Source organism: Burkholderia sp. Bp8991, assembly GCF_003853795.1.
GTDB lineage: Bacteria > Pseudomonadota > Gammaproteobacteria > Burkholderiales > Burkholderiaceae > Burkholderia.
In genome coordinates, this window is the sequence record NZ_QTQJ01000025.1 from 57,672 (window position 1) to 106,166 (window position 48,495).

Sequence of the window (48,495 nt, forward strand, 5' to 3'; positions counted from 1 at the left end):
TGCTGCGCGTGACGGGAGGCGCATAGCGCGATGTCGGCATTCCGTTTCGAAGCAATCGATTCGGCCGGGCGCGCGCAGAAGGGCGTGATCGATGCCGACAGCGCGCGCGCCGCGCGCGGCCAGCTGCGCACGCAGGGGCTCACGCCGCTGGTGGTCGAGCCGGCCGCCAGCGCGAGCCGCGGCGCGCGCTCGCAGCGCCTCGCGTTCGGCCGCAAGCTGTCGCAGCGCGAACAGGCGATCCTCACGCGCCAGCTCGCGAGCCTGCTGATCGCGGGGCTGCCGCTCGACGAGGCGCTCGGCGTGCTCACCGAGCAGGCCGAGCGCGACTACATCCGCGAACTGATGGCCTCGATCCGCGCGGAGGTGCTCGGCGGCCACTCGCTCGCGAATGCGCTGGGCCAGCATCCGCGCGACTTCCCGGAAATCTATCGCGCGCTCGTCGCGGCGGGCGAGCACACCGGCAAGCTCGGCATCGTGCTGTCGCGCCTGGCCGACTACATCGAACAGAGCAACGCGCTGAAGCAGAAGATCCTGCTCGCGTTCACGTATCCGGGGATCGTCACGCTGATCGCTTTCGGCATCGTCACGTTCCTGCTGAGCTACGTCGTGCCGCAGGTCGTCAACGTGTTCGCGAGCACGAAGCAGCAGTTGCCGATCCTCACGGTCGTGATGATGGCGCTGTCGGATTTCGTGCGGCACTGGTGGTGGGCGATCCTGATCGCGGCCGCGCTCGTCGTGTGGGTCGTGAAGGCGACGCTGTCGCGCGACGGGCCCAGGCTCGCGTTCGACCGCTGGGTGCTGACCGCGCCGCTCGCGGGCAAGCTCGTGCGCGGCTACAACACGGTGCGCTTCGCGAGCACGCTCGGCATCCTGACCGCGGCCGGCGTGCCGATCCTGCGCGCGCTGCAGGCGGCCGGCGAGACGCTGTCGAACCGCGCGATGCGCGCGAACATCGACGACGCGATCGTGCGCGTGCGCGAAGGCTCCGCGCTGTCGCGCGCGCTGAACAACGTGAAGACGTTTCCGCCGGTGCTCGTGCACCTGATCCGCTCCGGCGAGGCGACGGGCGACGTGACGACGATGCTGGATCGCGCGGCGGAAGGTGAAGCGCGCGAGCTCGAACGCCGCACGATGTTCCTGACGAGCCTGCTCGAGCCGCTCTTGATCCTGGCGATGGGCGGGATCGTGCTCGTGATCGTGCTGGCCGTGATGCTGCCGATCATCGAGCTGAACAACATGGTGCAGTGACGGCCTGACCGCCGGTCGGGCCACCGCCGTTCAACGCATGTAGATCGCGGGTGACGGCGTGTTCGCGGGGAGCTGGACTTCGGCGCGCGCGCCGTTGCGGTCGACGATGATCGAGCGGCTGCGCACTTCGGCGAGCTTCGCGCCGGGCGCGAGCTCCGCGCCGAGCGACACGGCGCGCGGCGGTTCGCCGCCGATGCCGACGATCGCGGCGCCGCCATGATCGAGCGCGAGAATGCCGAACAGGTGGATGTCCTGCACGGGATTCTTGTCGAGCTGTCCGCCGAAGAGCGCGGCGGCGTCCTCGGTGCGGATCGGCAACCGCGCGGCGGCGGCGGGCAGCGGCGCTTCGCGGGCCGACAGCGTGACGACCCAGTAGGTGGCCGTCGCGCACAAACCCGCGAAGAGGGCTAGGGAGAGGATCCGGATCGAGAGCGCGTTCATGCGCGCTATTGTACGGATGTATATGAAATTTGCGTTGGGTGAAAGCCCTCGGCAGTGCGCGCCTTACAATGCGTGCTCCGCGCCCGGGGGAAACGGAAGCTGGCCGTCAGGCAAACGTCCGGAATGCGCCGGGTGCGTCACTTAATCGACGACATTTTTTGGAAGAGGTAGTCAGTCATGCAAACGTGGATCACTCGCCGTAATGCGGCCGTGCGCCGTCAGCGCGGTTTCACGCTGATCGAGATCATGGTGGTGGTCGCGATCCTCGGGATCCTGGCGGCACTGATCGTGCCGAAGATCATGAGCCGTCCCGACGAGGCGCGCCGTATCGCCGCGAAGCAGGACATCGGCACGATCATGCAGGCGCTCAAGCTGTACCGGCTCGACAACGGCCGCTATCCGACCCAGGAACAGGGCCTGAACGCGCTGATCCAGAAGCCGACCACCGATCCGATCCCGAACAACTGGAAGGACGGCGGCTATCTCGAGCGCCTGCCGAACGATCCGTGGGGCAACGGGTACAAGTACCTGAACCCGGGCGTGCACGGCGAGATCGACGTGTTCAGCTACGGCGCCGACGGCAAGGAAGGCGGCGAGAGCAACGATTCCGACATCGGTTCGTGGCAGTAAGCCTGCGCTGACCGTCCCGACGTTCTCCCCGTTCTTCACTCCATGCCCGCCCCTCGCACGCCCTTGCGCTCCGCTCGCGCTCGCCGCGACGGCCGCGTGCGGCGCGGCGCGGCCGTGACCGTGGCACGCGCACGCGGCTTCACGCTGCTCGAGATGCTGGTCGTGCTCGTGATCGCGGGCCTGCTGGTGTCGCTCGCGTCGCTGTCGCTGACGCGCAATCCGCGCACCGACCTGCGCGAGGAAGCGCAGCGCATCGCGCTGCTGTTCGAGACGGCCGGCGACGAAGCACAGGTGCGCGCGCGCCCGATCGCGTGGCAGCCGACCGCGCACGGTTTCCGCTTCGACGTGAGCTCGCCCGACGGCTGGCACACGCTGCGCGACGACGTGCTGCGCCCGCGCGACTGGGACGGCGGCGTCACGGGCGCCGATATCGACTATCCCGGTTCGGACACGCGCGCGAGCCGCGTCGTGTTCGGCACGGAAAGCATCGACACGCCGGTGCGCGTGACGCTGCATTCGGCGGTCGGCAGCGCGACGATCGTCGGCACCGGCAACGGCCGCTACGAGGTGCAATGACGATGCGTCGTCGCCTGCCCTTTCCGGCCGCTTCCCGCCCCCCAAGGGGACTCCCTTCGGGGCACCCCAGGCGTACTTCCTCCGGAGACCGGCCTGCGGCCGGCCTCGTCGGGGCGCGCGGCTTCACGATGATCGAGGTGCTGGTCGCGCTCGCGATCATCGCGGTCGCGCTCGCCGCGTCGATCCGCGCGGTCGGCACGATGGCGACCAATGCATCCGATCTCCACCGCCGGCTGCTCGCCGGCTGGAGTGCCGACAACGCGCTCGCGCAACTGCGCCTCACGCATGCGTGGCCGGAGGTCGGCGAACAGAGCTTCGACTGTTCGCAGGGCAACCTGCAGCTGGTCTGCACGCAGCGCGTGAGCACGACGCCGAACCCGGTGTTCCGGCGCGTGCAGATGTCGGTGAGCATGCCGGGGCGCGCCGGCGTGCTCGCGCAAATGGTGACGGTGGTCGCGAATGAAACCAGCCGTCCGCTCTGACGCGCCGATGCCGCGCCGGCCGCTGCGCGCCGCCGGCTCGCGCCGCGTACGCGGCTTCACGCTGATCGAACTGATGATCGCGATCGCGATCCTCGCGGTGGTCGCGATCCTGTCGTGGCGCGGGCTCGACCAGATCATGCGCGGCCGCGACAAGGTCGCGGCCGCGATGGAAGACGAGCGCGTGTTCGCGCAGATGTTCGACCAGATGCGCATCGACGCGCGGCTCGCCGCGACCGACGACGAAGCCGGCCAGCCGGCGATCGGCGTCGCCGGCAACACGCTGCAGATCGTCCGCGAGCTCGACGTGCCGGGCGCCGCGCCGCGGCTGCAGGTGGTCCGCTACCGGATCGCCGGCGGGCGCGTCGTGCGCTATGCATCGCCGCCGCTCGACGACGCGAACCGCCTGCGCGACGTGCTGAAGGACAGCAGCGTCGACGGCTGGAGCTGGGTCGCGCTGATGGGCGGCGTCGGTGCGATCGACGCGAAGCTGTACGTGCCGCGCGTCGGCTGGACCACCAACCTGCAGACGGCCAACGACGCGCTCGCGCAGAACAACGATGCGCTGAAGGTGCCGCAGATCGGCAACGCGCCGCCGGCGCGCGCGGTGACGGGGCTGCAGGTCAGCATCGGCGCGACCTCGCTGCGCGTGCCCGTCACGCGCATCTTCCTCGTCGGGGAATGACGATGCGCGCGCGCCCTCATCGTTCCCGGTTCGCCGAGCGTCGCGCCGCACGCGGCCGCCGCGAGCGCGGCGCGGCGATCATCACCGCGCTGCTCGTCGTCGCGCTGTCGGCGATCCTCGTGTCGGGGATGCTGTGGCGCCAGCAGGTGCAGATTCGCCGCATCGAGAACCAGCGCGTGATCGCGCAGGCGCAGTGGGTCGCGCGCGGCGCGCTCGACTGGACGCGCATGATCCTGCGCTCCGAGGGCGACACGGCGCCCGGCATCACCTATCTCGGCGGGATCTGGGCCGTGCCGATCGCGAAGACGAAGCTGTCGGATTTCCTCGGCCGGATCGGCGCGCCGAACGACAACGGCGGCGAAGACACCTACATCTCCGGATCGATCGAGGACGCGCAGGCGAAGTACAACCTGCGCAACCTCGTGTCGTCGCCGGCGCCCGGCGTGCTGCAGCTCAACGCGATGCAGCTCAAGGCGTTCCAGCGGCTGTTGACGACCCTCGGCTACGACGGCGCGCTCGCGAAGCGCATCGCGCTGCAGATGCGCGCGGGCCTGATGCACTCGGCGACGCGTTTCCAGACGCCGACGCTGCCCGGCGCCGGAACGGCCGCGACCGCGCCGGTGCCCGGCGGCGACACGGCCGGCAACTTCACCGACGAGCCGGGGATGTCCGACGGCGACCGCGGGCCCGCGCCGCTCGTGATGACCGGCGTCGACAGCCTGCTCGACGTCGACGGCGTCACGCCCGAAATGGTCGCGCGGCTGCGCCCGTTCGTCACCGTGCTGCCGACCACGACGCCGGTGAACATGAACACCGCGCCGGCCGAGGTGATCGCGGCGCTGATGCCGGGGATGAGCGTGTCGTCCGCGCAGGCGCTCGTAGCGCGGCGCGAGACCGTGTTTTTCCGCAACGTCGGCGACGTGCAGCTCGCGCTGCGCGGTGCCGGCGCGCCGAACGTGACGATCGACTCGAGCCTCGTCGACGTCAATTCGAGTTACTTCATCGTGCATGGCCGGATTCAGCACGATCGCGCGGAGGTCGATCGCACCTCGCTCGTGTATCGTGATCCGACCACGCACTCGACGCGGGTCGTGCGCATCCGCGACCAGCTATAACGACGCCATCCGGGAGAGGAGCTCTTGAGCACGCTGATTGTTTCTTTGCCGCCGCGCGAGCCGGCCGTGCCGTTGCAGGAATGGCAGTGGCCCGAGCTGCCGTTCACGCTCGTGGACAAGGCCGGCCAGGTGCAGCGCGCGGGCCGCGCCGCGCTCGCGCTGCTGCCGCGCGCGAACGCGACGGTGCTGATCGTCGCCGCGCGCGACGTGCTGCTGCTGGCCGCGACCGTGCCGCCGCTCAAGGGGCCGAAGCTGCGCCAGGCGCTGCCGAACATCGTCGAGGATCAGCTGATCCAGGATCCGCTCGGCTGCCATGTCGCGCTCGATCCGGTCGCGCTGCCCGACGGCCGCCGCGTGCTGGCCGTCGTCGACCGCGCGTGGTTCCGCGCGATCTGTGATGCCTTCACCGCGGCCGGCCACCGGCACCTGAGCGCGGTGCCCGCGACGCGCTGCCTGCCCGCACCGCGCGCGCCGGCGGCGGAAGCTGCACCGGATGCGCATGCCGACGGTGAGGCCACCCAAGCCGACGCGCTCACGGATGCGGTCGAGCCGCCTGCGCGCCCGACCGCGGTCGCCGCGGTGCTCGGCCTCACGACGGCGATCGAGCCGGTGCTCGTGGAAGCCGGCGCGCAGCCGGCCGCGGCCGGTGCGCCGCGTCTCGAGTTCGCGGTCGCGCGCGGCGCGCTCGGCGAAGGGTTCGCGGCGCCTGCGTCGCGCGCGGCCGGCACGCTCGCCGCGCTCGCGGGCGGCGGCGACGTCGAACTGTACGAACTCGGCGAACCGGGCGCGGAGCCGCGCCTCGCGTCGGTCGGACGCGCCGACGGCCCGCTGCTGCCGGGCGCGCAACCGCTGCCGTTCGATGCGTTCGCGCGGCGTGCGCTGACCGAGCGCTTCGATCTGTGCCAGTTCGAATTCGAATCGCAGCCGTGGCGCTTCGACCGCGCGACGCTGAAGCGCCTGCGCGTGCCGATCGCACTCGCCGCGGCCACGCTCGGCGTCGCGGTGATCGGGATGAACCTGCACTGGTGGAAGCTGTCGCGCGAGCGCGACGCGCTGTCCGCGCAGATCACCGAGACGCTGCTGTCTGCCTTCCCCAAGACGACGACGGTGCTCGATCCGCCCGCGCAGATGCAGCGCCAGCTCGACCAGCTGCGCCTCGCGGCGGGCGAGCTGTCGCCGAACGATTTCCTCGCGCTGTCGAGCGGGCTGTCGCGTTCGATGGGCGCGCTGCCGCTGAACGGTATCGCGTCGCTCGATTATCACGACCGGCGGCTCGACGTCGGCTTCAAGCCGGAGGTCAAGGTCGACCCCGATTTCCCGCAGCGTCTCGCGCGCAACGGGCTGGCCGGCGAAGTCGACAGCAGCACCGGCAAATGGACGATCCGGAGCCGCTCATGAAGACGGAACAACTGACCCAGACGCTGGCCCAGTTCTGGGGCGAGCGCACGCCGCGCGAGCGGACGCTGCTCGGCTGGGGCGGCGCCGTGCTGGCCGTCGCGATCGCGTATTCGGTGCTGTGGTCGCCCGCGGAGGAAGGCCGCGCGCGGATCCGGCGCGAGCTCCCGACGATGCGCCAGGAACTCGCGCAGATGACCGCGCAGGCCAACGAGGCGAAGTCGTTGACGGCCGCCGCGCAAGGCGTCGCGCCGACCGGTCTTGCGCTGAAGGACGCGCTCACCGCGTCGTTGTCCGATCACGGGCTGCAGGGCGCGCAGGTGCAGGTCGTCGGCAACGGTGTGCAGATCCAGATGAAGAACGCCTCGTTTCCGGTGTGGACGCAGTGGCTCGACGACGCGCGCCGGCAGTTCAAGGTGCAGGTCGGCGAAGCGCACGTGACCGGACTGAAGGAAGACGGCCAGGTCGACCTGACGGCCGTGATGCAACCCTCGACGCAGAAATGACGCAGTGGATGAAACCAGCGACGGTCGGCCGATGAGGCCAGGGATCAGGCGGCTCGTCGCCGCATTGCCGTGGGTGGTGGCGGGCGGGTTCGCGACGGCGCTGACGCTCGTCGCGCTCGCGCCGGCCGCGTGGATCGCGCCGCAGTTCGCGCGCGCGAGCGGCGGCCACGTGAACCTCGTCGATCCGGACGGATCGCTGTGGCACGGGTCGGGCACGCTGATGCTCGGACCGGGCGCGGACCAGAGCGCGGCAACGCTGCTGCCGGGGCGGGTCGAATGGACCACGGGCTTCTGGCCGCTCCTGAGCGGGCGCGTGCGGATGCGCATGCGGCAGACCGAGGCGATGCCCGACGCCGTCACGCTCGACGCGACGTGGCGCGGCGCCGTGCTGTCGGCGGGCACGATGGCCGTGCCCGCGTCGCTGCTTGCCGGGCTCGGCACGCCGTTCAACACGCTCGACCTGCAGGGCGACGTGCGGCTCGGCTGGACCGACTGGCGGATGATCGGCAACAGCGCGTTCGGCCAGCTGACGGTGACGATCGATTCGATGAGTTCGCGCGTGTCGCGCGTGAAGCCGCTCGGGTCGTATCGCGCAGTGCTGCAGGCGAAGGGCTCGGGCGCCGATCTCGACCTGTCGACGACGCAGGGCCCGCTGTTCCTCGACGGACACGGCAGCTTCGGCCCCGGCCAGGGTTCGTTTCGCGGCACCGCGCATGCGGCGCCCGAGCAGCAGGCGAACCTCGCGGGGCTGCTGAACCTGCTCGGCCATCCGATCGGCAACAACGAAGTGTCGCTGATCTTCGGCGACGCGACGCGCTGACGCGCGCGCCACCCTCTCCTTTCCGTCTTACTTCTGCGCGAGCGGCACGGCGGCCGACGGTGCGGTCGCGGCCGGCGCCGCCGCACCGGATGCCGGCGCCGGCGCCGCCATGTCGCCCGTTTCGCGTGCGATGTCCGACGCATCCCAGCCGCCGCCGAGCGCCTTCACGAGCCCGACCGACGACACCATCCGCTGGCCTGCGATCGTCGCGAGCTTCTGCTGCGCGGTGAACGCGGTGGTCTGCGCGGTCAGCACGTTCAGGTAGGCGACCGTGCCGGCCTTGTACTGGTTCGTGACGATCGCGAGCGCGTGCTGGGCGCTGTCGACGGCCTGCCGCTGCACGTCGACTTCCTGAGCGAGGATGCGCTGCGACGCGAGGTTGTCCTCGACGTCCTGGAACGCCGTGAGCACCGCGAGGCGGTACGCGGCGACGTCCTGGTCGTAGGTCGCGCGCGCGGCATCCGTTTGCGCGGCGCGCAGGCCGGCGTCGAACAGCGTCGCCGCGAGCTGCGGGCCGACCGTCCAGAACCGCGCGGGCAGCGTGAACAGTTGCGACCACACCGAGCTCTGGAAGCCGCCGGTGGCCGACAGGGTGAGCGTCGGGAAGAACGCGGCGATCGCGACGCCGATCTGCTCGTTCGCGGCCGCCGCGCGGCGCTCGGCCGCCGCGATGTCGGGCCGGCGCTCGAGCAGCGCGGACGGCACGTCGACCGGCGTGATCGGCGGCTCCGCCGCGAGCGGGTTCGGCGCCAGCGAGAACGTCGATGCCGGTTCGCCGATCAGTGTCGCGATCGCATGCTCGTACTGCGCGCGCGCGACGCCGTTGTCGATCGACGCGGCCTGCGCGCTCTGCAGCTGCGTCTGCGCCTGGATCACGTCCGCGCGCGCGGCGACGCCCTGCGCGTACTGGTTCTGCGTGAGCTTCAGCGATTCGCCGTACGACTTCACGGTGTCGTCGAGCAGCTTCTGCAGTGCATCGGACGTGCGCAGCTGGAAGTAGGTCTGCGCGAGCAGCGCCTGCTGCGAGAGCCGCGCGTTCGCGAGATCGGCCGCGGCGGCCGCTTCGCCGGCGCGCTGCGCGCTGACGGTGCGGCTCACCTTGCCCCACAGGTCGGGTTCCCAGCTCGCGTCGAGGCCGACGCTGTAGCTGTTGCCGATCGACGAACTGCTGCCGAAGCTCGACGAAGACGACGTACGCCCCGTCCGGGAGCGCGAGCCCGAGGCGGTCAGCCCGACGGTCGGGAAGTACGCGGCACGCGCTTCGGCGACGAGCGCGCGGGCCTGCCGGTACGCGGCGGCCGATTGCGCGATGGTCTGGTTCGATGCGTTGAGCTTGCCGACCAGCGCGTCGAGCTGCGGGTCGTTGTAGACGCTCCACCACGGACCGCGGTCGGCGCGGTCGGCGGGCTGCGCGACTTTCCAGCCGGCCGGCGCTTCCTTGAAGGCGGCGGGGATCGACGTGTCGGGCCGGTGATAGTCGGGCCCGACGGCGCAGCCGGCGAGCAGCACGGCCGTCGCGACGGCGACGGCGGCGCTCAGCGGGCGAAGGGCGCGCGGGAGGGGAGCGTACGGCATGGTGGTTTTCCTGTCGGGATGCTGCGGCCGGCGAGCGGCGTCGCGCGATGCGGTCGTCGTGCCGCTGGCGGACAAATGGTAACTGACGGCGGGAAAGCCGCGCAGCCCTAAGGGTACGGTGCGCGGCGGCACGAATGTGTTACCGGCGCGGCCGGCCGGTTTACCGGTCATTACGGATCGCTTGCGCTCGAGGCAGGCGACGAATGCGGCGCAGACGAAGCCGGGCCGCGGGGTGCGGCCGGCATTCGGTCGGGATGACGGGAGCCGGCGGTGTCAGTGACAGCGCGCGGGCACCGGGACGGGATCGGCGGCGGACCGCCATGTCGACGGCTCCGTGGCCGCCGGCCGGCTCGTGCGGCGGGCGGCGCCCTTCGCGTTGCGCTGCCGGCGGTGATCGAACCAGGCAAACCCGAGCGCCGCGAGCGACCCGCCCGGCACCACCAGCATCGTCACGTACAGCGCGATCTTCCAGCCGCGGTGCGGCCCGGAGAACACATGATGAGCGGTATCGGTCAGGTTGCGGCGCAGCGCGCCGGCGGCATTTTTCAGGAACAGCATTGCGAACATCCTCGGGTGCCCGGCAGCGCGGGCTGAGCGGTCAGAACATCGTCTCCGGCAGTGCGGCATGCACGTCGTAACTGGTTGCCTGAAATAATATTGACTAAGCAATCATTTTTCAAGATACTGGGCGCGTTTTGACCTGAAACGCACTGTTGCTGCGCGCGCAATTCGCATGAACGGCGGCCTCTACGATCCCGACACCATCGCACTGGAAACGAGCCTCGGTTATTACCTGACCAAGGCCCGGCAGGCGCTCGTCGAGCGAATGGACCGCGCACTCGAGCCGTACGACCTAACCGCGCAGCAGATCGGCGTGATCCTGCTGCTGTCGCGCGGGTACGCGCGCACGCCGTTCGAGCTGTCGCGCAAGATGTCGTACGACAGCGGTTCGATGACCCGGATGCTCGACCGCCTCGAGCGCAAGGGCCTGGTCGCGCGCTCGCGCAGCGAACAGGACCGCCGCGTGATCGAACTGACGCTGACCGAGCGCGGCGCCGACGCGGCCCGCGCGCTGCCGTCGCTGATCGCGACCGCGTTGAACGCGCAGCTCGCCGGTTTCTCGGCCGACGAACTCGCGCTGCTCACCGGCCTGCTGCAGCGGTTCATCGCCAACGGGCCCGGCGACGCCGGCTGCCCGAAGCCCGACGAACCGGATTGCTGAGCGCGGGAGGCCCGATGTCTAGGTTAAGCATTCGCTTATTTCTCTGTCTGGGCAGAAGATGACGAGGCACGTGCTCCACCTCTCCCCTCACCCGTTCTACCCGTCCGGGCCGCGCGATAGGGTGCGCCCGTGTGTTGTGCCGGCGCGCTTCGCGCGCCGCGTCTAGGAGATTCCGATGTCCGCCACCACGGCATCCGCCGCGCCACCTGCCGCCCAACCCGCGCCGCTCACCGGCGGCGCGCTCGCGCTCCTCACCGTCGGGCTCGCGCTCGGCACCTTCATGGAAGTGCTCGACACGTCGATCGCGAACGTCGCGGTGCCGACCATCTCGGGCAGCCTCGGCGTCGCGACGAGCGAAGGCACGTGGGTGATCTCGTCGTATTCGGTCGCGTCCGCGATCGCGGTGCCGCTGACCGGCTGGCTCGCACGGCGGGTCGGCGAGGTGCGCCTGTTCACGCTGTCGGTGCTCGCGTTCACGATCGCGTCGGCGCTGTGCGGCCTCGCGGAGAACTTCGAGACGCTGATCGCGTTCCGGCTGCTGCAGGGCCTCGTGTCCGGGCCGATGGTGCCGCTGTCGCAGACGATCCTGATGCGCAGCTATCCGCCCGCGAAGCGCGGGCTCGCGCTCGGGCTATGGGCGATGACGGTGATCGTCGCGCCGATCTTCGGCCCGTTGCTGGGCGGCTGGATCAGCGACAACTACACGTGGCCGTGGATCTTCTACATCAACCTGCCGATCGGCATCTTCTCGGCGGCCTGCGCGTACTTCCTGCTGCGCGGCCGCGAGACGAAGACGACGAAGCAGCGGATCGATGCGATCGGCCTCGCGCTGCTCGTGATCGGCGTGTCGTGCCTGCAGATGATGCTGGACCTCGGCAAGGACCGCGACTGGTTCAACTCGAGCTTCATCGTCGCGCTCGCGCTGATCGCGGTCGTGTCGCTCGCGTTCATGCTCGTGTGGGAGGCGACCGAGAAGGAACCGGTGGTCGACCTGTCGCTGTTCAAGGACCGCAACTTCGCGCTCGGCGCGCTGATCATCTCGTTCGGCTTCATGGCGTTCTTCGGCTCGGTCGTGATCTTCCCGCTGTGGCTGCAGACGGTGATGGGCTACACGGCCGGCAAGGCCGGCCTCGCGACCGCGCCGGTCGGGCTGCTCGCGCTGGTGCTGTCGCCGCTGATCGGGCGCAACATGCACCGGCTCGACCTGCGGATGGTCGCGAGCTTCGCGTTCATCGTGTTCGCGGGTGTATCGGTCTGGAATTCGACGTTCACGCTCGACGTGCCGTTCAACCACGTGATCCTGCCGCGGCTCGTGCAGGGGATCGGCGTCGCCTGCTTCTTCGTGCCGATGACGACGATCACGCTGTCGAGCATCTCCGACGAGCGGCTCGCGAGCGCGTCCGGGCTGTCGAACTTCCTGCGCACGCTGTCGGGCGCGATCGGCACCGCGGCCAGCTCGACGTTCTGGGAGAACGATGCGATCTATCACCACGCGCGGCTGTCGGAATCGGTGAGCATCTACGCGCAGAGCACGACCGACTACCAGGGCGCGCTCGCGCAGCTCGGGATCGTCGGGCAGACGGCCAACGCGCAGCTCAACCAGCTCGTCACGCAGCAGGGCTTCATGATGGCGACCAACGACTTCTTCCATCTGTCGGCGGGCGTGTTCATCGCACTCGCGGCGCTTGTGTGGATCACGAAGCCGAGGAAAGGCGCGGGGCCGGCGATGGGGCATTGAACGCGCGGCGGGCCGCGCCGGCCTTCGCCCGTTCGTCGTATCGCTGCGCCGCCCGCGCCGCGCGCCTCACTCCCGCGCCCGCAACCCGCCGAAGGCCAGATCGTCGCCCGACGCGATCGGCAGCGTCGCCCGCGCGACGTCGAGCCACGCCCGCGCCGCGTGCGACAGGTAACCCTTCTTCAGCCAGCCGAGCGCGATCGCCCAGGTGATCTCCGGCTCGACGATCGGTCGGCACGTGAACTGCCGCGCATCGAGCCGCCGGCAGTACGGCTCCGGCAACAGCGCGATGCCGACCCCCGCGTGCACCAGCGCGGCCATGAAATCCCAATGACCGCTGCGGCTCACGATCGACGGCGTGAAGCCGGCCTGCCGGCACGCGTCGAGCACCGCGTCGTGCAGCGCGAGGCTTTCCGCGTAGAACACGAACGACTCGCGCGCCAGATCGGCGAGCGGCACGGCCGTGTGATCCTCCCAGCGCGACTCGCGCGGCGCGACCAGCCACAGCGGCGCGCGCACCATCGGCAGTCGCTCGAACGTGGCCGGATCGACCGGCTCCAGCAGCCCGCCGAGCTCGAGCTCGCCCGACATCAGCGCGGCCTCGATCATCCGCGCGCCCTGCTCGAACAGCTTCAGCTCGATGTTCGGATAACGCTGCTTGTACGCGGCGATGATCGGCGTGAACAGCGACCCGCCGAGCGGCGGAATGCCGATCGTCAGCTCGCCGCGCCCGAGCGTGCCCAGATCCTTCAGCTCCGACTGCAGCTGCGCCTGCGCGGCGAGCACGTCCTGGCCGCGCTGGAACACGATCCGCCCCGCGTCGGTCAGCACCATCTGCCGGCCGTCGCGCAGCAACAGCGGCGAGCCGATCTCGTCCTCGAGCGCCTTCACCATCTTGCTGATGGTCGGCTGCGTGACGAACAACCGGTCGGCGGCCGCCGTGAAGCTCTGCTGACGGACCACCTCGACGAAGTACCGCAGCGCGCGCAATTCCATCGATCACTCCCCAAGTTGGTGCAACGAACCAAGCTGAATTCCGAATTGGAATGACAAGGATAGAGACAAGTCATTTTATTTATGGTTAGGGGAAACCCTATACTCACACCATCAACGCAACATCTGTATGGAGCCCGCCATGACCAAGCCGACCGCCACTGCCGCCGCCCGCCCCGCCGCTGCGGGCAACGTTGCGCGTACGGGCCGGATCGTGCTGCAGGCCACCGCGCTCGGCGTGCTGTGGATGGCGGTCGACTGGGCCGTGCGCGCGGTCGGGCTGCCGGTGCCGTCCGGCGTCGTCGGCCTCGCGGTGCTGCTCGCGCTGCTGTTCTCGGGCCGGGTCGCGCCCGCGTGGGTGAAGGACGGCGCGAACTGGCTCCTGTCCGACATGCTGCTGTTCTTCGTGCCGGCCGCCGTCGCGGCCGTCCAGTACGGCGGGCTGTTCCGCGAGGACGGCTGGCGCATCGCGCTGGTCATGCTCGCCGGCACCGCGTTCGTGATGGTCGCGGTGGCGGTGGCGGTCGACCTCGCCGCGAAGCTCGAGCGCCGGCTCGCCGCGCAGCGCGTGTTCGCCGAGCGCCGCCGTGCGCGCCTCGCGACCGCGTCGGCCCACTGAGCCGGAGCCTGCGATGCTTGCGCTGCTGTCGAACCTGTCCGCCGACCGCGTGAATACCGCGATCTCCGTCGGCTGCTTCGTGCTGACGGTCGTCCTGTATTTCGTGTCGAAGCGGCTCTACGCATACAGGAAGACGCTGCTGTTCTCGCCGCTCGTGTTCGTGCCGGGCGTGCTGGCGCTGCTCGTCGTGCTGACCGGCATCCCGTATTCGGTCTACTTCCGCGACACGCGCTGGCTGATGTGGCTGCTCGGCCCGGCGACGATCGCGTTCGCGGTGCCGATCTACGAGTATCGCGACCTGATCCGCCGCCACTGGCTGTCGCTGTCGGTCGGCGTCGCGGTCGGGATCGGTGCCGGCGTGTGCGGATCGCTGCTGCTCGCGAAGCTGCTGCACCTGTCGCCCGAGCTGCAGCGCTCGCTCATGACGCGCTCGGTTTCGACCCCGTTCGCGCTCGCCGTTTCCGACAAGATCCATGCGCCGAAGGACCTCACCGCGCTCTTCGTGATCGCGACCGGCATCTGCGGGATGCTGCTCGGCGAGATCGTGCTCGCGCTGGTGCCGATGCGCACGCGGCTCGCGCGCGGCGCGCTGTTCGGCGCGGCCGCCCACGGCGTGGGCACGGCGAAGGCGCGCGAGATCGGCAGCGAGGAAGGCGTCGTGTCGAGCCTCACGATGATGATCGCGGGCGTGGCGATGGTGCTGATCGCGCCGCTGCTGTCGCTGCTGCCGATCTGACGATGCGCGGGCGGGTGCCGCCGCCCGCCCTTCCCGCCTGAAGGCCCGGATGCCCGCCGGTCGCCCGCCTCACCGCTCGCAGACGCCGTTTTCCCGCCGCTCGTACCCTGCATCGAGCCGACACCCGGCCGACAATCGGCTGAGATAGCCGCAATTCCCCCCTCTTTTCCGCCCATCGGGCTCGGCCCGGATGCCGAACAATGCATGCTACGAGACATCACGCACGCATTCACATGGCCTCCACGACCGCAAACCCGACTGCCGACAAGCCGGCCTCGTCCGGCAAGTTCAAGCGCATCGCGCTCATCGCCGTCATCGCGCTGGGCGCAGCGGCCGCCGCCGCGGGCGGCATGTACGTGTTCCTGAGCAAGACCGGCGTCGGCCATGCGAGCGCGCCCGCCGAACCGGCGCCGCTGGCCGCTCCGGTGTTCTTCCCGCTCGACCCGCTGACCGTCAACCTGCAGTCGGACGACGGCGTGCAGCACTACCTGCGCGTCGGCCTGTCGCTGAAGCTCACCGACCCGAAGGCACAGGAGCAGCTGACCGCGCGCATGCCGGAGACCCGCAGCCGGATCCTGCTCGCGCTGTCGAACAAGCATCCCGAGGATCTCGCGACGCCGGACGGCAAGCGTTCGCTCGCGAAGGAGCTGCGCGAGCTGATCGAACAGCCGACGCAGCCGGGCAACCAGCGCGCGAAGGTCGACGACGTGCTGTTCACCGAATTCGTCGTCCAGTAACGCGGCCGGAAAAGGAGCGCGCATGGGCCACCAGGAGTTCATGTCCCAGGAGGAGGTCGATGCCCTCCTCAAGGGCGTCACGGGCGAAACCGACGCAATCGACGAGCAGCGCGATACGTCGGGCGTCCGCCCCTACAACATCGCGACGCAGGAGCGGATCGTCCGCGGCCGGATGCCCGGCCTCGAGATCATCAACGACCGCTTCGCGCGCCTCTTGCGGATCGGCATCTTCAACTTCATGCGGCGCACGGCGGAAATCTCCGTGAGCCAGGTGAAGGTGCAGAAGTACAGCGAGTTCACCCGCAACCTGCCGATCCCGACGAACCTGAACCTGGTGCACGTGAAGCCGCTGCGCGGCACGTCGCTGTTCGTGTTCGACCCGAACCTCGTGTTCTTCGTCGTCGACAACCTGTTCGGCGGCGACGGGCGTTTCCACACGCGCGTCGAGGGCCGCGACTTCACGGCCACCGAGCAGCGGATCATCGGCAAGCTGCTGAATCTCGTGTTCGAGCACTACACGACCGCGTGGAAGAGCGTGCGGCCGCTGCAGTTCGAATTCGTGCGCTCGGAGATGCACACGCAGTTCGCGAACGTCGCGACGCCGAACGAGATCGTGATCGTCACGCAGTTCTCGATCGAGTTCGGGCCGACCGGCGGCACGCTGCACATCTGCATGCCGTACTCGATGGTCGAGCCGATCCGCGACGTGCTCGCGTCGCCGATCCAGGGCGAGGCGCTCGAAGTCGACCGCCGCTGGGTGCGCGTGCTGTCGCAGCAGGTGCAGTCGGCCGAGGTCGAGCTGAGCGCGGATCTCGCCGAGATCCCGTCGACGTTCGAGAAGATCCTGAACCTGCGCGCGGGCGACGTGCTGCCGCTGGAGATCGCGGACACGATCACCGCGAAGGTCGACGGCGTGCCGGTGATGGAGTGCGGCTACGGCATTTTCAATGGTCAATATGCGTTGCGCGTACAGAAGATGATCAGCGCGGGCGACACGATGAAGGAAGGTGGATATGAGTGAGCTGAACCCGACGACCGAACTCGACCCGCAGGCACTCGCCGACGCGGCCCTCGCGGAGTCGGCCGCGGCCGTGCAGGCAGCACCCGCCGCCGCGGAAGAGGATTCGGGCATTGACGACTGGGCTGCCGCGCTCGCCGAGCAGAACCAGCAGCCGGTGCAGGCGGGCGCGACCGGCGCCGGCGTGTTCCAGCCGCTGTCGAAGGCCGCGGCCAGCTCGACGCACAACGACATCGAGATGATTCTCGACATCCCGGTCAAGATGACCGTGGAGCTCGGCCGCACCAAGATCGCGATCCGCAACCTGCTGCAGCTCGCGCAGGGGTCGGTCGTCGAGCTCGACGGCCTCGCCGGCGAGCCGATGGACGTGCTCGTGAACGGCTGCCTGATCGCGCAGGGCGAGGTCGTGGTGGTCAACGACAAGTTCGGCATCCGGCTGACCGACATCATCACGCCGGCCGAACGGATCCGGAAGCTGAATCGATGAAAGTCGTGACGTCCGGCCGCCGCGCCCGCCTGTTCGCGATCGCGGCGGCGGCTGCCGTTGCCGCGTCGCTTGCGTGCGCGCCGGCCGGCGCCGCCGACATGAACGCGGTGAACAACGCCGGCGCCATCGCATCGAGCGTGACGGTCGGCTCGGCCGTGCCGTCGCTCGGCGTCGGCGCGGTGCTGCAGACGCTCGTCGGGCTCGCGGTCGTGATCGGCCTCGTGTTCGGCTGCGCGTGGCTCGCGCGCCGCTTCGGGTTCCAGCCCGCGCGGCGCGGTGGCCCGCTGAAGGTCGTGTCGAGCGTCGCGCTCGGCGCGAAGGAAAGCGCGACGATCGTCGAGATCGGCGACACCTGGCTCGTGCTCGGCGTCGCGCCGGGCAACGTGCGGCTGCTGCATACGCTGCCGGCCGGCTCGGCGGCGGCCACCGCGACGGTCGAGGCACCTGCCGGCGGCACCGCATCCGGCGGCGGCCAGCCCGGCACGTTCGGCGCGCGGTTTCGCGACGCGCTCGCGGGCGAAGCCGCGAAGCGCTTCGGACGCGGCAAGGACCGCTGACATGGCGTCGCGCCCTCTTTCCGTACTCGCATTCCGATGAAACACGAATTCCTGCGTCGCGCGGCGCGCTTCGCGCCCGTGCTGATCCTCTGCGTCGCCCCGGCGCTCGCATGCGCGCAGGCGGCCGGCCTGCCCGCGTTCAACACGAGCCCGGGCCCGAACGGCGGCACCACCTATTCGCTGAGCGTGCAGACGATGCTGCTGCTCACGATGCTGTCGTTCCTGCCGGCGATGCTGCTGATGATGACGAGTTTCACGCGCATCATCATCGTGCTGTCGCTGCTGCGCCAGGCGCTCGGCACCGCGACGACGCCGCCGAACCAGGTGCTGGTCGGCCTCGCGATGTTCCTCACCTTCTTCGTGATGTCGCCGGTGCTCGACCGCGCGTACGCCGACGGCTACAAGCCGTTTTCCGACGGCTCGATGCCGATGGAGCAGGCCGTGCAGCGCGGCGTCGTGCCGTTCAAGACCTTCATGCTGAAGCAGACCCGCGAGACCGATCTCGCGCTGTTCGCGAAGATCTCGAAGGCCGCGCCGATGCAGGGCCCGGAAGACGTGCCGCTGTCGCTGCTGGTGCCCGCGTTCGTCACGAGCGAGCTGAAGACCGGCTTCCAGATCGGCTTCACGATCTTCATCCCGTTCCTGATCATCGACATGGTCGTCGCGAGCGTGCTGATGTCGATGGGGATGATGATGGTGTCGCCGTCCACCGTGTCGCTGCCGTTCAAGCTGATGCTGTTCGTGCTGGTCGACGGCTGGCAGCTGCTGATCGGCTCGCTCGCGCAGAGCTTCACGTAAGCGGAGGACGCGCACGATGACACCCGAACAGGTGATGACGCTGGCGCACCAGGCGATGATGGTCGGCCTGCTGCTGGCCGCCCCGCTGCTGCTGGTCGCGCTCGCGGTCGGCCTCGTCGTGAGCCTGTTCCAGGCCGCGACGCAGATCAACGAATCGACGCTGTCGTTCATCCCGAAGCTGCTCGCGGTGGCCGCGACGCTCGTGATCGCAGGCCCGTGGATGCTGACGACGATGCTCGACTACCTGCGGCAGACGCTGCTGCACGTCGCGACGCTCGGCGCCGGCTGAGCGGCGCGTCCGGCTTTCGTTCCCCGCCGATGTTCTCGGTTACCTACGCGCAGCTCAACGGCTGGCTGACGGCCTTCCTGTGGCCGTTCGTGCGGATGCTCGCGCTCGTCGCGACGGCGCCCGTGGTCGGCCATGCGGCCGTGCCGGTGCGCGTGAAGATCGGCATCGCCGCGTTCCTGGCGCTGGTCGTCGCGCCGACGCTCGGCGCGATGCCGGGCGTCACGGTGTTCTCCGCGCAGGGCATCTGGATCGTCGTCACGCAGTTCCTGATCGGCGCCGCGATGGGCTTCACGATGCAGATCGTGTTCGCGGCCGTCGAGGCGGCCGGCGACTTCATCGGCCTGTCGATGGGGCTCGGTTTCGCGACCTTCTTCGACCCGCATTCGAACGGCGCGACGCCGGCGATGGGCCGCTTCCTGAATGCGATCGCGATGCTCGCGTTTCTCGCGGTGGACGGCCACCTGCAGGTGTTCGCGGCGCTGGCCGCGTCGTTCCAGACGCTGCCGGTGTCGGCCGACCTGCTGCACGCGCCCGGCTGGCGCACGCTCGCCGCGTTCGGCGCGACCGTGTTCGAGATGGGACTGCTGCTCGCGCTGCCGGTCGTCGCGGCGCTGCTGATCGCGAACCTCGCGCTCGGGATCCTGAACCGCGCGGCGCCGCAGATCGGCATCTTCCAGATCGGCTTTCCGGTCACGATGCTCGTCGGGCTGTTGCTCGTGCAACTGATGATCCCGAACCTCGTGCCGTTCGTGTCGCATCTGTTCGACATGGGGCTGGATGCGATGGGGCGGGTGTTGCTCGGCTGGCGCCAGGCCGCTTGAGCCGCCGATTGCTGGAAAACCCCTAAAGGAACCGCCACCCCGCGAAAGGTTGCAGAAGGTTTCGCCTTCCTATACTCGTCAGGACGATGCAGCAAGCATCGCGCCATACGAATACAACGAAGGAGACAACCCCGATGCGACCCATCCTGCGCACCCTCGCCGTGGCAGCCAGCCTGAGCTGCGCGCTCGCCGCTCACCCCGCTTTCGCCGACGACGGCGGCAAGATCACGATCATGGTCGGCGGGATCGCGAAGCTGATCTACCTGCCCGCTCGGCTCACGCAGGAGCTCGGCAACTTCAAGGCCGAAGGGCTCGACGTCGAGCTGCTGTCGCAGCCGGCCGGCGTCGACGCCGAGAACGAGCTGCTGGCGGGCGCCGTGCAGGGCGTCGTCGGCTTCTACGACCACACGATCGACCTGCAGAGCAAGGGCAAGGACGTGAAGGCGATCGCCGTGTTCGGCCAGGTGCCGGGCGAGGTCGAGATGGTGTCGACCAAGGCGGCACCCACTTTCAAGTCGATGGCCGACGCGAAGGGCAAGACGCTCGGCGTGACGGGCCTCGGCTCGTCGACGAGCTTCCTCACGCAATATCTCGCGCTGCAGCACGGCGTGCCGTCGACGCAGTACACGATGCTGCCGGTCGGCGCCGACGCGAGCTTCATCGCCGCGATCAAGCAGGGCCGCATCGACGCCGGGATGACGACCGAGCCGACGGTGTCCGCGCTCGAGAAGATGGGCGACGCGAAGGTGCTGGTCGACCTGCGCACGCTGGAAGGCACGCGCGCCGCGCTCGGCGGCACCTATCCGGCCGCGAGCCTGTACGTGCAGTCGGCGTGGGCCGATTCGCACAAGGCCGAAGCCACCAAGCTCGCGCACGCGTTCGCGAAAACGATGCAGTTCATCCACACGCACAGCGCCGAGGAGATCGCCGCGAAGATGCCGGCCGACTACCAGAAGGACAAGGCGCTGTACGTGTCCGCGCTGAAGGCATCGCTGCCGATGTACACAGCCGACGCGAAGATGCCGGCCGACGGCCCGGCGACCGTGCTGAAGGTGCTGTCGGCGTTCAACCCGTCGGTGAAGGGCAAGCACATCGACCTGGCGCGCACCTACACCAACGATTTCGTGAACGCGAAGTAATCGATCTCGGCGCCGGCGGCGGCGATCCCGCCGCCGCGCGTTCCCCGTTCCGGCCCGGCTGACCGGCCCGGCGCCGCCACGATGCGGCGCCCTCATCACCCGCAGGACGAATGCGATGACCCAGGCAGTTTCTCCGAGCACACCGGCGATCGAGTTTCGCAATGTGTCGTGCCGCTTCATTTCGCCGGAAGGCAAGGCCACCGTCGCGCTGCGCGACTTCAGCATGAGCGTCGCGCGCGGCGAGTTCATCGCGATCGTCGGGCCGACCGGCTGCGGCAAGTCGACCACGCTGAACATGATCACCGGGCTGTTGAAGCCGGCTTCCGGCGAGGTGCGCGTGATGGGCCGCCCGGTCGACGGGATCGATCCGCGCATCGGCTTCGTGTTCCAGGCCGACGCGGTGTTCCCGTGGCGCAACGTGATCGACAACGTCGCGGCGGGCCCGCTGTTTCGCGGCCGCTCGAAGGACGTCGCCTACGCGCAGGCCGAGGAATGGATCCGCAAGGTCGGCCTCGACAAGTTCACGAAACACTACCCGCACCAGCTCTCCGGCGGGATGCGCAAGCGCGTCGCGCTCGCGCAGACCTTCATCAACCAGCCGGAAATCCTGCTGATGGACGAGCCGTTCTCCGCGCTCGACATGCAGACGCGCACGCTGATGCAGGACGAGCTGCTGCAGCTGTGGTCCGCGAACAAGGGCTCGGTCGTGTTCGTCACGCACGATCTCGAGGAGGCGATCGCGCTCGCCGACCGCGTGTTCGTGCTGACCGCGCGGCCCGCGACGCTCAAGCGCGTGTACGAGATCGACCTGCCGCGCCCGCGCGTCACGTCGGAGATCCGCTACGACACGCGCTTCATCGAAATTTCCAAGGACATCTGGCACGACCTGCGCGAAGAAGTGCAGATCGGCTGACAGCAGCAAGGACAGGACAGGAGCATGACCGACATGACGCTTCCCCCCACCGCCATTCCGGCACCGTCGCTCGAGGACGAGTCGCGTGCCGCTCAAACCCGGCTGCGCCGCCGCCGGCAACTGATCATCGGCCTGCGGATCGCCGTGCTCGTCGTCGTGCTGGGCGGCTGGGAACTCGCCGCGCGCCTGAAGTGGATCGATCCGTTCTTCTTCTCGCAGCCGACGCTGATCTTCGCGCAGCTCCAGGACTGGTTCGCGAACGGCACGTCGCAAGGGCCGCTGCTTACGCAGGTCTGGGTGACGCTCGAGGAAACCACGATCGGCTTCCTGATCGGCTCGGTCGCCGGCGTGCTCTGCGGGATCGTGCTCGGCCGCAACAAGCTGATGTCCGACGTGTTCGGCCTCTATATCCAGATCGCGAACTCGATCCCGCGCGTCGTGCTCGGCTCGATTTTCGTGATCGCGCTCGGCCTCGGCATGGCGTCGAAGATCGCGTTGGCCGTCGTGATGGTGTTCTTCGTCGTGTTCGGCAACGCGTTCCAGGGCGTGCGCGAAGCCGACCGCTACCTGATCGCGAACGCGCAGATCCTCGGCGCGTCGCGCCGGCAGATCACCACGTCGGTCGTGATTCCGTCAGCGCTGTCGTGGATTCTCGCGAGCCTGCACGTGAGCTTCGGCTTCGCGCTGGTCGGTGCGGTCGTCGGCGAATTCCTGGGTTCCAAGCAGGGCATCGGCCTGCTAATCTCCACCGCCCAGGGCGCGTTCAACGCGAGCGGCGTGTTCGCGGCGATGATCGTGCTGGCCGTGGTCGCGCTGGCCGCCGACTACCTGCTGACCTGGCTCGAGAAGCGCTTGCTCAAGTGGCGCCCCGCCGCGTTCTGAGCAACGCACGCGTCATCGAATGACACGCCCGAACCGCGCCGGTTACCCCGGCGCGGTTCGGCATTGAGGAGACGGAATGGCGCACAGCCTGCGCGGGCGGCTCTTGTGGTGGCTGCTGCTGCCGCTCGCGGCTTTCGTGCTGATCGCGGGCGCGATGTCGTACGACACCGCGCGGCGCACGGCCGGGCTCGTGCAGGACAGCGCGCTCGTCGCGTCCGCGCGCACGATCGGCGAGGACGTCGAATGGCGCAACGGGCGGCCGGCGGCCGACGTGCCGCCGGCCGCGCTGGAGATCTTCGAGTCGCCGTCGGGCGATTCGGTGTTCTACAAGGTGATCGACGGCCACGACCGGCTGCTCGCGGGCAACCCGGCGCTCGCGGTGCCCGGGCGGCACGGGGTCGAGCCGACGCTGTACGACACGTCGCTCGACGGCGTGCGGCTGCGCGCGGCCGCCTACGACCGCCAGCTGTACGACGAGGGGCAGATCGAGACAGTCACGGTGATCGTCGCAAAGACGACGCGCTCGTACGACGCGATGGTCGCGACGATCTGGCGGCCGCAGCTCGTGCGCCTGTCGCTGATGCTGGTGCTCGCGATCGTGCTCGTCTATCTCGGCCTCACGCTCGAGCTGCGCCCGCTGATGAAGCTGAAGGACGACGTCGCCGACCGCGGGCCGATGGAACTGGAGCCGATCCGCCCGGAGCGGCTGCAGCACGAGCTGCGGCCGATCGTCGACGCGATCAACCAGTGCATCGCGCGGCTCAATACGCACACGGCCACGCAGCGCCGCTTCATCGCCGACGCTGCGCACCAGCTGCGCACGCCGATCGCGGTGCTCGACACGCAGATCCAGTACGCGCAGCAGCGCGACCATGACGATCGCGAGCTGGCATCGGTGCTCGACAGCATGCAGCGCAGCAGCCGCAAGATGGCCGACGTGACCGACAAGCTGCTGCTGCTCGCGCACGCGGAAGCGACGCCGTCGACGCTGCTCACGCATCGCGTCGATCTCGCTGCCGTCGTGTCGAGCGTGCTCGAGGAAACGATCGTGCTCGCGCAGCAGCGCGACATCGACCTCGGCGCGGATCTCGGCGAACGGCTCGACGTCGCGGGCAGCGACAGCCTGCTGACCGCGCTAGTGATGAACCTCGTCGACAACGCCGTGCGCTATACGCAGCCGGGCGGCTGCGTGACGGTCGCGGCACGGCGCGACGGCGACGCGGTCGTGCTGGAGGTGGTCGACAACGGCCCCGGCATTCCGGCCGAAGCGCGGCCGCACGTGTTCAAGCGGTTCTACCGCGTGTCGGCCGACACCGAAGGCTCGGGCCTTGGCCTCGCGATCGTCCGCGAGATCGCGCAGGCGCACGGCGGCAGCGCGTCGCTCGCGCCGGGCCCCGGCAATCGCGGTATCGTCGTGACCGTGCGGCTGCCCGCGTACGATTGAAGAGTGCGCCCAAACCTGTCGCTGCGCGCCAGGCCCCCCAAGGGGACTACCTGCCGGGCGGGAAACTTGGGGCGGCCCGACGTTTCCTTGAAGAGATGAAGTCGCCATGAAACTCCTGCTGGTCGAAGACAACGCCGAACTCGCGCACTGGATCGTGAACCTGCTGCGCGGCGAGGATTTCGCGGTCGACTGCGTCGGCGACGGCGAGCGCGCCGATACCGTGCTGAAGACCGAGCGCTACGACGCGGTGCTGCTCGACATGCGGCTGCCTGGCATCAGCGGCAAGGAAGTGCTCGCGCGATTGCGGCGCCGCAACGACAACGTGCCGGTGCTGATGCTGACCGCGCACGGCTCGGTCGACGACAAGGTCGACTGCTTCGGCGCGGGCGCCGACGACTACGTGGTCAAGCCGTTCGAATCGCGCGAGCTGGTCGCGCGGATCCGCGCGCTGATCCGCCGGCAGGCCGGCGTCGGCACGACGCAGCTCGTGTGCGGCGATCTCGTCTATGCGTTCGGCACGCGTGAATTCCGCTGCGGCGACACGGTGCTCGCGCTGCGCCGCCGCGAGCATGCGATTCTCGAAACGCTGATGCTGCAGCAGAACAAGACGGTATCGAAGGCGCGGCTGATGGACAGCGTGTTCGCGCTCGACGACGAGCCGAGCGCGGATGCGATCGACATCTACATCCACCGGCTGCGCAAGCATCTCGCGCTCAGCACGGCCGAGATCATCACGCTGCGCGGGCTCGGCTATATCCTGCGCGCGAAGACCGCGCAGGACTGACGGCGCGGCCCGCGGCATCGATTCGCAGCACGTAACGTTGTTTTGGCAGCCCGCGGGCTGCCCGCCTGCCCGATTCCCGATTATTGCGATTTCGGTGTTTTCACCGATCCGATTCTTTCCTCCGGGAAAGCGGCGTGAAGGATTGCCCCCTCTACGATGCTATGCGTCGACCCTCTCGCTGTGGTCGGCAACAATCGGCATACATTACGTACTGCCAACAAACAGATTTCAATGCGGCAGCTCGGAGGAGACGATCTTGAAACGAAAAACCCTTGCCCTTTCCATCGCGGCGGCAGGCCTGTGCGCCGGCACCCAGGCGCAGGCGCAGTCGAGCGTGCAGCTTTACGGCCTGATGGACCTGAGCTTTCCGACCTACCGGACCCACGCCGACGCCAACGGCAACCATGTGATCGGCATGGGCAACGAAGGCGAGCCGTGGTTCAGCGGCAGCCGCTGGGGCCTGAAAGGCGCCGAGGACATCGGTGGCGGCACGAAGATCATCTTCCGCCTCGAAAGCGAATTCGTGGTCGCGAACGGCCAGATGGAAGACGAGGGCCAGATCTTCGACCGTGACGCCTGGGTCGGCGTCGAGGACGAGCGCTTCGGCAAGCTGACGGCCGGCTTCCAGAACACGATCGCGCGCGACGCGTCGGCGATCTACGGCGACGCGTACGGCTCCGCGAAGCTGACGACCGAGGAAGGCGGCTGGACCAACTCGAACAACTTCAAGCAGATGATCTTCTACGCGGCCGGCCCGACCGGCACGCGCTACAACAACGGCGTCGCGTGGAAGAAGCTGTTCAGCAACGGCATCTTCGCGAGCGCCGGCTACCAGTTCAGCAACTCGACCTCGTTCGCGACCGGCTCCGCATACCAGGTCGCGCTCGGCTACAACGGCGGGCCGTTCGCCGTGTCGGGCTTCTACAACCACGTGAACCACAACGGCTTCAGGAACCAGACGTTCTCGGTCGGCGGCGACTACGCGTTCAGCATCGTGCGCCTGAACGCCGGCTACTTCCGCTACAACGGCGACCAGGGCGCGCTCGGCCAGCGCCACGACGATTCGTGGACCGTGTCGATGAAGATCGCGCCGAAGGGCGCGCTCGACTACGAGCTCGGTTATCAGCAGATGCGCATCAAGAACGCCGCGTACAACGCCGACGGCTTCACGCCGAACGCGAACCTCGGCGCGTTCAGCCTGACCAACGGCGTCGGCAACGGCTTCAAGGAGACGATCTACGGGTCGGTGTTCTACCACCTGAGCAAGCGCACCGAGGTGTATCTGGCCGGCGACTACATGAAGCTGCATGGCGGCTACAAGGTGTCGTCGACGTTCGGCGCGAAGAACCAGCTCGAACTGACGTCGGGCATTCGCACGCGCTTCTGACCCTGCGCTCGGTCCCCGGGTCGACCATTCGACGCAGGCGCTTATCCCGTCTGCTTCGATTTCGTTCTTCCCCTCGGCACGCCGGCGCTTCGCGCCGGCCGTGCCTTCTTGCGTTCGGCCATTCCTGTCCCGGTCGGGATTGGATAAAACACGCGGTCCTCTTCTGCAAGCTCCAGATTCAAATGTGAAATCGATGATCGGGGCGAGCGGCAAACGGAATTTTGAAGATCCGGCAGATAGTCCCCGCGCAGCAATTGTCATATTCAGATTCGTCCGATGGCGATGCCGTCTCCTAGCGGTTAGAGTTCCGCAGCGATATTCGCAACCGATTCGCAGCGAGGATACCCTTGACGCCGAGCACGACCTTTTCATGCCATAGACCAAAGCACAGCGCTCCCGAATAGCTTCGCTTTCGAGAGAACATGCACGCCATCGGCGAACCAAGTCGGTTTCTACTGCGGAGAACCTTCACGTCTTTCTTGCTGGGTAAGGAATAGGTACATGATGCGACGAATCGCCGTTGTCGGCGACAAACTTGCAACTGGTGGGGAAATCCTCCCTTATAGCGGCCCCGTCTTTGCAATAGGCGACGCGGGGCACCAGGTCGCGCTGATTGGCGGGACTGCGTGGTGTGAAGCGTGCCAGAGCACTGGCGTGATTGAGAAAGCCGGTGGCCCGCGGCGCATCCACTTTATGGGAGAGACTGCGGCCGATGGCGACGTCGTTCTTTGCAAGTGTCCAACGCCTCCAGAGATTGTCGCGACTCTATCTGGCGACTCCTGGTGCGATGACATGGCTGAAACGTCGGGCACGACAACGCCGGAAGTCACGCACCACGGCTTGACAGTTGCAGGAACGTCCGGGGCTACGGTTCCTGCCACGGACCGGTACGACGACCACTTCGTTCTGTGCAATGCAAACGGCCAAGCGCTAACTCATACCGCCTATGCGGTGCAGAGGGAAAACGGAATTTTCGAGTATGGCGAAACGGACCGCGATGGGAATACGCATTTGCTGGCCCCCGTTGCTTTCGCCGAGAACATCAACGTTTACCTTGCAGGATAGCCATGCCAGAGCAAACTCACGTTTCCCCGAACGGGGTGAAATATCGTTTGGTAGCATCCAGAACGACAACGCCAACGAGCGATACCTCGGCAAAGGAAATTGTTGTAGATTCCACCAGCATTGAGGTCATTGTTAGCGACTCTCGACTGCGCAGTATGGGGTCGCAGTGGGGCCATGTCGCCATCGAAATTGATGGCATCGTCTATAGTCGCGCTCATGAAGAGTACGTAAAAATCGACAGGCATACTTATTTTTATGGTGGTGTCGTCGATTTGACCAACGGCTCAATGCGAACCAACGGAAACTTGTGGCGTGACAACCTGGGCCTGGTGCTCAGCGTATCTCGGGCCGAAAAGGAAAAGCTCAAACGCGAGCTGGAGCGACGTGTCGGTGTGGATCGAGCATTCAAGCTGAGACATCCGAAGGAAAGCACGTACAGCTTGTTCGCCAATAGTTGCTCAACGAATGTGGCCGACGTTCTCGAATCTATTGGTATTTTGGCTCATGATCCGCGTTGGCTTCCAACACCGGTCACACCCGCCGAACTGGATGCCGTGCTGCAGAAATCGAAGCGTCTCGCAAAAAAGAATCATTATCCGAAGCAGGCGAACCCGTGAAGCGACGCTACCTTTTCGTTGGCCTGTTCCAGTTGTTTTTGATTCTTCTTTCCGGCTGGCTAAGACGAACGTCGTGGAGTCAAATTGACTTTGCCGGTGACACGTGGCCCTCGAGCGTGCAACTTTCGTTTTACTGCCTGGTGGGGTGGCTGGTAACGATTGCCTGGGCAATCTGGTCTGCGGTGCATGACAAGACGAACAGATCAATGGTCGTCCTGTTCCTCGTTGTTCTGCTGCCGTCAATTGAATTCCTCTTGTGGTTTGCACTGAGCTTTTGATGGCAAACCAGTGAGCGAGTAGCGTGTTTCAATCTGCCGACCACCGAGGCCAGCAGGAAAAGTCCAGGACATTATGCGAAGCGTTGCCACCTGACTGCTGACGACACACCGCGCGTCATGAGACCATAACGGGATCGAACCCCTATTAGTTCTGGCCGACCTTTATCCGCGTCACGTCCACTCCCGGTGCGACAACGCATCTCACGTCCTCATCGTCCGCCCGACGGGCGATCCGGCCTGCCGCGCCCGCATCCGGGCAATCGTGGTGCTTGACCTGCGCCGACCGACTCGCTAGCGTTTCGGGTTTGCCCGGGTGGCCATTGCCGCCGGTGCCGTGAGTGCGCCCGACGTCCTGGCGCACGCGGCCGGGCTCCGATGGAAAAAACGATGCAGAAACTCGATGCGGCGAGCCCGCAGGCGATGTCGACGGATTTCACCGCCGATAACGTCGCGCGCCTGAAGGCGCTGTTCCCCGAACTCGTGACCGAAGGCCCGGACGGCGCGTCGGTCGACGTCGACGTGCTGAAGGCGCTGGTCGGCGAGCGCACCGTCGGCGCCGCCGACGAGCGCTACGGCTTCCACTGGCACGGCAAGCGCAGCGCGCGCCAGGCCGCGCTCACACCGTCGACGGGCACGCTGCGTCCGTGCCCTGCCGACAGCGTCGCATGGGACGACACGCGCCACCTCGTGATCGAGGGCGACAACCTCGACGTGATGAAGCTGCTGCACAAGAGCTACGCGGGCAAGGTGAAGCTCGTCTACATCGACCCGCCGTACAACACCGGCAGCGATTTCGTCTATCCGGACGACTTCAGCGACAGCATCCGCCACTACCTGGCGATGACGGGCCAGACCGAAGGCGGCGTGAAGCGCAGCACCAACACCGAGGCGAACGGCCGGTTCCACACCGACTGGCTGAACATGATGTATCCGCGCCTGAAGCTCGCGCACGCGCTGCTGTCGGACGAAGGGCTGATCGCCGTGCACATCGACGAGCACGAGGTGCATGCGCTCGTGCTGATGCTGCGCGAGATCTTCGGCGAGGAGAACGAGCTCGGCGTCGCCGTGTGGGACAAGCGCAACCCGAAGGGCGATGCGCGCGGCGTCGCGTACCAGCACGAATCGCTGGTGCTGTTCGCGCGCAACGCCGAGACGCTGCTCGAGCAGGCGCCGCTGAAGCGCCCGAAGCGCAACGCGCAGCGCATGCTGGATGCCGCGCACGACGCGGTGTACCGCAGCGGCAACGCGAAGGACGCGCAGAAGGCCTACCGCGCGTGGATGAAGGCGCAGACCAACCTGTCGGGCGGCGAGGTGATGTACGACCGGCTGTCGGCCGACGGGCGCGTGTACCGCCTCGTGTCGATGGCGTGGCCGAACAAGAAGAAGGCACCGGACGAGTATTTCACGCCGCTGATCCACCCGGTCACCGGCAAGCCGTGCGCGATGCCGGCGCGCGGCTGGCGCAACCCGCCCGCGACGATGCAGGCGCTGATCGAGCGCGGCCAGATCGAATTCGGTCCGGATGAAACCACGCAGCCGCAGCGGATCTACTACCTCGACGAGAACATGTACGAGAACGTGCCGTCGGTGCTGCCGTTCGCCGGCTCCGACGACGCGCTGCTGAAGACGCTCGGCATCCCGTTCGACCAGCCGAAGCCGGTCGATTTCGCGGCGGCCGTGATCGGCTGGTGCACGCGCGGCGACGACATCGTGCTCGACTGCTTCGCCGGCTCCGGCTCGACCGGCCACGCGGTGATGCAGGTGAACGCGACCGACGGCGGCGCGCGCCGCTACATCCTCGTGCAGCTGCCCGAGGCGCTCGACCGCCGCGACAAGACACAGCTCGCGGCCGCCGATTTCTGCGCGAAGCTGAAGAAGCCGCTGACGCTCGCGGAAATCACGAAGGAACGCCTGCGCCGCGCCGCGCAGCAGGTCGCGCGCGACTACCCGGAAAGCTATGGCGACCTCGGTTTCCGCGTGTACCGGCTCGATACGACCAACGTGATCGAATGGGATCCGCGCCGCGACGACTTCGACCACGCGCTGTTCGCCTCCGTCGAGCACGTGAAGACCGGCCGCAGCGAGGACGACCTGCTCGCCGAACTCACGTTGAAGCTCGGCCTCGATCTGTGCACGCCGGTCGAGCATCACCCGGTCGCGGGCAAGACCGTGCACCTGATCGGCCGTTCGATCGTCGCGTGCTTCGACGCGCGCATCGCGCGCGATGACGCGGGCCCGCTCGCCGACGGCATCGTCGAGCTGCTCGACGCGACGGGTGCCACGCGCGACGTCACGTGCCTGTTCCGCGACAGCGGCTTCGTCGACGACGTCGCGAAGCTCAATCTCGCCGCGCTGCTCGAACAGCACGGCGTGAAGCGCGTGCGGAGCCTGTGATGCGGCTGCATTTCGAAGCGGATCTCGACTACCAGCGCGAGGCGATCGACGCCGTCTGCGACCTGTTTCGCGGCCAGGAATCGTATCGCGGCGACTTCAGCGTGCTCGCGAACGCCGCGCCCGGCACGACGGCCGCGGCGCAAGGCTCGCTCGGTTTCGCGGTGTCGGAGCAAGGCGTCGGCAACCGGCTGTCGCTGACCGACGACGCGCTCGCGCGCAACCTCGCCGACGTCCAGCTGCGCGGCGGGCTGCCGCCGTCCGGCCAGCCCGGCTCGCGCGACTTCACCGTCGAGATGGAGACCGGCACCGGCAAGACCTACGTGTACCTGCGCACGATCTTCGAGCTGAACCGCCGCTACGGCTTCACGAAGTTCGTGATCGTCGTGCCGTCGATCGCGATCAAGGAAGGCGTGCACAAGACGCTCTCGATCACCGAGGATCATTTCCGCGCGCTGTACGCGGGCGTGCCGTACGACTACTTCCTGTACGACTCCGCGAAGCTCGGCCAGGTGCGCCACTTCGCGGCGAGCGCGGCGATCCAGATCATGGTGATGACGGTCGCCGCGATCAACAAGAAAGAGATCAACAACCTCTATAAAGACAGCGAGAAGACCGGCGGCGAGAAGCCGATCGACCTGATCCGCGCGACGCGGCCGATCGTGATCGTCGACGAGCCGCAAAGTGTCGACGGCGGGCTCGAGGGGCGCGGGCGCGAAGCGCTCGCCGCGATGGCGCCGCTCTGCACGCTGCGCTATTCGGCCACGCACGTCGACCGCCACCACATGGTGTACCGGCTCGATGCGGTCGACGCGTACGAACGCAAGCTCGTCAAGCAGATCGAGATCGCGTCGGCGATCGTCGAGGATGCGCACAACAAGCCTTACGTGCGGCTCGTCGGCGTGTCGAACCGGCGCGGCGCGATCAGCGCGCGCATCGAGCTCGACGTCGCGACCGCGGCCGGCGTGAAGCGCCAGATCGTGACGGCCACCGACGGCGACGATCTCGAGCGCCTGACCAGGCGCGCGTTGTACGCGGGGCTGCGGATCGGTGAAGTGCATGCGGTGAAGGGTGCCGAGTACGTCGAGCTGCGCCATCCGGAAGGCGAGGCGTTCCTGTCGCTCGGCGAGGCATTCGGCGACATCGACACGCTCGCCGTGCAGCGCGAGATGATCCGCCGCACGATCCGCGAGCATCTCGACAAGGAATTGCGCCTGGCCGAGCGTGGCGTGAAGGTGCTGTCGCTGTTCTTCGTCGATTCGGTCGAACGCTATCGCCGCTACGACGAGAACGGGATGCCGGTGAAGGGCGACTACGCGCTGATCTTCGAAGAGGAATATGCGCGCGCGGCGCGTGTGCCGGCCTATCGTGCGCTGTTCGACGGCGTCGACGTCGCGCTCGAAGTCGAGCGCGCGCACAACGGCTACTTCTCGATCGACCGCAAGGGCGGCTGGACCGACACGAGCGAAAGCAGCGCCGCGGCCCGCGAGAACGCGGAGCGCGCGTACGGCCTCATCATGCGCGAGAAGGAAGCGCTGCTGTCGTTCGACACGCCGCTGAAGTTCATCTTCTCGCACTCGGCGCTGAAGGAAGGCTGGGACAACCCGAACGTGTTCCAGATCTGCACGCTGCGCGACATCCAGACCGAGCGCGAGCGTCGCCAGACGCTCGGCCGCGGGCTGCGCCTCGCCGTCGACCAGGACGGCGAACGCGTGCGCGATCCGGGCGTAAACACGCTCACCGTGATCGCGACCGAGCGCTACGAGTCGTTCGCCGAGAACCTGCAGAAGGAAATCGAGGCCGATACGGGCATCCGTTTCGGGATCGTCGAGGAACACCAGTTCGCGGCGCTGCCGGTGCAGGAAGGCGACGGGCCCGCGCATGCGCTCGGCATCGAGCTGTCGCGCGTGCTGTGGACCCATCTGCACGAGCAGGGCTACGTCGACGCGCAGGGCAAGGTGCTCGACCGGCTGAAGGATGCGCTGCGCCAGAGCGCGCTCGTGCTGCCCGCGGCGTTCGAGACGCTGCGCGCGCCGATCGTCGCGACGCTGCGCAAGCTGTCGGGCCGCTTCGCGGTGCGCAATGCGGACGAGCGGCGCGCGATCGCGTTGCGGCGCGACGCGTCGGGCAAGGCCGTCGTGTTCGGCGACGACTTCCGCGCGCTGTGGGACCGCATCCGCCATCGCACCGTGTACAGCGTCGAGTTCGACAACGCGAAGCTCGTGCGCGACTGCACGGCCGCGCTGCGCGACGCGCCGGACATCGCGCGCGCGCGGCTGCAGTGGCGCAAGGCCGAGATCGACATCGGCAAGGCCGGCATCGAGGCGATCGAGGTGGCCGGCGCCGGCACGGTGCTGATCGACGAAGGCGAGCTGCCGCTGCCCGACCTGCTCACCGAACTGCAGGACCGCACGCAGCTCACGCGCCGCTCGCTCGCGACGATCCTGGCCGACAGCGGCCGGCTCGACGATTTCCGCGTGAATCCGCAGCAGTTCATCGCGCTGGCCGCCGATGCGATCAACCGCTGCAAGCGGCTCGCGCTGGTTGCCGGCATCGCGTACCGGAAGCTCGGCGAACGCCACGTGCATGCGCTCGAGTCGTTCGAGAGCGAGGCGCTGACCGGTTATCTGCGCAACCTGCGGCCGGATGCGCGGAAGTCGATCCACGAGGCCGTCGTGTGCGAGACCGACGCCGAGCGCGCGTTCGCCGATGCGCTGGAAGCGCACGACGGCGTGAAGCTGTACGCGAAGCTGCCCGCATGGTTCCGCGTGCCGACGCCGCTCGGCAGCTATCACCCCGACTGGGCGGTGCTCGCGGAGCAGGATGGCGGCGAGCGGCTGTACTTCGTCGTCGATACGCCGAATGCCGACGGCGACGTGACGAGCGAGCACGAGCGCGCGAAGCTCGCGTGCGGCGAAGCGCATTTCCGGGCGCTGGTGGACGGCGGAGCGGCCGCGCGGTTCGTGCGCGTCAGGCAGGCCGACGCGTTGTTCGAGCCTGTTGCAGCCGTCGCGCCGCTGGCGGGCGCGGGACGCTGAAACAAAGGGCGGCGACGAGCCGCCCTTTTTTCATGACGCGGGCCGCGGCGCTGCCGCGATGCTCGCGTATGAGGGAGCGAATCCGCCTGTCATTCGCGTGAAAGCGGTTCGTATTCTGGCGCGTTCGTGCGTGCGGTTACGGCTGGTTGCAAATCGGGGTCGATGCGCGACGAGCAACGCGACACACCGCAGCGCCCCTTGGCCCGCTGGCAATGAAAAAGGGCGCCGAAGCGCCCTTCTTCCGCATGCGTGCGCCGCGCTTACAGCGTGTGGCCGAATGCGTTCCGATGCGCGTGGCGCGTGGACTTCGATGCATGCGCGGTATGCCCGTGCGAGCGCCCGTGACCGCTGCCCGGCTGCGCGCCGGCACGATCGGCGATCGAATCGGAGCGATCGGCTGCGCGCGACAGGCCCTTGTCGCGGTCGCCCGCGTGCATGCCGTTCGAGTTGCTCAGCGCTTCACCGCTCATGTGGCCGGCGGACATGCCGCCCGCATTGGCACCCATGCCGCCCATCCCGCCGGCACCATGGCCGCCGCCGTTGCCACCACCATTGCCGCCGCCCGCCGCTTGCGCGGAAACGGCGCCGAGTGCGAGCAGCGCAGCTGCGAGCACGGACAGATATCGTTGCGTTTTCATTGTTTGCTCCCTGGAGCGCGTTCGAGTGACTGCATTCTAGGTACGCGCGCGCTTCGTGCGGCGCGGCGTTGTAAATGATCGTAACGGCGCGCGCGGCGCGGTTTCGTCGGATCGATCCGCCGGCGTTCGGCACGCTTGATGAACCGGCCGGTCGGCCGCCACCCGACAAGGGAAATGAAAGGCGGAGACGGCGCGATCGCGCCGTTCCGCCGGTGGCTACGCTTACTGCGCCGGCTGCACGCCCTGCGCTGCGGCCTTGCGCTGCGCGGCCAGTTCCTGCTCGTGTTTCTTCGCCATGTGGCGGCCTACGATACAGCCGCCGACCGCGCCGACCACGGCGTGATGTCCCGCGTAGTGGCCGGCGACGCCGCCCACCACCGCGCCCTTCATGCAGCCCGCCGCGTGCGCGCTGCCGATCGTTGCGAGCGCGACGACGGCGGCCGCCGCGCTATACCTGATGTGTCGAATGGGCATCATGCGATCACACTCCTCTCGTCGTCGTGCTCGGTGTCCTCATGAACCGGTTGCCCGGTTCAGTTCCAGCGGCCGCGCCAGCCGTCGCCGTCACGCCAGCCGCGCTCGCGCCACTCGTGCTCGCGCCATTCACGACGGCGCCATTCGTGTTCGCGCCATTGACGCTCACGCCAGTCGTCATCGCGATAGTAGCCAACCGGCGCGTACGTCACCGGCGGCGGCGCGACGTAGACCGGCGCCGGCGCCGCATAGACGCCCGGCACGCCGATGCCGACCGCCAGGTCGACGTGGGCCGATGCGATGCCCGAAGCTGCCAGCGCCGCTACGCCGAGAACTGCACCGAGAATAAGTTTCTTGCTCATTTCGCGACTCCCTGCACGTGTCGTGCGTCATGTGACTACGGTTCGGAGTCTAGGCACCAGCGGCGGACACAGGTGAAACCGGTATGCGAGACCGGTAACGGACGTTTACCGAGGGGCGCGAAGCCTTGCGGGACGAGGGTCACGAACGATTCGACACGCCGTTGCAACGACGCATCGAATCGGGAGAGTCGGGAAATTTTGCCGGCGCGCGGGCCGGCGACGCAGACCGCATGCGTCCCGCGCGCACGCCGCGCGAGCGGATCGCGACGACTCGCGACGACGTTACGCGCGGATATCGTCGACGCTGCGCAGCCAGTGCACGCTGAACAGCTGGTCCGCGTCGGTCCACACGGTGTCGGGCTCGAAGCCCGCACGCCGCGCGATCGCCTGGAAGCCGTCGATCGTGAACTTGTACGAGTTCTCCGTGTGGATGCGTTCGCCGGCCTCGAAGCGGAACGCGTGGCCGCGCACGTGCACCGTCTGCGCGATATCGCTGACGAGATGCATCTCGATGCGCTGCAGCTCACGGTCGTAGAACGCGCAATGCGAGAACGCGTCGAGATCGAAATCCGCGCCGAGCTCCGCGTTCGCGCGGGCGAGCAGGTTCAGGTTGAACTGGGCGGTCACGCCCTGCGCGTCGTTGTACGCGTGATGCAGCGTGCGTTCGTCCTTCACGAGATCCGCACCGACCAGCAGGCCGCCGCCGCGCAACAGCCGCGCGGCGTCGCGCAGGAACGTATCGGCTTCCTCCGGCGAGAAGTTGCCGATCGTCGAGCCGGGAAAGAAGCCGATGCGCCGGCGTGGCGTGCCGGTCAGCTCGGCCAGCTGCTCGGCCTTCGTGTAGTCGGCCGCGAGCGGCGCGACGTCGAGCCACGGATACGCGGCACGCAGCCGCGTGGCCGCGCCGTGCAGGTAGTCGGCCGAGATGTCGATCGGCACGTAGCGCGCCGGCGCGTTCGCGTAGTTGTCCGCGCACGCGTCGAGCAGCACGCGGATCTTCTCGAGCGAGCCCGCGCCGAATTCGACGATGTCCGCATGCGGGCCGACGCGCCGCACGATCTCGGCCGCGCGATCGCGCAGGATCCCGAGTTCGGTCCGCGTCGGGTAATACTCCGGCAGTTCGCAGATGCGATCGAACAGCGCGGAGCCGGCCGCATCGTAGAAGTATTTCGGCGGAATGCTGCGCGGCGTGCGCGACAGCCCGTCGATCAGGTCGCGCTCGAACGCGCTGGGCCGCGCATCGCGGGCGGGTTGCAGGCCACCGCTCGTGGCCGTCAGATCAGACGTCTCGCGCAAGTCGCACTCCCGTGAATTGCCAGCGCGCGGCCGGCGGAAAGAAATTGCGGTACGTCGGCCGTTCGTGCCCCGGCGGGGTCGCGATGCTGCTGCCGCGCAGGACTTGCTGGCCGACCATGAACTTGCCGTTGTATTCCGCGGCGACGCCTGCGAGCGGCCGAAAGCCCGGATACGGCTCGTAGGACGAACGCGTCCACTGCCATACGTGCCCGAGCATCTGCGCGATGCCATCCGCGCCGAACGCGGCCTCCCATTCGAATTCCGTCGGCAGGCGTGCGCCGGCCCATTCCGCATACGCCGCCGCCTCGTAGAAGCTCACGTGACACACGGGCGCATCGGGCGCGAGCGGCTCGACGCCGTGCAGGCCGAACGCGCGCCAGGCGTGTGCGGCTGCCGGATCACCGTCGTCGCCGGGAATCCAGTACGCGGGCCCTTGCCACCCTTCCCGCTGCACCGTCGCCCAGCCGTCGGACAGCCAGTATTCGGGGCGTGCATAGCCGCCGTCCGCGATGAAGGCCGCGAATTCGGCGTTCGTCACGAGACGGTTCGCGATCTCGCACGGACGCACGAGCGCCGTATGGCGCGGCCGTTCGTTGTCGAACGAGAACGCGGCGCCATCGTGGCCGATCTCGACGAGCCCGCCCGGCTGATGCAGCCAGCGCAACGGGCCGGCATCGCCCGCGGCCAGGGCGGCGGGCCCGGCGTGCCCGGCGTGAGCATTGGCGCCGCTGCGCGGCCGGAACGCGGGCTTGAGCGGGTTGCACGAGAACGCATGCAGCATGTCCGTGACGATCAGTTCCTGATGCTGCTGTTCGTGATGCAGGCCGAGCTCGATCTCGGGCGCGATCGTGGCGAGCAACGCCGGATCGGCACCGTCGAGCGCGCGCAGCATCGCATCGTCGACGTACCGCCGGTACGCGTGCACCTCATCGAGCGACGGACGCGTGAGCAGCCCGCGCTGCGGCCGCGGATGGCGCGGGCCGAGCGCTTCGTAATAGGAATTGAAGAGGAACTGGAACGCGTCGTCGAACGGCGCGTAGCCGCGCACGCGGCGCATCAGTACGACGGTTTCGAAGAACCAGGTCGTATGCGCGAGATGCCATTTCACGGGACTCGCGTCGGGCATCGACTGCACGGCCTGGTCTTCGGCGGACAGCGTCGCGGTCAACGCGATGCTATGGGCGCGCACGTCCTGGTAACGGCGCTGAAGCTGGGATGCAAGGAGGCTCATCGGTTTACCGTTCACGTCGCGATTCGCTGCGTTGCGTTGCCGGAAAAAGGAAAGCCTTGCGCTGGGATGCGCGCGGCTGACGTGCGACCTTCATTGCTGCGTCGTCGGGCAGCCGGCGCGCGAGCCGGGCCGCTGGTGCGGCGTGACTTCATCTACCCGTGCAGAACAGTATGGGCCAGAAATGTGAACGTCGCGAATCGGATTTCGGGTGAAACGAGCGCGAAAGAAAAATGAAAGCATCGACCATGCGCGGAGCGGCGGCGTGACGAACCGTCGATGCCCGTCATGAGGGGGGCTCGGAGGGTGAACGCAATGTGCATGCCCGCGGGTTCGCCATGCCGACGCCTCATGACATCCACACCGGCGTCATGAAAGAACGGATGACACGGGTTCGCCACGCGAGCGGCGCCATGGAATCGAAATCGGCACGGGTCCGCGCGGCGGTGTCGCGGACCTCGACACCGCCGTTCAACCGCTCTGCCCTCCGCGCGCTTCCCCGTTTTTGAAAATTTTTTTGCGTCGATGTCACAGGGGCGCAGGGCTCGCTCGTCATATCGCCGGAACCCACACGAAAGGAGAAGGAACCATGACTGCGAAACTCAATCCGTTTGCCGCCGCGCCCGCATTGATGAAGAACTGGATGGCCGTCTCGGTCGCCGCTGCCGGGAGCCTCGAGCCGACACTGATCGAGTTGGTCAAGATCCGCGCGTCGCAAATCAACGCGTGCGCGAACTGCCTTAACATGCACACCGTCGAGGCGCGCGAGCAAGGCGAGACCGAGCAGCGCATCAACCTGCTGGCCGCCTGGCGTGAAGCGCCCTGCTACACCGACCGCGAACGCGCGGCGCTCGGCTGGACCGACGCGCTCACGCGGCTTTCAGAAGGCCATGGCGCGCACGAGGCCGCGTATGCGGTGCTGAACGACCACTTCAGCCAGGAGGAACAGGTGAAACTCACGGTGATGATCAACGTGATCAACGGCTGGAACCGGCTGGCCGTCGGCTTCGGGCTGTGGATCGATCCGGCCGACGCGAAGGCCGCCGCCGCGAAGATGGTGGCGTGATGACCCACCTCGATCCGGCCGCCGGCAGCGCCGCAGACCGGGCCGACGCAGCGGCGAGCTTCGACCCGCTGCGTCGGACGCTGATGCGCGTCGCGTACCGGATGCTCGGTTCCGTCGCGGACGCCGAGGACATGGTGCAGGAGGCGTTCATCCGCTGGATGGACGTCGATCGCACCGAGGTGCGCGTGCCCGAGGCGTTCCTGCGCCGCATGGTGATGCGCATGTGCCTCGACCAGCTCAAGTCCGCGCGGCACCAGCGCGAGACCTACATCGGCCCGTGGCTGCCCGAGCCGGTCGTCGAGGAAGATGAACAGGAGGACGTCACGCTGCCGCTGATGCTCGCGCTCGAACGGTTGTCGCCGCTCGAACGTGCGGCGTTCCTGCTGCACGACGTGTTCGGCCTCGCGTTCGACGAGATCGCGACGACGATCCAGCGCGACCCGGCCGCTTGCCGACAGCTCGCCGCGCGGGCGCGCACGCATGTGCGCGAGGCGCGGCCGAGGTTTCATGTCGAGAAGCAGCGCGGGATCGAGCTGGCCGAGGCGTTTTTCGCGGCGTCGCGCAGCGGCGACATGCGCGCGCTCGGCGCGATGCTCGCCGAGGACGTGAGCCTGCATTCGGACGGCGGCGGCAAGCGCACGGCCGCGGGCAAGCCGGTGTTCGGCTTCGAGCGCGTGATGAAGGTGCACGCGTACCTCGCCGAGCTGTTCGCCACGCATGCGTCGAAGCTCGTGCGCGCGGGGTTCGTCAACGGGCTGCCGGGGTTCGTCACACTGGAAGCGGATGGCGAGCTGCAGACGACGGCTCTCGAGATCGAGGGCGGGAAGGTCGTCGCGATCTATGTCGTGCGGAATCCTGACAAGTTGAGGCATCTGCATTGAGGGGTGGCGGATGGGCGCTTTGCGCCCGCTTCCCCTGCTCTGCGTTCTGCTTTGCCGGCTGCCGGCTGCCGGCTGCTTGTTGCGCGTGGATCGCACACGCTGCATCGGCACGCGCATGCGAAGTTTCGGCCGCAAAAAGAAAAACGCCACGCGATGTTGCCGCGTGGCGTTTGTATGTTGGCGAGCCGGATTGCCTGTAGGCAATGCGAGCTGCCAGACCCCTTCATTTTGTTCGTTGGTAGGCTCGATTGGATTCGAACCAACGACCCCCACCATGTCAAGGTGGTGCTCTAACCAACTGAGCTACGAGCCTAAGAAGCCGCGAATTATAGAGAGGGTTTTGGAGGTGCGCAAGCCCCTTCGTGAAAATTTTTTGAATCGGGGAGGATGCGTTGGGGGATCGTCCGGCGCTCGAGCGCAGACCGCAATCGCATCCGGGTTCATCCTCACTGCGACGTCTCACCGGGCCCGGGTACGTTCCGTCATAATGGATTCGTCGCGAATCCGGGGCCGGGGGTTGCGAACGACAATCAAGAGCAGGAACCGGCCCGATCCGGTCACGGGGAACAGGCGCGCGCGATGCACGATCCGCGCGCCACCTTGCATGAACCAGTAGCACCTCGTGACGACGGCAGACCGCAACGCACGCGTAACGATATCGGGGTGGGTATGGTCGCGCTCAATCTGGTAATTCCCTGCTTCAACGAAGAAGCCGTGTTGCCGGAAACCGTACGCCGGCTCACGATCCTGCTTGATCAGCTTACCCGCGACGGCATCATTGACGGCGCGAGCGGCGTGACCTTCGTCGACGACGGTTCGCACGACCGGACCTGGTCCCTCATCGAAGGCTTCCATGCCGCTGATCCACGTATCCACGGCCTCAAGCTGTCGCGCAACCACGGGCACCAGAACGCATTGCTTGCCGGGCTCATGAGAGTCAACGGCGACGTGCTGATCAGTCTCGACGCCGATCTCCAGGACGACCTCGACGCGATTCCGCGCATGCTGCGCGAATACCAGTCCGGCGCCGAGATCGTATTCGGCGTGCGGCAGCGTCGTGACAGCGACGGCTTCTTCAAGCGCGTCAGCGCGCGCGGCTACTACCGGCTGCTGCGCCGCTTCGGCGTCGACATCTTGCCGGATCACGCGGACTTCCGCCTGATGAGCCGCCGGGCGATCGAAGAATTGCGCGGCTTCCGCGAGGTCAACCTGTTCCTGCGCGGCATCGTGCCGTTGCTGGGCTTCCGTACCGCGATCGTCCGGTACGACCGGCAGCCGCGCTTCGCCGGCGAAAGCAAGTACCCATTGGCGAGGATGATCCTGCTCGCGTCGGACGGTGTCGCGTCGTTTTCGACGAAGCCGCTGCAATGGAGCGCGTACGTTGGCGCGCTGCTCGCGCTGGCCTCGACCGTGTTCGGCATCTGGGCGCTGTCGATCCGGCTGTTCACCGACCGTTCGGTGCCCGGGTGGGCGTCCACCGTGATCCCGATGTACTTTCTCGGCGGCCTGCAGTTGCTGTTCCTCGGCGTAATCGGCGGCTATGTCGCGAAGATCTATTCGGAGACGAAGCAACGCCCGCGCTTCATCGTCGAGAAGACGCTATGACGGGCCATCGGTCCTGTCGCGCAACGACCCGGTGCCAGGCCGGCGGCGGTCTCTCACGCGGGGGCTCGTGCAATGGATGACAGCACGGTAAGCGGCCGCTTGCCGCGTGCGTGGCCATATCGCACAGCCGATCGCACGTTGCGCGCATTGTTCGTTGCGACGGTCGCCGCCGCCGGCCTGCTGTTCTGGCTCGCGCCGCACCCGCCGATGGTCGATCTTCCGCAGCATGCGGCGCAGGTCGCCACGCTGCGCGACATGCTGCGCGGCCAGTCGCCATGGGCGCCATTGCTGCGGATCAATCTGTTTACGCCCTACCTGCTCGGCTATGGCGCGGCAGCGCTGCTTTCGTTCGTGATGCCCGTCGCGGCTGCGTTCAAGGTCATGCTGACCCTGTCGTTCTATGGTTTCGTCGCCGCGTACCTCGCGCTGCGCCGGCGTCTCGGTACGGACCCGCGCCTCGACTGGCTGTGCGTGCCCGGATTCTTCGGCTTCGCGTACGAGTTCGGTTTCTACTCGTACCTCGTCGCCGTACCGGTCGCGATGATTTTCCTGGCGCTCGCGCTCGACTATGCCGGGCGGCCGACAGCCCGCCGCGGCGCAGTGCTAGTGCTCGTGAATCTCGCGCTGTTTTTCTCGCACGGACTACTCTTCGTATTCGCGAACGCGATCGGCGTGCTGTTCCTGCTCGTGCGCCTGCGCACGACCAGCATGTTGCCGCGCGTGCTGCTCGCCTCGTGGCCGTATGCGATCCTCGCCTCCGTCACCGTGCTGTACGCGGCGTTGCATCGTGACGTCGATCTGACGCCGATGTATCCGTTTACCGTGATGTGGGGGATCAGCCCGGTCGTGCGCGTGTTCGCGGCCGTGCTCTATCCGTGGGGTGTCGCCGGCGACAGCCGTTCGCTGCTGGCATTCCTGCTGATCGCTGCCGCACCGTTCCTGATGGCATCGATACCGAACCGGCAGGTCGCCGCGTATGTACCGGCGATCATCGTGACCATCGTCTGGTTTACCGTGCCGCTGTTCGCGATCAACACGTTTTTCCTGTATCCGCGCTTTGCGCTGTTCCTGTTTCCGTTTTATGCGCTGATGTTCCGCGCGCCCGCACCGATGGAACCCGGCCGACGAATGCCGCAACTCGCGCTGATGACGCAGTTGCTCCTTGCCGTGGTCTGCGCCGGTTTCATCGTTCAGCAAGGTGTCCGCGCGCTGCGCTTCGCCGACGAGAGCGCTGATTTCGACGTGGTTGCCAACGCGATCGAACCCGCACAGCGCGGCCTTGCGATCATCGTCGACAGGACGAGCCCGGGTGCCGGCAACCCGTATGCCTACGAGAACTTCGCGCTCTGGTATCAGGCCGAGCACCGCGGATTCGTCGATTTCAATGCCGCGCGGTTCCCGCCGCAGATCGTCCGCTTTCGGCTCGACCGGCTGCCCGGTGTCGGGCCGTCCGACGTCTCGCCGCTGCCGCTGTACCGGCACTTCGACTGGCAGCGGCACCAAGGGCGCCTGTACCGGTATTTCTTCGTTCGCGCCGAGACACCGCTGCCGGACACGTTTTTCGCCAATCCGGACTGTCGCGTCGTGCGCGTGAAGACGGCGGGCGAATGGTCGGTGTACGAGAAGCAGGCTTGTCGGGGCGATTGATTGCACTGCGTCGCGTGCGGTGCGATGCGTCGCGCCACGTCGTGCACCGATCGCGCCATCGGGAGATTGCAATGTCACCTGGATTCATCGCGGACGATACGCCGCGCTCGTATGACGAGATCTTCTACCGATACCAGCGCGAGGGATCGGCGCGGTCGGCGCATGGCGTGCTGCCCGGCGTCAACGCGCTGCTGAAGCCTGCAAGTATCCTCGACGTCGGTTGCGGTGCCGGAGCATGGCTCAGCGTGCATCGCCAGCTCGGCGTGCAGGACATCACCGGCATCGACGGCGACTATGTCGATCGTTCGATGCTGATGGTCGACCCCGCCGATTTCGTACCGGCCGATATTTCGAAGCGCTTCGATCTCGGGCGATCGTTCGATCTCGTCCAGTGCCTCGAAGTCGGCGAGCACGTGCCAAAGGCATCCAGCGAGGCACTCGTCGACAATCTCGTCCGGCACGGCAAGCGCGTGCTGTTTTCCGCCGCCGTGCCTGGCCAGGGCGGCGAGAACCACATCAACGAACAGCGCTACGAATTCTGGCGCGACCTGTTCGCGCGCCACGGCTACCAGCTGTTCGATTTCGTCCGGCCGATGATCGCCACGGACATGCGCATCGAGCCGTGGTACCGCTACAACCTGCTCTTTTTCGCTGCCGCCGACGAAGCGGAGTGGCTGCCGGACGCGATCGGACAACACCGCGTCGACAGCCGTTCGGGCATACCGGACGTGTCGCCGCCCGGCTACAAGGCGCGCAAGTTGCTGCTGCGCTGGCTGCCGGTGCGCGTGAAAACCGGCATCGCCATGCTGAAGAGCCGGATGGTCGCCAACCAATTGAAGCGCCACGAGGAACACCGGTGAAACTGTCCGTCTACGTGCTCATTCTGGCCGGCGTGTTCCTCGCGGCAACCGGCCAGGTCGCGTTCAAGATCGGTGCCGACGGCCGCCATGCATTGACTGAATTCATCAATGCGTGGGTCGCGCTGGGGTTGCTCTGCTACGGCGCAGGCACGGTGCTCTGGATCTTCGCTTTGAGCAAGACCGGGCTCACCGTCGTGTATCCGTTTACCGCGCTTACGTTCGTGCTCGTCTTTCTGGCCGGAATCGTGTTCTTCGGCGAGCGTGTGTCGTATGCGCAATGGGGAGGCGTCGCGATGATCCTCGGCGGGCTGTATCTGATCGCCATGGTTCGATAGCGGGGCGGACTGGCGCTGCAACTTATCCACAGCGCGCTATGGATAACCGTCCGGCAAGCCTCTGGATTCACAGTGGAACGATTGAGGATATGTCGACGCGACTGTGAATCGACGGAAAGTTGTTCTGTGATGCACAGCGATTTTCCTGTGCATCGCCTGTGGTTATGCATTCCACTTCATGCTGAAAATTCAGGGCGTTACGGAAGTTATCCACTGTGAGGCTGCGGGCTTGTTAACTATCACTACGTATATATACGAACTCTGTTAACACCTTTGGATAAGCACAGTCCGCCGACTGTGATCCGGGCGGGATATGCACTCGTGCGGTGGATGGATCAAGCGAAGCCGAAGCCGGCGACCAGCTCGAACGCTCGTATCTGTAGAATCGCCGGGGTTCGGGATCGTTGTCGGTTCAAGGGCGAGCGATTCAACGTGAAGTTCGATCCCGGCGATCGATGAAGGCTCCCGTCAATGAGATGCTGGTGATCGATATTGCTGGCTGCGTCGTGGGTGCTCATGACCGATGCGGCTGCACAAGGTCCGTTATGACGACCACGCCACCGTCGTACGACATGACGGACGACACGACGCTGGAGTCCGTGCGGCCGTGGCGCCCGATTGTCGCGTGTGGACAACCGGCACGCAAAACAATCAGGAACGCTGTGTGCCCCCCTCGGGAACACATTGATTCGAAGCGCTCACGCGCATGCGAACAACCCGTGAGCGGCCGAATCGAAATCCTGTGTACCAGCTCGGCGAGGGCGATGTGGATATCGCGACCCAAAGACACTCGAAATGCTGTGCGGGCCGAAGGTGAGTGATTCAACCAGAGACGGCATGCCGAGCCGCTGGGGCCGATGCGGATATCCTGCGTCCAGAAGACGCCAAACCCTGTGACGTCGGAACCGAAGAGGGTCTACCCATCCGGGAACGCACCGCGACGAGGTTCGCGGTGTGGACAACCACCACGAAAGCGAATTTAAACGCTGTGGCCCCGAACGGTGAACGTGCGTGCTTTCAGGCTTGTCGAACCGCATCGGACGGACCGCAGTCAGCGCACAACGGCCACCAACGGACAGCGTATCGTCCAGCTCAAATCTGCTGATCGAGCGCCCTCACGACCGCGTGCTCACCAAGACTATCCACAGGCCCGACCACCGCGAAGTTGAGCCCATTCACCGACCCATACCGCGCCAGCAACGACCCATCCACGCGTTGCCCGGCCGGCAGCAGCCGATGTTTCGATTCCGCGGGCCGGAGATAGAAGCTCAGCGTCCGCCCGGCGTCGTCCTCATAGAGCACCATCGCGGCCGTGGCCCCACTATCCGTCGTAAACAACCGCCCGCCAACCGGCCGGAACCCCGCCGCACTCAAATCCGGCAGCCTGGCCGATGCCCCCACGCGCCGGGTGAGCCAAGTTTGCAAATCCTTCGCACCCGTCGGCCGGAAATCCACCTTCGCGGCCTGATCGACCACCATCATCCGGTAAGCCTCGACCGCATCGCTCATCGGCGCAATCGGCGGCGCCGCGTTCCACCCACGCGCCTGCCACCCGCCAAACGTCCCGAGCCCGATACAGAACACGAACGACGCCGCCATCGCGAACCGCACCCGCGAGCGCTCCGCACGCTTCGCACGAATCGCCGCCGGATCCAGCGCAGGATTCTCGCCGGGCATCCGCACGCCTTCGAGCGCGGCCCGCAACCGCTGCGCATCCTGCTGCCAGTGCTTCACCTGTTCCGCGCTCTCCGGATGCAGCGCGAGATATCGCTCGACCGCGGCGCGTGCATCGTCGTCGAGCTGGCCGTCGACATAGGCCTGGAGATCGTGTTCGTCGGGACGGAGCGTATTCATTTCATCAAACGGAGAGAAGGAGCGGGAAGCTCGCCGTCGCTGAGCTGGCGCAGCGCCTGGCGGGCGCGGGAGAGTCGCGACATCACGGTGCCGATCGGCACGTCGAGCAGGTCGGCGACTTCCCGGTACGTGAAGCCCTCGACCGCGACGAGCAGCAGCAGGCTGCGCTGCTCGTCGGACAAACGGCTGAACGCTTCGAGCGTCGCGCGCGCGGCCACCTCGCGTTCGGCGGACGGCCAGTGCGCCTCGTCGTCGTCGCGAATGCGGCCGAGCAGCCACGCATAGCGCTTCGCGCTGCGTTTGCCGTCGAGAAACTGCCGGTAAAGGATCGTGAAGAGCCAGCTGCGCAGCGACGCGTCGTCGCGGCGGCTCGCCCAGCGCGACAGCGCACGCTCGAGCGTCGACTGGACGAGATCGTCGGCCGCGTGGACATCACGTGCCAGCCAGAGCGCGAAGCGTCGCAGCCTGGGGATGAGTTCGCGTAATGCGTCGTCGTCGGGGGCGTTTGAGGGCATGGCCGGGGGGCGCGAGCCGATAAGCGTGGAGATGCCGCGTAGGACGCCGGTCGGCGCCGCTTATTCCGTCAGCATACGAAAAATTTCTTCATGGAATAAAGCGGCGCGGGTGGCGTCCTACACGCGTTCGACAATGATCTGACGATCGGGAGTGCATCCATGAAGCAATCATCCTCTTCTTCACCGCCGCGCGAGCCTGGGCGCGGATGGTGGCGCTGGGCCGTGATCGGCGGCGCGGTGGCCGGCGTGGCCGTGGCGTTCGGGTATGTCGGCGGCTGGCTCGCGCCGGCGCGTCTGACCCCGCACCGGCTCGTCGACGCGCTGCAGACGGCCGGCGGCGAGCATCCGGGTTTCCGGCGCAATCACGCGAAGGGCGTGTGCGTGACCGGTTACTTCGAAGGTAACGGCGCCGCGAGCGCATATTCGGTCGCGCCGTTCTTCAAGGCGGTGCGCACGCCGGTGGTCGGCCGCTTTGCGCTGCCGGGCGGGAATCCGTATGCGCCCGACAGCAGCGTGCCGATCCGCAGTCTCGCGCTGAAGCTCACCGCACCGGACGGCCAGCAATGGCGGACCGGGATGAACGCGATGCCGGTGTTTCCGGTGGCGACGCCGAAGGCGTTCTACGCGCAGCTGCTGGCGACCCGGCCGGATCCGGCGACGGGCAAGCCCGATCCGGCGAAGGTGAAGGCGTTTTTCGGCGCGCATCCGGAGACAGCCGCGTTCCGCGCCTGGGTGAAGGGTGCGAAGCCGAGCGCGAGCTACGTCACCGAAAGCTATTACGGGCTGAACGCGTTCTACTTCGTCGACGCGGCCGGCAAGCGCCAGGCGGTGCGATGGCGCGTCGTGCCGGAGCAGACGGCGGGCGCCGGGGACGTCGCGACGGCCGCGGATCCGAACGTGCTGCAGCAGGACCTGACGCGGCGCATCGCGGACGGCGCGCAGAAGTGGAAGCTGCTCGTCACGCTGGCGGAACCCGGCGACCCGGTGGACGACGCGACGAAGACCTGGCCTGCGCAGCGGATGACGATCGACGCGGGCACGCTCGTGCTCGATCGCGTGGAGCCGCAGGACAGCGGGCCGTGCCGGGACGTGAATTACGACCCGACGGTGCTGCCGCAGGGGATTCAGGTGTCGGGGGATCCGTTGCTGGCGGCGCGGTCGGCGGCTTATGCGGATTCGTATCTGCGCAGGACGAGTGAAGAGGCCGGCGTGGCTGGCGCGGCGCGATTGAGTGCGGAGGGACGATGATGAAGGCTGCTACGACGTTTGGCTTGCCGGCGAGGCTGCTGCATTGGGTGATGGCCGCGATGATCCTCGCGATGCTGTTCATCGGGGTGGGGATGGTGGCGTCGGTTTCCGGGCGGCACGATTTCCTGGTGGCGTTGCACAAGCCGCTGGGGATCGCCGTGCTGGTGCTGGTGTGTGTGCGAATCGTCGTGCGGCTTTCGTCGAAGCCGCCGGCGTTGCCTGAGGATTTGCCTTGGTGGCAGAAGGTTGCCGCGCATGGGTCGCATCTGGTGCTGTATGCGCTGATGCTGGCGATGCCGCTGATCGGGTGGGCGATGCTGTCGGCTGGCGGGTATCCGGTGACCTTGGGCGGCGGCGTGCAGCTGCCGGCGATCGTTGCGGCTGATCCGGTTGCGTTCGCCTGGCTCCGGGTCGCGCATCGCGTGCTGGCCTATCTGTTCTTCTTGACGTTCCTCGCGCACTTCGCGGCGGCGCTGTATCACGGACTGATTCGACGGGACGGCGTGGTGCGGGCGATGGTTGGGCGGTAATCGACGGAAGGTTGAGTTCGCTGCGGCGGGGCGGTTCACGGGCGACCGAGGCTGCTCTTGCCGTGCCGCTTATATATGACCAATGGGGAGGCTCACCGGTCCTCGGCACTGCACGTCAAAAATATTTCACAAAAGGGGTTGCGGAGACCGGGGCAGGTGCTTAGAATCACGCCTCTTTCGCGCTAACGGAAACGCAGCGCGGGGGAAAGAAGGGAAGCGGTGCTGTTGAAGTCGGTTTTATCGACTCCAGTGCATACGAAATTAAACCGCAGTCGTCGCAACGAAGTAGTTAAAAAAGTTGTTGACGAGTTTTAAAAAACGGTTGATAATCTCGCTTCTCTGCTGCTGAAAACGCAGCGCTGCTGAGAAACACGAAGTTTCTCGCAGAAATGCTCTTTAAAAATTAACAGCCGATAAGTGTGGGCGCTTGATGGAAGCGAGCTGATCTTCGGATCAGATAGCGAAAGTATCAAGAGTCTCACACTAAAGTAAGTCAGGTTTATGAAGTGATTCATATTCCTGTCAGCTTTGAGTGA

The 48,495-nt window shown here is 67.2% G+C and carries 51 protein-coding genes and 1 tRNA gene (1 of these 52 cut by a window edge); 40 read left to right on the plus strand and 12 right to left on the minus strand.

Annotation, left to right across the window (positions count from 1 at the left end; genetic code table 11):
* Together gspE and gspF are read left to right on the plus strand one after the other, a co-directional pair.
* A protein-coding gene (gene gspE / locus DIE02_RS25320; protein ID WP_124486804.1) for a type II secretion system ATPase GspE crosses the window boundary here: on the plus strand, nucleotides 1-26 show its 3' portion. Its footprint begins 1,474 nt before the window's first position; the window shows 26 of its 1,500 coding nt (coding positions 1,475-1,500); its start codon lies beyond the left edge, outside the window; it ends in the stop codon at nucleotides 24-26.
* A gap of 4 nt (nucleotides 27-30) precedes the next feature.
* Entirely contained in the window at nucleotides 31-1,248 is a 1,218-nt protein-coding gene (gene gspF, locus DIE02_RS25325) for a type II secretion system inner membrane protein GspF (RefSeq protein WP_124486803.1), read from the plus strand.
* A 30-nt stretch (nucleotides 1,249-1,278) separates the two neighbouring features.
* Here gspF and DIE02_RS25330 read toward each other — a convergent pair whose 3' ends face one another.
* Nucleotides 1,279-1,689, minus strand: a complete 411-nt coding sequence (locus DIE02_RS25330) for a hypothetical protein (protein ID WP_011882773.1) — start codon at nucleotides 1,687-1,689, stop codon at nucleotides 1,279-1,281.
* Nucleotides 1,690-1,866: 177 nt separating this feature from the next.
* On the opposite strand from DIE02_RS25330, the gene gspG reads away from it, so the two are divergent.
* From gspG to DIE02_RS25370, 8 genes are read left to right on the plus strand one after another with little or no spacing between them, the layout of a single operon-like run.
* Nucleotides 1,867-2,319 carry a type II secretion system major pseudopilin GspG gene (gspG, locus tag DIE02_RS25335; protein ID WP_027783126.1) on the plus strand — a complete coding sequence of 151 codons (453 nt, stop codon included), beginning with the start codon at nucleotides 1,867-1,869 and terminating at the stop codon, nucleotides 2,317-2,319.
* A 42-nt stretch (nucleotides 2,320-2,361) separates the two neighbouring features.
* Complete coding sequence (locus DIE02_RS25340) at nucleotides 2,362-2,895, plus strand: GspH/FimT family pseudopilin (protein ID WP_124486802.1); 534 nt, start codon at nucleotides 2,362-2,364, stop codon at nucleotides 2,893-2,895.
* Between the two features lie 2 nt (nucleotides 2,896-2,897).
* On the plus strand, nucleotides 2,898-3,377 hold the full coding sequence (gspI, locus tag DIE02_RS25345; RefSeq protein WP_409333448.1) for a type II secretion system minor pseudopilin GspI: 480 nt from the start codon (nucleotides 2,898-2,900) through the stop codon (nucleotides 3,375-3,377).
* Nucleotides 3,355-4,059: a type II secretion system protein J gene (locus DIE02_RS25350; RefSeq protein ID WP_124486801.1), complete on the plus strand. Its 705-nt coding sequence runs from the start codon at nucleotides 3,355-3,357 to the stop codon at nucleotides 4,057-4,059. The genes gspI and DIE02_RS25350 overlap by 23 nt, the downstream gene beginning before the upstream one ends.
* A gap of 2 nt (nucleotides 4,060-4,061) precedes the next feature.
* Nucleotides 4,062-5,174, plus strand: a complete 1,113-nt coding sequence (gspK, locus tag DIE02_RS25355) for a type II secretion system minor pseudopilin GspK (RefSeq protein WP_124486800.1) — start codon at nucleotides 4,062-4,064, stop codon at nucleotides 5,172-5,174.
* Between the two features lie 24 nt (nucleotides 5,175-5,198).
* Nucleotides 5,199-6,572 carry a type II secretion system protein GspL gene (gspL, locus tag DIE02_RS25360; RefSeq protein ID WP_124486799.1) on the plus strand — a complete coding sequence of 458 codons (1,374 nt, stop codon included), beginning with the start codon at nucleotides 5,199-5,201 and terminating at the stop codon, nucleotides 6,570-6,572.
* Nucleotides 6,569-7,075 (plus strand): type II secretion system protein GspM, encoded by a 507-nt coding sequence (gene gspM, locus DIE02_RS25365; RefSeq protein ID WP_124486798.1) that lies wholly within the window; start codon nucleotides 6,569-6,571, stop codon nucleotides 7,073-7,075. The genes gspL and gspM overlap by 4 nt, the downstream gene beginning before the upstream one ends.
* Before the next feature lie 31 nt (nucleotides 7,076-7,106).
* Nucleotides 7,107-7,895: a type II secretion system protein N gene (locus DIE02_RS25370; protein WP_124486797.1), complete on the plus strand. Its 789-nt coding sequence runs from the start codon at nucleotides 7,107-7,109 to the stop codon at nucleotides 7,893-7,895.
* Nucleotides 7,896-7,922: 27 nt separating this feature from the next.
* On the opposite strand, the gene DIE02_RS25375 is transcribed toward DIE02_RS25370, so the two are convergent.
* The gene (locus tag DIE02_RS25375) at nucleotides 7,923-9,470 is read right to left on the minus strand and encodes an efflux transporter outer membrane subunit (protein ID WP_124486796.1); all 1,548 of its coding nucleotides are present in this window, start codon (nucleotides 9,468-9,470) and stop codon (nucleotides 7,923-7,925) included.
* Nucleotides 9,471-9,743: 273 nt separating this feature from the next.
* Nucleotides 9,744-10,028 (minus strand): multidrug ABC transporter ATPase, encoded by a 285-nt coding sequence (locus DIE02_RS25380; protein ID WP_082088525.1) that lies wholly within the window; start codon nucleotides 10,026-10,028, stop codon nucleotides 9,744-9,746.
* 175 nt (nucleotides 10,029-10,203) lie between these two features.
* Here DIE02_RS25380 and DIE02_RS25385 point away from each other — a divergent pair, with 175 nt between their 5' ends.
* Both DIE02_RS25385 and DIE02_RS25390 read left to right on the plus strand, forming a co-directional pair.
* Nucleotides 10,204-10,692 (plus strand): MarR family winged helix-turn-helix transcriptional regulator, encoded by a 489-nt coding sequence (locus DIE02_RS25385; protein ID WP_124486795.1) that lies wholly within the window; start codon nucleotides 10,204-10,206, stop codon nucleotides 10,690-10,692.
* 175 nt (nucleotides 10,693-10,867) lie between these two features.
* Complete coding sequence (locus DIE02_RS25390) at nucleotides 10,868-12,430, plus strand: DHA2 family efflux MFS transporter permease subunit (protein WP_124486794.1); 1,563 nt, start codon at nucleotides 10,868-10,870, stop codon at nucleotides 12,428-12,430.
* Between the two features lie 66 nt (nucleotides 12,431-12,496).
* On the opposite strand, the gene DIE02_RS25395 is transcribed toward DIE02_RS25390, so the two are convergent.
* Nucleotides 12,497-13,423, minus strand: a complete 927-nt coding sequence (locus tag DIE02_RS25395) for a LysR family transcriptional regulator (protein WP_044845196.1) — start codon at nucleotides 13,421-13,423, stop codon at nucleotides 12,497-12,499.
* A gap of 139 nt (nucleotides 13,424-13,562) precedes the next feature.
* Here DIE02_RS25395 and DIE02_RS25400 point away from each other — a divergent pair, with 139 nt between their 5' ends.
* From DIE02_RS25400 to DIE02_RS25495, 20 genes are all read left to right on the plus strand, one after another.
* Nucleotides 13,563-14,039 (plus strand): CidA/LrgA family protein, encoded by a 477-nt coding sequence (locus DIE02_RS25400; protein WP_044845195.1) that lies wholly within the window; start codon nucleotides 13,563-13,565, stop codon nucleotides 14,037-14,039.
* Nucleotides 14,040-14,052: 13 nt separating this feature from the next.
* Complete coding sequence (locus DIE02_RS25405; RefSeq protein ID WP_044845194.1) at nucleotides 14,053-14,775, plus strand: LrgB family protein; 723 nt, start codon at nucleotides 14,053-14,055, stop codon at nucleotides 14,773-14,775.
* A 200-nt stretch (nucleotides 14,776-14,975) separates the two neighbouring features.
* On the plus strand, nucleotides 14,976-15,512 hold the full coding sequence (gene fliL, locus DIE02_RS25410) for a flagellar basal body-associated protein FliL (RefSeq protein ID WP_124486793.1): 537 nt from the start codon (nucleotides 14,976-14,978) through the stop codon (nucleotides 15,510-15,512).
* A 22-nt stretch (nucleotides 15,513-15,534) separates the two neighbouring features.
* Nucleotides 15,535-16,533, plus strand: a complete 999-nt coding sequence (fliM, locus tag DIE02_RS25415; RefSeq protein ID WP_124486792.1) for a flagellar motor switch protein FliM — start codon at nucleotides 15,535-15,537, stop codon at nucleotides 16,531-16,533.
* The gene (gene fliN, locus DIE02_RS25420) at nucleotides 16,526-17,017 is read left to right on the plus strand and encodes a flagellar motor switch protein FliN (protein ID WP_124486791.1); all 492 of its coding nucleotides are present in this window, start codon (nucleotides 16,526-16,528) and stop codon (nucleotides 17,015-17,017) included. The genes fliM and fliN overlap by 8 nt, the downstream gene beginning before the upstream one ends.
* Nucleotides 17,014-17,574: a flagellar biosynthetic protein FliO gene (fliO, locus tag DIE02_RS25425; protein WP_124486790.1), complete on the plus strand. Its 561-nt coding sequence runs from the start codon at nucleotides 17,014-17,016 to the stop codon at nucleotides 17,572-17,574. The genes fliN and fliO overlap by 4 nt, the downstream gene beginning before the upstream one ends.
* A gap of 36 nt (nucleotides 17,575-17,610) precedes the next feature.
* Complete coding sequence (fliP, locus tag DIE02_RS25430) at nucleotides 17,611-18,372, plus strand: flagellar type III secretion system pore protein FliP (RefSeq protein ID WP_124486789.1); 762 nt, start codon at nucleotides 17,611-17,613, stop codon at nucleotides 18,370-18,372.
* A 16-nt stretch (nucleotides 18,373-18,388) separates the two neighbouring features.
* Entirely contained in the window at nucleotides 18,389-18,661 is a 273-nt protein-coding gene (gene fliQ, locus DIE02_RS25435) for a flagellar biosynthesis protein FliQ (RefSeq protein ID WP_006750427.1), read from the plus strand.
* A gap of 29 nt (nucleotides 18,662-18,690) precedes the next feature.
* On the plus strand, nucleotides 18,691-19,482 hold the full coding sequence (gene fliR / locus DIE02_RS25440; protein ID WP_124486788.1) for a flagellar biosynthetic protein FliR: 792 nt from the start codon (nucleotides 18,691-18,693) through the stop codon (nucleotides 19,480-19,482).
* A 134-nt stretch (nucleotides 19,483-19,616) separates the two neighbouring features.
* Entirely contained in the window at nucleotides 19,617-20,621 is a 1,005-nt protein-coding gene (locus tag DIE02_RS25445; RefSeq protein ID WP_044845245.1) for an ABC transporter substrate-binding protein, read from the plus strand.
* A 115-nt stretch (nucleotides 20,622-20,736) separates the two neighbouring features.
* Complete coding sequence (locus DIE02_RS25450) at nucleotides 20,737-21,534, plus strand: ABC transporter ATP-binding protein (protein ID WP_124486787.1); 798 nt, start codon at nucleotides 20,737-20,739, stop codon at nucleotides 21,532-21,534.
* A 24-nt stretch (nucleotides 21,535-21,558) separates the two neighbouring features.
* A complete protein-coding gene (locus tag DIE02_RS25455) occupies nucleotides 21,559-22,416 on the plus strand; it encodes an ABC transporter permease (protein WP_124486786.1) in 858 nt (285 codons plus the stop codon).
* A gap of 76 nt (nucleotides 22,417-22,492) precedes the next feature.
* Complete coding sequence (locus tag DIE02_RS25460; protein ID WP_124486785.1) at nucleotides 22,493-23,860, plus strand: sensor histidine kinase; 1,368 nt, start codon at nucleotides 22,493-22,495, stop codon at nucleotides 23,858-23,860.
* A 106-nt stretch (nucleotides 23,861-23,966) separates the two neighbouring features.
* Nucleotides 23,967-24,644 (plus strand): response regulator, encoded by a 678-nt coding sequence (locus tag DIE02_RS25465; RefSeq protein ID WP_044845185.1) that lies wholly within the window; start codon nucleotides 23,967-23,969, stop codon nucleotides 24,642-24,644.
* A gap of 256 nt (nucleotides 24,645-24,900) precedes the next feature.
* A complete protein-coding gene (locus DIE02_RS25470; RefSeq protein WP_124486784.1) occupies nucleotides 24,901-26,031 on the plus strand; it encodes a porin in 1,131 nt (376 codons plus the stop codon).
* 501 nt (nucleotides 26,032-26,532) lie between these two features.
* Entirely contained in the window at nucleotides 26,533-27,096 is a 564-nt protein-coding gene (locus tag DIE02_RS36135; protein WP_260427324.1) for a PAAR domain-containing protein, read from the plus strand.
* 2 nt (nucleotides 27,097-27,098) lie between these two features.
* A complete protein-coding gene (locus DIE02_RS25480; protein ID WP_124486783.1) occupies nucleotides 27,099-27,713 on the plus strand; it encodes a hypothetical protein in 615 nt (204 codons plus the stop codon).
* The gene (locus tag DIE02_RS25485) at nucleotides 27,710-27,991 is read left to right on the plus strand and encodes a hypothetical protein (protein WP_124486782.1); all 282 of its coding nucleotides are present in this window, start codon (nucleotides 27,710-27,712) and stop codon (nucleotides 27,989-27,991) included. Before DIE02_RS25480 ends, DIE02_RS25485 begins: the two co-directional genes overlap by 4 nt.
* Before the next feature lie 375 nt (nucleotides 27,992-28,366).
* Entirely contained in the window at nucleotides 28,367-30,385 is a 2,019-nt protein-coding gene (locus DIE02_RS25490) for a site-specific DNA-methyltransferase (RefSeq protein ID WP_124486781.1), read from the plus strand.
* Nucleotides 30,385-33,420: a type III restriction-modification system endonuclease gene (locus DIE02_RS25495; RefSeq protein ID WP_124486780.1), complete on the plus strand. Its 3,036-nt coding sequence runs from the start codon at nucleotides 30,385-30,387 to the stop codon at nucleotides 33,418-33,420. The genes DIE02_RS25490 and DIE02_RS25495 overlap by 1 nt, the downstream gene beginning before the upstream one ends.
* 260 nt (nucleotides 33,421-33,680) lie before the next feature.
* Here DIE02_RS25495 and DIE02_RS25500 read toward each other — a convergent pair whose 3' ends face one another.
* The 5 genes from DIE02_RS25500 to egtB all read right to left on the minus strand — a co-directional run bounded on the left by DIE02_RS25500 (nucleotide 33,681) and on the right by egtB (nucleotide 37,421).
* Nucleotides 33,681-34,058 (minus strand): hypothetical protein, encoded by a 378-nt coding sequence (locus tag DIE02_RS25500; protein WP_124486779.1) that lies wholly within the window; start codon nucleotides 34,056-34,058, stop codon nucleotides 33,681-33,683.
* Nucleotides 34,059-34,280: 222 nt separating this feature from the next.
* Nucleotides 34,281-34,535 (minus strand): glycine zipper 2TM domain protein, encoded by a 255-nt coding sequence (locus tag DIE02_RS25505; protein ID WP_044845180.1) that lies wholly within the window; start codon nucleotides 34,533-34,535, stop codon nucleotides 34,281-34,283.
* A gap of 56 nt (nucleotides 34,536-34,591) precedes the next feature.
* A complete protein-coding gene (locus DIE02_RS25510) occupies nucleotides 34,592-34,894 on the minus strand; it encodes a hypothetical protein (protein ID WP_124486778.1) in 303 nt (100 codons plus the stop codon).
* A gap of 282 nt (nucleotides 34,895-35,176) precedes the next feature.
* Entirely contained in the window at nucleotides 35,177-36,190 is a 1,014-nt protein-coding gene (egtD, locus tag DIE02_RS25515; RefSeq protein ID WP_124486777.1) for an L-histidine N(alpha)-methyltransferase, read from the minus strand.
* A complete protein-coding gene (gene egtB, locus DIE02_RS25520) occupies nucleotides 36,174-37,421 on the minus strand; it encodes an ergothioneine biosynthesis protein EgtB (RefSeq protein ID WP_124486776.1) in 1,248 nt (415 codons plus the stop codon). Before egtB ends, egtD begins: the two co-directional genes overlap by 17 nt.
* 586 nt (nucleotides 37,422-38,007) lie before the next feature.
* Between egtB and DIE02_RS25525 the strand changes: the two genes are divergently transcribed.
* On the plus strand, nucleotides 38,008-38,484 hold the full coding sequence (locus DIE02_RS25525; protein ID WP_124486775.1) for a carboxymuconolactone decarboxylase family protein: 477 nt from the start codon (nucleotides 38,008-38,010) through the stop codon (nucleotides 38,482-38,484).
* Nucleotides 38,484-39,365: a sigma-70 family RNA polymerase sigma factor gene (locus tag DIE02_RS25530; RefSeq protein ID WP_124486774.1), complete on the plus strand. Its 882-nt coding sequence runs from the start codon at nucleotides 38,484-38,486 to the stop codon at nucleotides 39,363-39,365. The genes DIE02_RS25525 and DIE02_RS25530 overlap by 1 nt, the downstream gene beginning before the upstream one ends.
* A gap of 236 nt (nucleotides 39,366-39,601) precedes the next feature.
* Here the strand turns inward: DIE02_RS25530 and DIE02_RS25535 are convergent.
* Nucleotides 39,602-39,678: transfer RNA gene (locus tag DIE02_RS25535), tRNA-Val, on the minus strand.
* Between the two features lie 356 nt (nucleotides 39,679-40,034).
* Here DIE02_RS25535 and DIE02_RS25540 point away from each other — a divergent pair.
* The 4 genes from DIE02_RS25540 to DIE02_RS25555 all read left to right on the plus strand — a co-directional run bounded on the left by DIE02_RS25540 (nucleotide 40,035) and on the right by DIE02_RS25555 (nucleotide 43,812).
* Nucleotides 40,035-40,970 carry a glycosyltransferase family 2 protein gene (locus DIE02_RS25540; RefSeq protein ID WP_044845175.1) on the plus strand — a complete coding sequence of 312 codons (936 nt, stop codon included), beginning with the start codon at nucleotides 40,035-40,037 and terminating at the stop codon, nucleotides 40,968-40,970.
* 138 nt (nucleotides 40,971-41,108) lie between these two features.
* On the plus strand, nucleotides 41,109-42,617 hold the full coding sequence (locus DIE02_RS25545; protein ID WP_260427323.1) for a hypothetical protein: 1,509 nt from the start codon (nucleotides 41,109-41,111) through the stop codon (nucleotides 42,615-42,617).
* 71 nt (nucleotides 42,618-42,688) lie between these two features.
* Nucleotides 42,689-43,477, plus strand: a complete 789-nt coding sequence (locus DIE02_RS25550) for a bifunctional 2-polyprenyl-6-hydroxyphenol methylase/3-demethylubiquinol 3-O-methyltransferase UbiG (RefSeq protein ID WP_124486772.1) — start codon at nucleotides 42,689-42,691, stop codon at nucleotides 43,475-43,477.
* On the plus strand, nucleotides 43,474-43,812 hold the full coding sequence (locus tag DIE02_RS25555) for an EamA family transporter (protein WP_124486771.1): 339 nt from the start codon (nucleotides 43,474-43,476) through the stop codon (nucleotides 43,810-43,812). Before DIE02_RS25550 ends, DIE02_RS25555 begins: the two co-directional genes overlap by 4 nt.
* A 1,092-nt stretch (nucleotides 43,813-44,904) precedes the next feature.
* On the opposite strand, the gene DIE02_RS25560 is transcribed toward DIE02_RS25555, so the two are convergent.
* Nucleotides 44,905-45,666 carry an anti-sigma factor gene (locus tag DIE02_RS25560; protein ID WP_124486770.1) on the minus strand — a complete coding sequence of 254 codons (762 nt, stop codon included), beginning with the start codon at nucleotides 45,664-45,666 and terminating at the stop codon, nucleotides 44,905-44,907.
* Nucleotides 45,663-46,181, minus strand: a complete 519-nt coding sequence (locus tag DIE02_RS25565) for a sigma-70 family RNA polymerase sigma factor (RefSeq protein ID WP_124486769.1) — start codon at nucleotides 46,179-46,181, stop codon at nucleotides 45,663-45,665. Before DIE02_RS25565 ends, DIE02_RS25560 begins: the two co-directional genes overlap by 4 nt.
* Nucleotides 46,182-46,340: 159 nt before the next feature.
* Here DIE02_RS25565 and DIE02_RS25570 point away from each other — a divergent pair, with 159 nt between their 5' ends.
* Both DIE02_RS25570 and DIE02_RS25575 read left to right on the plus strand, forming a co-directional pair.
* A complete protein-coding gene (locus tag DIE02_RS25570) occupies nucleotides 46,341-47,429 on the plus strand; it encodes a catalase family peroxidase (RefSeq protein ID WP_124486768.1) in 1,089 nt (362 codons plus the stop codon).
* Nucleotides 47,426-47,959, plus strand: a complete 534-nt coding sequence (locus tag DIE02_RS25575) for a cytochrome b (protein WP_124486767.1) — start codon at nucleotides 47,426-47,428, stop codon at nucleotides 47,957-47,959. The genes DIE02_RS25570 and DIE02_RS25575 overlap by 4 nt, the downstream gene beginning before the upstream one ends.
* Nucleotides 47,960-48,495 lie beyond the last annotated feature (536 nt).

Excerpts from the sequence above, each read along its gene's own strand:
- fliQ (WP_006750427.1), top strand. The coding sequence starts at position 18,389 with ATGACACCCGAACAGGTGATGACGCTGGCGCACCAGGCGATGATGGTC.
- fliO (WP_124486790.1), top strand. The coding sequence starts at position 17,014 with ATGAAAGTCGTGACGTCCGGCCGCCGCGCCCGCCTGTTCGCGATCGCG.
- DIE02_RS25510 (WP_124486778.1), bottom strand. The coding sequence starts at position 34,894 with ATGAGCAAGAAACTTATTCTCGGTGCAGTTCTCGGCGTAGCGGCGCTG.
- DIE02_RS25465 (WP_044845185.1), top strand. The coding sequence starts at position 23,967 with ATGAAACTCCTGCTGGTCGAAGACAACGCCGAACTCGCGCACTGGATC.
- DIE02_RS25340 (WP_124486802.1), top strand. The coding sequence starts at position 2,362 with ATGCCCGCCCCTCGCACGCCCTTGCGCTCCGCTCGCGCTCGCCGCGAC.
- DIE02_RS25445 (WP_044845245.1), top strand. The coding sequence starts at position 19,617 with ATGCGACCCATCCTGCGCACCCTCGCCGTGGCAGCCAGCCTGAGCTGC.
- DIE02_RS25505 (WP_044845180.1), bottom strand. The coding sequence starts at position 34,535 with ATGATGCCCATTCGACACATCAGGTATAGCGCGGCGGCCGCCGTCGTC.
- DIE02_RS25575 (WP_124486767.1), top strand. The coding sequence starts at position 47,426 with ATGATGAAGGCTGCTACGACGTTTGGCTTGCCGGCGAGGCTGCTGCAT.
- DIE02_RS25460 (WP_124486785.1), top strand. The coding sequence starts at position 22,493 with ATGGCGCACAGCCTGCGCGGGCGGCTCTTGTGGTGGCTGCTGCTGCCG.
- DIE02_RS25550 (WP_124486772.1), top strand. The coding sequence starts at position 42,689 with ATGTCACCTGGATTCATCGCGGACGATACGCCGCGCTCGTATGACGAG.
- DIE02_RS25495 (WP_124486780.1), top strand. The coding sequence starts at position 30,385 with ATGCGGCTGCATTTCGAAGCGGATCTCGACTACCAGCGCGAGGCGATC.
- gspG (WP_027783126.1), top strand. The coding sequence starts at position 1,867 with ATGCAAACGTGGATCACTCGCCGTAATGCGGCCGTGCGCCGTCAGCGC.
- DIE02_RS36135 (WP_260427324.1), top strand. The coding sequence starts at position 26,533 with ATGATGCGACGAATCGCCGTTGTCGGCGACAAACTTGCAACTGGTGGG.
- DIE02_RS25565 (WP_124486769.1), bottom strand. The coding sequence starts at position 46,181 with ATGCCCTCAAACGCCCCCGACGACGACGCATTACGCGAACTCATCCCC.
- DIE02_RS25370 (WP_124486797.1), top strand. The coding sequence starts at position 7,107 with ATGAGGCCAGGGATCAGGCGGCTCGTCGCCGCATTGCCGTGGGTGGTG.
- DIE02_RS25405 (WP_044845194.1), top strand. The coding sequence starts at position 14,053 with ATGCTTGCGCTGCTGTCGAACCTGTCCGCCGACCGCGTGAATACCGCG.
- gspK (WP_124486800.1), top strand. The coding sequence starts at position 4,062 with ATGCGCGCGCGCCCTCATCGTTCCCGGTTCGCCGAGCGTCGCGCCGCA.
- fliP (WP_124486789.1), top strand. The coding sequence starts at position 17,611 with ATGAAACACGAATTCCTGCGTCGCGCGGCGCGCTTCGCGCCCGTGCTG.
- DIE02_RS25560 (WP_124486770.1), bottom strand. The coding sequence starts at position 45,666 with ATGAATACGCTCCGTCCCGACGAACACGATCTCCAGGCCTATGTCGAC.
- egtB (WP_124486776.1), bottom strand. The coding sequence starts at position 37,421 with ATGAGCCTCCTTGCATCCCAGCTTCAGCGCCGTTACCAGGACGTGCGC.
- DIE02_RS25330 (WP_011882773.1), bottom strand. The coding sequence starts at position 1,689 with ATGAACGCGCTCTCGATCCGGATCCTCTCCCTAGCCCTCTTCGCGGGT.
- fliM (WP_124486792.1), top strand. The coding sequence starts at position 15,535 with ATGGGCCACCAGGAGTTCATGTCCCAGGAGGAGGTCGATGCCCTCCTC.
- DIE02_RS25500 (WP_124486779.1), bottom strand. The coding sequence starts at position 34,058 with ATGAAAACGCAACGATATCTGTCCGTGCTCGCAGCTGCGCTGCTCGCA.
- DIE02_RS25480 (WP_124486783.1), top strand. The coding sequence starts at position 27,099 with ATGCCAGAGCAAACTCACGTTTCCCCGAACGGGGTGAAATATCGTTTG.
- DIE02_RS25490 (WP_124486781.1), top strand. The coding sequence starts at position 28,367 with ATGGAAAAAACGATGCAGAAACTCGATGCGGCGAGCCCGCAGGCGATG.
- DIE02_RS25400 (WP_044845195.1), top strand. The coding sequence starts at position 13,563 with ATGACCAAGCCGACCGCCACTGCCGCCGCCCGCCCCGCCGCTGCGGGC.
- fliN (WP_124486791.1), top strand. The coding sequence starts at position 16,526 with ATGAGTGAGCTGAACCCGACGACCGAACTCGACCCGCAGGCACTCGCC.
- DIE02_RS25570 (WP_124486768.1), top strand. The coding sequence starts at position 46,341 with ATGAAGCAATCATCCTCTTCTTCACCGCCGCGCGAGCCTGGGCGCGGA.
- DIE02_RS25530 (WP_124486774.1), top strand. The coding sequence starts at position 38,484 with ATGACCCACCTCGATCCGGCCGCCGGCAGCGCCGCAGACCGGGCCGAC.
- DIE02_RS25455 (WP_124486786.1), top strand. The coding sequence starts at position 21,559 with ATGACCGACATGACGCTTCCCCCCACCGCCATTCCGGCACCGTCGCTC.
- DIE02_RS25390 (WP_124486794.1), top strand. The coding sequence starts at position 10,868 with ATGTCCGCCACCACGGCATCCGCCGCGCCACCTGCCGCCCAACCCGCG.
- fliR (WP_124486788.1), top strand. The coding sequence starts at position 18,691 with ATGTTCTCGGTTACCTACGCGCAGCTCAACGGCTGGCTGACGGCCTTC.
- gspM (WP_124486798.1), top strand. The coding sequence starts at position 6,569 with ATGAAGACGGAACAACTGACCCAGACGCTGGCCCAGTTCTGGGGCGAG.
- DIE02_RS25350 (WP_124486801.1), top strand. The coding sequence starts at position 3,355 with ATGAAACCAGCCGTCCGCTCTGACGCGCCGATGCCGCGCCGGCCGCTG.
- DIE02_RS25380 (WP_082088525.1), bottom strand. The coding sequence starts at position 10,028 with ATGCTGTTCCTGAAAAATGCCGCCGGCGCGCTGCGCCGCAACCTGACC.
- gspI (WP_409333448.1), top strand. The coding sequence starts at position 2,898 with ATGCGTCGTCGCCTGCCCTTTCCGGCCGCTTCCCGCCCCCCAAGGGGA.
- gspF (WP_124486803.1), top strand. The coding sequence starts at position 31 with ATGTCGGCATTCCGTTTCGAAGCAATCGATTCGGCCGGGCGCGCGCAG.
- fliL (WP_124486793.1), top strand. The coding sequence starts at position 14,976 with ATGCATGCTACGAGACATCACGCACGCATTCACATGGCCTCCACGACC.
- DIE02_RS25525 (WP_124486775.1), top strand. The coding sequence starts at position 38,008 with ATGACTGCGAAACTCAATCCGTTTGCCGCCGCGCCCGCATTGATGAAG.
- DIE02_RS25375 (WP_124486796.1), bottom strand. The coding sequence starts at position 9,470 with ATGCCGTACGCTCCCCTCCCGCGCGCCCTTCGCCCGCTGAGCGCCGCC.
- DIE02_RS25540 (WP_044845175.1), top strand. The coding sequence starts at position 40,035 with ATGGTCGCGCTCAATCTGGTAATTCCCTGCTTCAACGAAGAAGCCGTG.
- DIE02_RS25395 (WP_044845196.1), bottom strand. The coding sequence starts at position 13,423 with ATGGAATTGCGCGCGCTGCGGTACTTCGTCGAGGTGGTCCGTCAGCAG.
- DIE02_RS25385 (WP_124486795.1), top strand. The coding sequence starts at position 10,204 with ATGAACGGCGGCCTCTACGATCCCGACACCATCGCACTGGAAACGAGC.
- DIE02_RS25450 (WP_124486787.1), top strand. The coding sequence starts at position 20,737 with ATGACCCAGGCAGTTTCTCCGAGCACACCGGCGATCGAGTTTCGCAAT.